The organism is Gallicola sp. Sow4_E12 (assembly GCF_052116305.1).
GTDB lineage: Bacteria > Bacillota > Clostridia > Tissierellales > Peptoniphilaceae > JBQKLI01.
This window is the reverse complement of sequence record NZ_JBQKLI010000004.1, coordinates 1-57,671: the sequence shown is the minus strand read 5'-3', so window position 1 is coordinate 57,671 and position 57,671 is coordinate 1. Positions and strand designations below refer to the sequence as shown.

The 57,671-nt window shown below is 36.3% G+C and carries 59 protein-coding genes; 12 read left to right on the top strand and 47 right to left on the bottom strand.

Annotation, left to right across the window (positions count from 1 at the left end):
- Positions 1–21: 21 nt before the first annotated feature.
- The 3 genes from ACTQ46_RS03285 to ACTQ46_RS03275 all read right to left on the bottom strand — a co-directional run bounded on the left by ACTQ46_RS03285 (position 22) and on the right by ACTQ46_RS03275 (position 2,608).
- A complete protein-coding gene (locus tag ACTQ46_RS03285) occupies positions 22–1,035 on the bottom strand; it encodes a cell wall-binding repeat-containing protein (RefSeq protein ID WP_441747457.1) in 1,014 nt (337 codons plus the stop codon).
- 161 nt (positions 1,036–1,196) lie between these two features.
- Positions 1,197–1,646 (bottom strand): hypothetical protein, encoded by a 450-nt coding sequence (locus ACTQ46_RS03280; protein ID WP_441747456.1) that lies wholly within the window; start codon positions 1,644–1,646, stop codon positions 1,197–1,199.
- An 11-nt stretch (positions 1,647–1,657) separates the two neighbouring features.
- Positions 1,658–2,608 (bottom strand): YtxH domain-containing protein, encoded by a 951-nt coding sequence (locus ACTQ46_RS03275; RefSeq protein WP_441747455.1) that lies wholly within the window; start codon positions 2,606–2,608, stop codon positions 1,658–1,660.
- A gap of 408 nt (positions 2,609–3,016) precedes the next feature.
- Between ACTQ46_RS03275 and ACTQ46_RS03270 the strand changes: the two genes are divergently transcribed.
- On the top strand, positions 3,017–3,835 hold the full coding sequence (locus ACTQ46_RS03270) for an NAD(+)/NADH kinase (protein ID WP_441747454.1): 819 nt from the start codon (positions 3,017–3,019) through the stop codon (positions 3,833–3,835).
- Positions 3,836–3,873: 38 nt separating this feature from the next.
- On the opposite strand, the gene ACTQ46_RS03265 is transcribed toward ACTQ46_RS03270, so the two are convergent.
- The 15 genes from ACTQ46_RS03265 to ACTQ46_RS03195 form a co-directional block, all read right to left on the bottom strand.
- Positions 3,874–5,280, bottom strand: coding sequence for a peptidoglycan D,D-transpeptidase FtsI family protein (locus ACTQ46_RS03265; protein WP_441747453.1), 1,407 nt, complete (start codon positions 5,278–5,280; stop codon positions 3,874–3,876).
- Positions 5,267–6,586 carry an FtsW/RodA/SpoVE family cell cycle protein gene (locus tag ACTQ46_RS03260; RefSeq protein ID WP_441747452.1) on the bottom strand — a complete coding sequence of 440 codons (1,320 nt, stop codon included), beginning with the start codon at positions 6,584–6,586 and terminating at the stop codon, positions 5,267–5,269. The genes ACTQ46_RS03265 and ACTQ46_RS03260 overlap by 14 nt, the downstream gene beginning before the upstream one ends.
- The gene (locus ACTQ46_RS03255) at positions 6,576–7,085 is read right to left on the bottom strand and encodes an FHA domain-containing protein (protein WP_441747451.1); all 510 of its coding nucleotides are present in this window, start codon (positions 7,083–7,085) and stop codon (positions 6,576–6,578) included. Before ACTQ46_RS03255 ends, ACTQ46_RS03260 begins: the two co-directional genes overlap by 11 nt.
- 129 nt (positions 7,086–7,214) lie before the next feature.
- The gene (locus ACTQ46_RS03250) at positions 7,215–7,793 is read right to left on the bottom strand and encodes a xanthine phosphoribosyltransferase (RefSeq protein WP_441747450.1); all 579 of its coding nucleotides are present in this window, start codon (positions 7,791–7,793) and stop codon (positions 7,215–7,217) included.
- A gap of 115 nt (positions 7,794–7,908) precedes the next feature.
- Entirely contained in the window at positions 7,909–9,600 is a 1,692-nt protein-coding gene (locus tag ACTQ46_RS03245; protein ID WP_441747449.1) for a phospho-sugar mutase, read from the bottom strand.
- A 9-nt stretch (positions 9,601–9,609) separates the two neighbouring features.
- Positions 9,610–11,502 (bottom strand): type I pullulanase, encoded by a 1,893-nt coding sequence (gene pulA, locus ACTQ46_RS03240; protein WP_441747448.1) that lies wholly within the window; start codon positions 11,500–11,502, stop codon positions 9,610–9,612.
- Positions 11,499–13,853 (bottom strand): glycogen/starch/alpha-glucan family phosphorylase, encoded by a 2,355-nt coding sequence (glgP, locus tag ACTQ46_RS03235; protein WP_441747447.1) that lies wholly within the window; start codon positions 13,851–13,853, stop codon positions 11,499–11,501. The genes pulA and glgP overlap by 4 nt, the downstream gene beginning before the upstream one ends.
- A 1-nt stretch (position 13,854) precedes the next feature.
- Entirely contained in the window at positions 13,855–15,285 is a 1,431-nt protein-coding gene (glgA, locus tag ACTQ46_RS03230) for a glycogen synthase GlgA (protein WP_441747446.1), read from the bottom strand.
- A 10-nt stretch (positions 15,286–15,295) separates the two neighbouring features.
- Positions 15,296–16,414, bottom strand: a complete 1,119-nt coding sequence (gene glgD / locus ACTQ46_RS03225; RefSeq protein WP_441747445.1) for a glucose-1-phosphate adenylyltransferase subunit GlgD — start codon at positions 16,412–16,414, stop codon at positions 15,296–15,298.
- A gap of 10 nt (positions 16,415–16,424) precedes the next feature.
- Complete coding sequence (locus ACTQ46_RS03220) at positions 16,425–17,567, bottom strand: glucose-1-phosphate adenylyltransferase (RefSeq protein WP_441747444.1); 1,143 nt, start codon at positions 17,565–17,567, stop codon at positions 16,425–16,427.
- Between the two features lie 47 nt (positions 17,568–17,614).
- Positions 17,615–19,576: a 1,4-alpha-glucan branching protein GlgB gene (gene glgB, locus ACTQ46_RS03215; RefSeq protein WP_441747443.1), complete on the bottom strand. Its 1,962-nt coding sequence runs from the start codon at positions 19,574–19,576 to the stop codon at positions 17,615–17,617.
- 236 nt (positions 19,577–19,812) lie between these two features.
- Positions 19,813–21,435, bottom strand: a complete 1,623-nt coding sequence (locus ACTQ46_RS03210; protein ID WP_441747442.1) for an MBL fold metallo-hydrolase RNA specificity domain-containing protein — start codon at positions 21,433–21,435, stop codon at positions 19,813–19,815.
- Positions 21,436–21,451: 16 nt separating this feature from the next.
- Entirely contained in the window at positions 21,452–22,966 is a 1,515-nt protein-coding gene (gene malQ / locus ACTQ46_RS03205) for a 4-alpha-glucanotransferase (protein ID WP_441747441.1), read from the bottom strand.
- Positions 22,966–23,253: a barstar family protein gene (locus tag ACTQ46_RS03200; protein ID WP_441747440.1), complete on the bottom strand. Its 288-nt coding sequence runs from the start codon at positions 23,251–23,253 to the stop codon at positions 22,966–22,968. Before ACTQ46_RS03200 ends, malQ begins: the two co-directional genes overlap by 1 nt.
- Entirely contained in the window at positions 23,250–23,705 is a 456-nt protein-coding gene (locus tag ACTQ46_RS03195) for a ribonuclease domain-containing protein (protein WP_441747439.1), read from the bottom strand. Before ACTQ46_RS03195 ends, ACTQ46_RS03200 begins: the two co-directional genes overlap by 4 nt.
- A gap of 110 nt (positions 23,706–23,815) precedes the next feature.
- Between ACTQ46_RS03195 and ACTQ46_RS03190 the strand changes: the two genes are divergently transcribed.
- A complete protein-coding gene (locus tag ACTQ46_RS03190) occupies positions 23,816–25,108 on the top strand; it encodes a phenylacetate--CoA ligase family protein (protein ID WP_441747438.1) in 1,293 nt (430 codons plus the stop codon).
- A gap of 10 nt (positions 25,109–25,118) precedes the next feature.
- Positions 25,119–25,556: a hypothetical protein gene (locus ACTQ46_RS03185; RefSeq protein WP_441747437.1), complete on the top strand. Its 438-nt coding sequence runs from the start codon at positions 25,119–25,121 to the stop codon at positions 25,554–25,556.
- A gap of 303 nt (positions 25,557–25,859) precedes the next feature.
- On the opposite strand, the gene ACTQ46_RS03180 is transcribed toward ACTQ46_RS03185, so the two are convergent.
- The 3 genes from ACTQ46_RS03180 to ACTQ46_RS03170 all read right to left on the bottom strand — a co-directional run bounded on the left by ACTQ46_RS03180 (position 25,860) and on the right by ACTQ46_RS03170 (position 28,732).
- Complete coding sequence (locus tag ACTQ46_RS03180) at positions 25,860–26,186, bottom strand: YerC/YecD family TrpR-related protein (RefSeq protein ID WP_441747436.1); 327 nt, start codon at positions 26,184–26,186, stop codon at positions 25,860–25,862.
- Between the two features lie 166 nt (positions 26,187–26,352).
- Positions 26,353–28,182, bottom strand: a complete 1,830-nt coding sequence (gene typA, locus ACTQ46_RS03175; RefSeq protein WP_441747435.1) for a translational GTPase TypA — start codon at positions 28,180–28,182, stop codon at positions 26,353–26,355.
- Positions 28,183–28,345: 163 nt separating this feature from the next.
- On the bottom strand, positions 28,346–28,732 hold the full coding sequence (locus tag ACTQ46_RS03170) for an ATP-binding protein (protein ID WP_441747434.1): 387 nt from the start codon (positions 28,730–28,732) through the stop codon (positions 28,346–28,348).
- Between the two features lie 176 nt (positions 28,733–28,908).
- Between ACTQ46_RS03170 and rd the strand changes: the two genes are divergently transcribed.
- On the top strand, positions 28,909–29,073 hold the full coding sequence (gene rd / locus ACTQ46_RS03165) for a rubredoxin (protein WP_441747433.1): 165 nt from the start codon (positions 28,909–28,911) through the stop codon (positions 29,071–29,073).
- A 26-nt stretch (positions 29,074–29,099) separates the two neighbouring features.
- On the opposite strand, the gene yihA is transcribed toward rd, so the two are convergent.
- From yihA to ftsE, 5 genes are read right to left on the bottom strand one after another with little or no spacing between them, the layout of a single operon-like run.
- Complete coding sequence (gene yihA, locus ACTQ46_RS03160; RefSeq protein ID WP_441747432.1) at positions 29,100–29,714, bottom strand: ribosome biogenesis GTP-binding protein YihA/YsxC; 615 nt, start codon at positions 29,712–29,714, stop codon at positions 29,100–29,102.
- Between the two features lie 10 nt (positions 29,715–29,724).
- Entirely contained in the window at positions 29,725–30,945 is a 1,221-nt protein-coding gene (locus ACTQ46_RS03155) for a S41 family peptidase (protein WP_441747431.1), read from the bottom strand.
- A 47-nt stretch (positions 30,946–30,992) separates the two neighbouring features.
- Positions 30,993–32,303 carry a murein hydrolase activator EnvC family protein gene (locus ACTQ46_RS03150; protein ID WP_441747430.1) on the bottom strand — a complete coding sequence of 437 codons (1,311 nt, stop codon included), beginning with the start codon at positions 32,301–32,303 and terminating at the stop codon, positions 30,993–30,995.
- Between the two features lie 11 nt (positions 32,304–32,314).
- Complete coding sequence (gene ftsX, locus ACTQ46_RS03145) at positions 32,315–33,211, bottom strand: permease-like cell division protein FtsX (RefSeq protein WP_441747429.1); 897 nt, start codon at positions 33,209–33,211, stop codon at positions 32,315–32,317.
- Positions 33,211–33,885, bottom strand: a complete 675-nt coding sequence (gene ftsE, locus ACTQ46_RS03140; RefSeq protein ID WP_441747428.1) for a cell division ATP-binding protein FtsE — start codon at positions 33,883–33,885, stop codon at positions 33,211–33,213. Before ftsE ends, ftsX begins: the two co-directional genes overlap by 1 nt.
- 128 nt (positions 33,886–34,013) lie before the next feature.
- Between ftsE and ACTQ46_RS03135 the strand changes: the two genes are divergently transcribed.
- Both ACTQ46_RS03135 and ACTQ46_RS03130 read left to right on the top strand, forming a co-directional pair.
- Positions 34,014–34,580: a 5-formyltetrahydrofolate cyclo-ligase gene (locus ACTQ46_RS03135; protein WP_441747427.1), complete on the top strand. Its 567-nt coding sequence runs from the start codon at positions 34,014–34,016 to the stop codon at positions 34,578–34,580.
- Positions 34,581–34,625: 45 nt separating this feature from the next.
- A complete protein-coding gene (locus ACTQ46_RS03130; RefSeq protein WP_441747426.1) occupies positions 34,626–35,813 on the top strand; it encodes a coenzyme F420-0:L-glutamate ligase in 1,188 nt (395 codons plus the stop codon).
- A 40-nt stretch (positions 35,814–35,853) separates the two neighbouring features.
- On the opposite strand, the gene ACTQ46_RS03125 is transcribed toward ACTQ46_RS03130, so the two are convergent.
- The 4 genes from ACTQ46_RS03125 to alr form a co-directional block, all read right to left on the bottom strand.
- Entirely contained in the window at positions 35,854–36,333 is a 480-nt protein-coding gene (locus ACTQ46_RS03125; protein WP_441747425.1) for a plasmid pRiA4b ORF-3 family protein, read from the bottom strand.
- A 146-nt stretch (positions 36,334–36,479) separates the two neighbouring features.
- Positions 36,480–37,025 carry an IS1096 element passenger TnpR family protein gene (locus ACTQ46_RS03120; protein WP_441747424.1) on the bottom strand — a complete coding sequence of 182 codons (546 nt, stop codon included), beginning with the start codon at positions 37,023–37,025 and terminating at the stop codon, positions 36,480–36,482.
- Positions 37,012–37,446, bottom strand: coding sequence for a VOC family protein (locus ACTQ46_RS03115; RefSeq protein WP_441747423.1), 435 nt, complete (start codon positions 37,444–37,446; stop codon positions 37,012–37,014). Before ACTQ46_RS03115 ends, ACTQ46_RS03120 begins: the two co-directional genes overlap by 14 nt.
- A gap of 86 nt (positions 37,447–37,532) precedes the next feature.
- Positions 37,533–38,702, bottom strand: coding sequence for an alanine racemase (alr, locus tag ACTQ46_RS03110; RefSeq protein ID WP_441747422.1), 1,170 nt, complete (start codon positions 38,700–38,702; stop codon positions 37,533–37,535).
- A gap of 109 nt (positions 38,703–38,811) precedes the next feature.
- Here alr and ACTQ46_RS03105 point away from each other — a divergent pair, with 109 nt between their 5' ends.
- Positions 38,812–39,717, top strand: a complete 906-nt coding sequence (locus tag ACTQ46_RS03105; protein WP_441747421.1) for a patatin-like phospholipase family protein — start codon at positions 38,812–38,814, stop codon at positions 39,715–39,717.
- A 25-nt stretch (positions 39,718–39,742) separates the two neighbouring features.
- Here ACTQ46_RS03105 and ACTQ46_RS03100 read toward each other — a convergent pair whose 3' ends face one another.
- The 7 genes from ACTQ46_RS03100 to ACTQ46_RS03070 all read right to left on the bottom strand — a co-directional run bounded on the left by ACTQ46_RS03100 (position 39,743) and on the right by ACTQ46_RS03070 (position 47,467).
- A complete protein-coding gene (locus ACTQ46_RS03100) occupies positions 39,743–40,084 on the bottom strand; it encodes a type II toxin-antitoxin system PemK/MazF family toxin (protein WP_441747420.1) in 342 nt (113 codons plus the stop codon).
- Positions 40,085–40,219: 135 nt separating this feature from the next.
- Positions 40,220–41,434: an NAD(P)H-hydrate dehydratase gene (locus ACTQ46_RS03095; RefSeq protein ID WP_441747419.1), complete on the bottom strand. Its 1,215-nt coding sequence runs from the start codon at positions 41,432–41,434 to the stop codon at positions 40,220–40,222.
- Entirely contained in the window at positions 41,431–42,807 is a 1,377-nt protein-coding gene (locus tag ACTQ46_RS03090; RefSeq protein WP_441747418.1) for a GTP pyrophosphokinase, read from the bottom strand. Before ACTQ46_RS03090 ends, ACTQ46_RS03095 begins: the two co-directional genes overlap by 4 nt.
- Before the next feature lie 11 nt (positions 42,808–42,818).
- Positions 42,819–44,717 carry an ABC-F family ATP-binding cassette domain-containing protein gene (locus ACTQ46_RS03085; protein WP_441747417.1) on the bottom strand — a complete coding sequence of 633 codons (1,899 nt, stop codon included), beginning with the start codon at positions 44,715–44,717 and terminating at the stop codon, positions 42,819–42,821.
- A gap of 65 nt (positions 44,718–44,782) precedes the next feature.
- Positions 44,783–45,433, bottom strand: coding sequence for a redox-sensing transcriptional repressor Rex (locus ACTQ46_RS03080; protein WP_441747416.1), 651 nt, complete (start codon positions 45,431–45,433; stop codon positions 44,783–44,785).
- A 204-nt stretch (positions 45,434–45,637) separates the two neighbouring features.
- Positions 45,638–46,132, bottom strand: coding sequence for a hypothetical protein (locus ACTQ46_RS03075; protein ID WP_441747415.1), 495 nt, complete (start codon positions 46,130–46,132; stop codon positions 45,638–45,640).
- A gap of 150 nt (positions 46,133–46,282) precedes the next feature.
- Complete coding sequence (locus ACTQ46_RS03070; RefSeq protein ID WP_441747414.1) at positions 46,283–47,467, bottom strand: amidohydrolase; 1,185 nt, start codon at positions 47,465–47,467, stop codon at positions 46,283–46,285.
- Between the two features lie 132 nt (positions 47,468–47,599).
- Between ACTQ46_RS03070 and ACTQ46_RS03065 the strand changes: the two genes are divergently transcribed.
- The gene (locus ACTQ46_RS03065) at positions 47,600–47,707 is read left to right on the top strand and encodes a rubredoxin-like domain-containing protein (RefSeq protein WP_441747413.1); all 108 of its coding nucleotides are present in this window, start codon (positions 47,600–47,602) and stop codon (positions 47,705–47,707) included.
- 177 nt (positions 47,708–47,884) lie between these two features.
- On the opposite strand, the gene ACTQ46_RS03060 is transcribed toward ACTQ46_RS03065, so the two are convergent.
- From ACTQ46_RS03060 to ACTQ46_RS03030, 7 genes are all read right to left on the bottom strand, one after another.
- Positions 47,885–48,640 carry a carbonic anhydrase gene (locus tag ACTQ46_RS03060; protein WP_441747412.1) on the bottom strand — a complete coding sequence of 252 codons (756 nt, stop codon included), beginning with the start codon at positions 48,638–48,640 and terminating at the stop codon, positions 47,885–47,887.
- A gap of 249 nt (positions 48,641–48,889) precedes the next feature.
- Positions 48,890–49,189: a DUF4298 domain-containing protein gene (locus ACTQ46_RS03055; RefSeq protein ID WP_441747411.1), complete on the bottom strand. Its 300-nt coding sequence runs from the start codon at positions 49,187–49,189 to the stop codon at positions 48,890–48,892.
- A 25-nt stretch (positions 49,190–49,214) separates the two neighbouring features.
- Positions 49,215–49,466 carry a hypothetical protein gene (locus ACTQ46_RS03050; protein ID WP_441747410.1) on the bottom strand — a complete coding sequence of 84 codons (252 nt, stop codon included), beginning with the start codon at positions 49,464–49,466 and terminating at the stop codon, positions 49,215–49,217.
- Between the two features lie 43 nt (positions 49,467–49,509).
- Positions 49,510–50,019 carry a hypothetical protein gene (locus tag ACTQ46_RS03045; RefSeq protein ID WP_441747409.1) on the bottom strand — a complete coding sequence of 170 codons (510 nt, stop codon included), beginning with the start codon at positions 50,017–50,019 and terminating at the stop codon, positions 49,510–49,512.
- 80 nt (positions 50,020–50,099) lie between these two features.
- Complete coding sequence (locus tag ACTQ46_RS03040; RefSeq protein WP_441747408.1) at positions 50,100–50,594, bottom strand: LURP-one-related/scramblase family protein; 495 nt, start codon at positions 50,592–50,594, stop codon at positions 50,100–50,102.
- Complete coding sequence (locus ACTQ46_RS03035; RefSeq protein WP_441747407.1) at positions 50,591–51,724, bottom strand: alpha/beta fold hydrolase; 1,134 nt, start codon at positions 51,722–51,724, stop codon at positions 50,591–50,593. Before ACTQ46_RS03035 ends, ACTQ46_RS03040 begins: the two co-directional genes overlap by 4 nt.
- Positions 51,725–51,829: 105 nt before the next feature.
- Entirely contained in the window at positions 51,830–52,543 is a 714-nt protein-coding gene (locus ACTQ46_RS03030) for a phosphate/phosphite/phosphonate ABC transporter substrate-binding protein (RefSeq protein WP_441747406.1), read from the bottom strand.
- A gap of 277 nt (positions 52,544–52,820) precedes the next feature.
- Between ACTQ46_RS03030 and ACTQ46_RS03025 the strand changes: the two genes are divergently transcribed.
- On the top strand, positions 52,821–53,036 hold the full coding sequence (locus tag ACTQ46_RS03025) for a phage holin family protein (protein WP_441747405.1): 216 nt from the start codon (positions 52,821–52,823) through the stop codon (positions 53,034–53,036).
- A gap of 373 nt (positions 53,037–53,409) precedes the next feature.
- Here ACTQ46_RS03025 and ACTQ46_RS03020 read toward each other — a convergent pair whose 3' ends face one another.
- Entirely contained in the window at positions 53,410–54,237 is an 828-nt protein-coding gene (locus ACTQ46_RS03020; RefSeq protein WP_441747404.1) for an alpha/beta fold hydrolase, read from the bottom strand.
- 62 nt (positions 54,238–54,299) lie between these two features.
- A complete protein-coding gene (locus ACTQ46_RS03015; RefSeq protein WP_407108621.1) occupies positions 54,300–54,911 on the bottom strand; it encodes a TetR/AcrR family transcriptional regulator in 612 nt (203 codons plus the stop codon).
- A 427-nt stretch (positions 54,912–55,338) separates the two neighbouring features.
- On the opposite strand from ACTQ46_RS03015, the gene ACTQ46_RS03010 reads away from it, so the two are divergent.
- The 3 genes from ACTQ46_RS03010 to ACTQ46_RS03000 all read left to right on the top strand — a co-directional run bounded on the left by ACTQ46_RS03010 (position 55,339) and on the right by ACTQ46_RS03000 (position 57,154).
- On the top strand, positions 55,339–55,902 hold the full coding sequence (locus tag ACTQ46_RS03010) for a TetR/AcrR family transcriptional regulator (protein ID WP_441747403.1): 564 nt from the start codon (positions 55,339–55,341) through the stop codon (positions 55,900–55,902).
- Between the two features lie 79 nt (positions 55,903–55,981).
- Positions 55,982–56,329 carry a hypothetical protein gene (locus tag ACTQ46_RS03005; protein WP_441747402.1) on the top strand — a complete coding sequence of 116 codons (348 nt, stop codon included), beginning with the start codon at positions 55,982–55,984 and terminating at the stop codon, positions 56,327–56,329.
- An 18-nt stretch (positions 56,330–56,347) separates the two neighbouring features.
- Positions 56,348–57,154, top strand: coding sequence for a hypothetical protein (locus ACTQ46_RS03000; RefSeq protein ID WP_441747401.1), 807 nt, complete (start codon positions 56,348–56,350; stop codon positions 57,152–57,154).
- A gap of 424 nt (positions 57,155–57,578) precedes the next feature.
- On the opposite strand, the gene ACTQ46_RS02995 is transcribed toward ACTQ46_RS03000, so the two are convergent.
- Positions 57,579–57,671: IS3 family transposase (locus tag ACTQ46_RS02995; RefSeq protein ID WP_441747529.1), on the bottom strand; the 93-nt coding region annotated here is incomplete at its 5' end.

The following is a 57,671-nucleotide window of genomic DNA, read 5'->3' as shown; positions in this document are numbered from 1 at the left end:
AGAGCTAAGGGATTTTTTTATTTATTTAGTTATCCCGTTGATCTCTTCAACTATTTGGTCGGCTACTGCTTTTTCACCGCCTAAAATCTCTATTTTCTGAATATTATGATTTTTGATATATTCTTTTGTTTCCTTCGGAAGTTTATTCGGATCCGTTAACAACAACACTGCGTTTTGCTGTCCGACAAAAGGTGCTGACGATAAAGCATCTGGATAATTTAATCCATCTGCCAAAACCACAGTATCTATTTTTTTCTGCAATCTCTTTGGATACAGCTCTGCAACTGCTGCAGCAGTTGCGTATCTGTTGCTGCCCATTATTCTTTCTCCAAAGAATGCTCCTACATCTTCTACAGGATCGTAAGGAACAGCATTAAATCCTCCCATAGTATAAAAACCGTAATCAATAGTATTCTTCCATCGGGGCATCATTAAAAATCCGCCTGTCATGTTCATAGTATGGATTGCCTCTCTATGGATAGGAAGCTGCCCTACTAATGGAGATGCTGTCAAAGCGTCGGGGAAATTGTTATTGCTCACCACTGAATACATTCTCCAGTCCCCTATTTCCTGAACAACATTTGCTAATCTTTGTCTTTCAAAGTTAATATCTCTTGCAGTAAAATATCGATTTCTTCCACCCAAACGATAGACAGTATAGTCTTTTCTAATACTTTCCTCTAACCTTTCGCTGACAACTCCTGTTCCGCCAAGAATATAGATCTTTTCTACATTCAACCTTTTCAGCTCCTCTTTTACTACACTCGGAAGTTCTTCCGACCCCGTCAAGAGCAGCGGCGCCTTTATCTGAGTTGCTAATGTACCTCCGACAAGGGCATTCGGATAATTCCCTCCAAATGCAAGTACTGCCGTCTGTGATGATTTAAAAGATGCTTTCGAAATTTCTACAGCAGTTTCATACCGGTTATCCCCCGAAATCCTTTTGATTTCGTAAGATTTGGCTTCTGTTTTTCCCGTTGGAAATAGTGCAGCCATAAATAATAGAACTAAAAATCTTTTTAATATACTTTTCATTTTCTTTCCTCCAAATAATAGGTTTCTATTTTTTTCTATATTCGATAATTAGAATATTTCTTATCCGTTCTATTTTATGATTATTCAAAGTGTATAAAATAATACCCCATTTAAGAAATTATTATCATTTCCAAACAAAAAAAAAGAGCCGAAGCTCTTTTTTAAAACAAACTTTTTATTATTGTAATGACTTCTAAAATATTTGTCACCATATCGCTAGGTGTAGAAGAGGTAGTTCCATTTCCATATCTAAATGTCGATGTAGTATCAGAAACAGTGTCCGATACAAAATCTACTGTTTGAGATACGTCCTCTATAGTATGTTCAACAACTTGTACAGATCGATTAACACTTGCAGTAATATCTGTCACATCTGGACTGATATCATTTAGCATAATATCTGTTTTGTTTGAAATGCCTTCTACATTGCTCATAATACTCGGCATTTCGTTTAATGTGGAATCAATATTGACCTTATTGTCTTTTACGATTTCATTAACATTTTTTACAATGCCTATAAGCTTTACCATAAAGATGATCAAAGCGATTAAAAATCCAGATAGGCAAAGATACATTAAGATTCGGAAAAAATCAATTACTGAAATTAACATGAGATTTCCTCCTATTTCTTATTCTTTTTAGTCTCTTTTTCTACTGCCTTCATATTTTCTTTCGCTTTTTTCTCAACGTCATCTAAACAAGCCGCTGAATCTCCTTTGGCTTCAAAAGATTCGTCAACTGTGTCAGTACTTGAAGCTTCTGTTAGAGGCGGTTCTCCATGAGCTTTATAAATTTTATCATTGTCTTTATCTTTATTATTAGAGCCAGGAGTATTTACGTTTTTATTTGGTTCTGCTCCAACTTTTTTCATGTTCTCTTGAGCTTTTTTCTCAACATCATCTAAACAAGCTGCTGAATCGCCTTTTGCTTCGAAGGTTTCATCAGGCACATAAGACTGCGGTTTGTTTCCATCAAGGCATACTCCGTCATCTTCATGTATAGTGATAAGATCTTTTTTCTGCTCTTTTAAAACATCTTTTTCAACGCTCTTAATATTTGCTTTGGCTTTTGCTTCGACTTCGTCTAAACAAGCTGCTGAATCGCCTACTGTTTCAAAAGACTCGTCTGGTACATAAGACTGCGCTCTATTGCCGTCTAAGCAGATTGTTCCGTCTTCGTTGTAAGTAATCTCTTCTTCTTCAACATCATAGTCTTCGTCGTCATTATCCCCTAGTTTTTTAATGCGGGTCATATTACGATCTTGGAAATTATGATATTTATCTTTAATATCATATCCTAATTCGTCAGTCTTATACTTGATCGTATCGATAGTATCGTTCACATTCGCCTTCATGTTTTTTGTTGCATCTTCTGCTGCATTGCGAATATCTTTTCTTGTTTCTTCTCCAGATTTAGGTGCTAATAATACCCCTGCGATCATACCGGCTGCAGTTCCAAGTATTGCTCCTAAAGCAACTTTTCTAGTTCCTTCCGTTTTCTTCTTAGCAATTTCCCAACGGATCTTTCTTTCTTGTTCTCTTTTCTTTTCTAATAAATAATCTTGTATACTCATTATAAATCCTCCTTGTGATATCTATGATAATTATTATTTACCCGTTGAACTATTTAATAAACAAATTTGCATAAAAAAAAAGACAGTCTTTAGACTGTCTAAGTAGCCCCCAGTATGTTGACCTTAATGAATTAATGACCTTCTGTATGTGAAGGTGGGTTGACTGCCTCATTCTTTTGACGTCCCTTCAAAGAGGGCCTGCCATCCAAAATCGGACATCCGTCATCCCTTATAAGATGCGTAGGTATAATTGTTCGGGCCAACTTTATCCTACTGAGGATACTCTTAGTATATAGAATTTTAACACAAAAATCAAGCAATCTTTATATACGATATCTTTCCGCTTATTTTCACAAAGATCATGAGCTTATATGATATAATATTTTATATTAAAAAGGAGAAAAAACCGTGGACGATCAAAAATCGATAATTAATCTCTATCAAAATAATAATGAAAAATCAAAAATAATCTCAAAAATTATCCAGAAAAAATTTTCTGAAGAAGGATTTGAGATCTCTTTAGAACATAATCCCAAAGCAGAACTGAACCTATGTATCGGCGGTGATGGTGCTTTTTTGAGAGCCGTACATAAATCGAGATACTCCCCCATTCCCTTTGTTGGAATCAATACTGGCCACTTAGGATTTTATCAAGAAATACTCATCCCTAATATTGACACCTTTATCCAAAACTTCATCCATTACAATTATGATATAGAACAATTGGATTTAGTAGAATGCTGTCTTTATTTTACAGACGGCAAGGAACCAGTGAGCCACCGGGCGTTAAATGAATTTGCTGTTAAAACGACCGACAACAGCATCATCCATTTAGAAGTCTATATTGACGGAAACCACCTTCAAAGTTTTGCCGGAGATGCACTCTTGATCTCCACCCCATCCGGTTCGACGGCCTACAATTTTTCCGCGGGAGGAAGCATTCTCTATCAATCATTGAAAGGTTTTCAGCTGACCCCCTTGGCTCCCTTAAACTCCAAGGCCTACCGCTCTCTTTTGAACTCTATCGTCCTTCCTTCAGATGCGGCGCTTCGTTTTAAACGGGGACGCGAAGAACGAAATTCAAAGATCGACCTTTTAATCGACGGTGTTTCAGTTGTCTATGACAATATCGATTATTTAGAGTTTAGAGCCTCTGATACATATATCAACAAAATTGTTTTCGATAAAAACTGGTACTGGATGAATATTAAAGATAAATTTCTATAATGATAAAAAGACCTCGGTAGGAAAACCGAGGTCTTTTTTTAATCGATATTATTTAGCGCTGACTGTAAAATTTCTCTTGCTATAGGAGCTGCCGTTGTGCCTCCATAGCTTCCATCATCTTCCAGTACAACTGCAACAGCAAATTTTGGATCGTTAGCTGGTGCGGTTGCAATAAACCATGAATTCGTAGAAGCTTTGTTTTTGATTTCTGCGGTTCCTGATTTTCCTGCTACAGCAACATTGCTTAAGGCTGCCTCAGATCCCGCTTGTACTACTGCTCGCAAATCGCCTAAGAGTTCGTTGGCAATATCTTCCGACATTACTTCCGAAAGAACTTGGGGTTCAACATTCTTTTTGGTTTCCCCGTCTGGTGAAACAACTTCTCCTACAACGTAAGGCTTCATCATCTTACCTTCATTGGCTATCGCCGACATCACCAAAGTCATATTTAATGGCGTTACTTGAGTTTTACCCTGACCAAAAGATGCCGCTGCCAAATCAGCTTTTGACATACTAGGAGTAAAAGGATTCACCGACGCTTCTTGAGGGAGATCAAAAGGTATCTTCTCCCCTATATAGTTTCTCTTTGTTACGTCAGCCATCTTTTCTGCCCCTACTTCAACACCTTTTTGAGCAAAATATACATTTGACGATTTCTGAAGAGCTCTTCTTAAGTTTGTATTTCCATTTACTTCTTTATTAAAATTCGCGATGACATAACCGTCTATTGTTATGGTCCCTTCGTCCTTCATTGTCAGATCAATACTATCCTTGTTTTCTAAGATGCCGGTACCTGAAACCACTTTAAATACAGAACCAGGAGTATATCTGCCTTGAGTCCCTCTATTTAGAAGAGGGGAATCTTCATTGTTGATTAAATGTTCCCAGTCCTCTTCAAGTGTATTCGGGTCAAACCCAGGCCGGCTGCTCATAGCATAGATCTCTCCTGTCTCAGGATTCATAACTACAATCGAACCTTTACGCCCTTCTAAAAGACTGTATGCTTTTTCCTGAACGTTGGAATTGATCGTAAGTCCTAAACTGTTTCCTTTATCCGTAGACTGAACCATATTTCTAAGTTCTGACAAAGGGGTATCTTTGCTGATATTAAGCAGCGTATTGTTAAAAGTTTTTTCTAGTCCATTTTTCCCGTATTGGGTAGAATTATACCCGATAATATTGGAAAAAGCGATCCCCTTTGGATAATGACGGTAATTATTTCCTGCTGAGTCTTTTTTAGTCTCTGCTAGAAGATTTCCATTTCGATCATAAATCGCCCCTCGTTCAATCTTATTCTCATCCACCCATAGCCTTTTGTTGTACTCGTGCCTTGCCACATCTTCTGCCCTTACGATCTGAAAATAGGTCATATATAAGACAAAAGCAACAAATACAACTACAAACAAGGAAAGGATTAATATGATTTTCTTATTAAATTTCTCCATTTTCCACCTCGCTTTTCGTCCTGGTGTCGGAAGAACAGAACTGAAGAACTCCTAAAGATAAAAAGCTGGATAAAATAGAACTTCCTCCATAGCTGACAAAAGGTATTGTAACTCCCGTTAGTGGAAGCAGCTTTAAAACACCGCCAAACATTATAATCGCCTGAATCGCAAAAAGCATCGTTACACCCATAGCTACGAACTTGAAAAACAGATCTGTCTGTTCTAAAGAGATTTTAAACCCTCTATACACAAGGATCAAAAAGAGCATAATCACTCCCATTCCAGTAAATATTCCCATTTCTTCAGTAATCGCTGCAAAAATAAAATCCGATTCTACTACCGGGATCAGATTCGGCTGTCCCATCCGGATTCCTGTTCCAAAGAACCCTCCTGAAGCAATAGCAAAGAGAGCCTGTGTGATTTGATATCCCATTCCTTCTATATAAGTCCAAGGATCAAGCCATGTCAATACACGAACACGGATATGGTTGAATAGAAAATAGGCCAACACAAATCCCCCTGCTGCGAGTATTATATTTAGCAGCATAAGTCTTTTATCTTCCCCGTATACAAACTGGCTTAACAAAAACAAACCATAAAATATTACAGCCGTTCCAAGGTCTCTTTGAACGAAAAACAATGCTATAAAGATGTATACTACAGCCATCATAAAATAGGGTCTGTATTTAAAATTCTTCAAGAATTTAGGATTTAGATAGAAAGAAGGCAGTAAAAAAACAAACAGCAGCTTTGTGATTTCTGAAGGCTGAAAATTAAATCCGCCGATTCTAATCCAGTTGATCGCTCCCCCCGTTCTCGTTCCAAAAAGAAGGGTTAACGAGAACAAGCCAAAACACCCTATTAAATAAAGCCATGTCAGGTTTTTCCACCCTTTGAAGGACTTCATTATAAAATACACCGCATAAAAAACTACCAAACCTAAAAAATACCAAAAAATCTGCTTAATACCCAGTTCATTATCTAAACGATAGATCACCGCTACCCCTATACTGAATAAAAAAGTGGCCACTTGAAGTATATAAACATCACCTTTGGTCACTTTCCCTATAAAAGTATTCGTCAAGGATGAAGCTATGACAAAACCTGTTAATATCAGCAGATCTCGAAGTAAAATACCGTCTTCGTTGGATACTAGAACTAAGAATAAACTGATTATTTGAAACAATAAAATTTGTTTTCTAGTGTTTAGAAGTTTTGACTGAAAAGAAAAAGGCTTAAACTTTTTCAGCTTTTGAAAAAATGGAGTTTTCGCTTCTTTTATAACCATATCCTGATTATTTTTCATTGCTGTCATCTCCATTCACAAATAAGAACTCAACCTGTCCGATATCGATTAAATCCTTATCTTTCAATTCAATTGCTTCATTAATTCTTTCACCGTTTAAATAGATTCCGTTTGCAGAATTCAAGTCTTCGATAAAATAAATTCCTTGATCTTTGATAATACGTGCATGTTTCTTCGAAATAAAACGGTCTTTTAAAACAACATCATTGCTGTCATCACGACCGATATACGTATTATCTCCGATATAATAATGTTCCTGAATTTTAAAAGGAAGCCTTTCTTTTCGATTAATCAGCTTTAGATAGGTATCTGCTACATAATTCATATCACTTGTCCCTCTAATATCCAGGTAAATCATTTTTATAATATTAAAAATGAAATAGTATATGATTATTACAAATATATATCTAAAAAACATAGCCAACAGGCCATATAATGTAAGATTAGCCGTTATCTGTATAGAAAAAAAGGCTTCCAGAAAATCTAAAATTGTACCCATTTCATCACCACTTTCAATCGAGTCTTTTTTTTGTAATTAAGGTTAATACTTTATTAATCTTAACACAATCCGGCTCTTTTTTGTATTGAAATTAGATGAAAAGAATTATCTTTATATTATTGTTGATATTTATTCCTCTTCGCAAAAGATTACTTGTCCATCTTTAAACTCTTTAATGCGAGCTAGCGATAGCAGGTCGTATCCTTCAGAGCGGATATTTTTGCCTCCTTCTTGGAAAGCTTTTTCGATAACTATTCCAATCCCTTTTATGTTGACCTTTGCCTGTTCGCATAAATCGATCAATCCTTCCAACGCCTTTCCGTTAGCTAAAAAATCATCGATTATTAATACATTTTCACCTTCCTGCAAAAATTTCTTTGCAACTCTTATCTCATAGGTCCTGTCTTTTGTGTAGCTGTAGACATGAGAAGTATAGCAGTCGTCTACTAATGTTTTAGAATCTGTTTTTTTCGCAAATAAAATCGGACAATCAAATTTTAATCCGCAGGCAAAAGCAACCCCGATACCGGAAACCTCAATAGTTAATATTTTTGTAATTCCTTCATCCTTGAATTTTTCATAAAATTCGTCTGCCATTTCCATAAACAATTTCGGTTCAATCATGTGGTTCACAAAATTATCTACTTTTAAAATATTGCCAGGTAGTACCGTTCCGTCACGAAGTATTTTTTCTTCTAATGTTTTCATCCAATCCGCTCCTTTTATATGCAATTTTTAGACTCTAATCATTATAACAGATCTTTAACAAGAAGTTAAAAACAGGTTATCTTAATATATAAAATATATTAAGATAACCTTGCTATTATTCTACAGAGTCCATTTTTTCTTTCGCTACTTTTTCTATTTGTTTTAATATTTTTTCAGAGTCCTCTAAGGTTTCTCCTACAGAATAAATATAAAGTTTAATTTTCGGCTCCGTCCCTGAAGGTCTAAGGGCAAACCAAGAACCATTATCATAATAATATTTCAATACATTGGAAGCCGGAAGACCTGTCTCATCTTCATTGTAGTCTACAGTATCTGTTAAATTCATCTCGCCTATTTTCGCAATACCTTCTTTTCTGAATTCTTCCATAATACGTCCAATTTTTTCTTGTCCGTCAACACCTTCGTATACAACAGAAATTAATGTTTCATTATAATATCCAAACTCTTCAAAAAGCTCTTCTAATACATCGAGCAGAGATTTACCCTGTTTTTTATAGAATCCTGCCATCTCTGCGATCATCATTGTAGAATTGACTGCATCTTTGTCTCTGACGAATGTACCGTAGTTATATCCGATACTTTCTTCATAGCCGAAGATAAACGTCTTTTCTCCTGTGATATCATACTCATTGGCTTTTCCGCAGACATTTTTGAAACCGGTTAAGGTTTCAATCATTTCTACACCGTATTTCTCTGCAATTTTAGTAGAAAGATCACCTGTAACAAGGGATTTAACCACAACTCCATTTTCAGGAAGAGTTCCTTTTCTGCTGCGTTCAGAAAGAATATAGTGAACCAATAAAGCTCCGATTTTGTTTCCATTTAAAAACACATATTCTCCCTCCTCATTCCGCACTTCAATAGCCGTACGGTCTGCGTCCGGATCTGTTGCTATGAGAAGCTCGGCATCCTTTGCTTTTCCCAGTTTTTCCGCATAAGCAAATGCCTTGGGATCTTCTGGATTTGGATAGCCTACTGTAGTAAAATCTCCATCCGGTTCTTCCTGTTCCTCTACTATATGGACATTATTAAAGCCTCTTCGCTTCAGAATTTCTTGAACTAAAACATTTCCCGTACCGTTTAATGGTGTGTACACAATAGAAATATTTTTATCAATATCGTCATTTATTGTCATTGACAATACTTTTTCCAAATAAGAACTGTCAATTTCCTCGCCGATCATTTTGATAAGACCATTGTCTATTCCTTCTTGCAGTTCTATTTTTTTGATCTCTGAAAAATCTTTTATTTTTTCAATATTCATCAATACTTTGTCTGCAACGTCATCTAAAATTTGAGATCCTTCTTCCCAATACACTTTGTACCCGTTGTATTCTCTAGGATTATGGCTTGCTGTCACCATAACACCTGAAATCGTGTTTAATTCCCGCACAGCATATGAAAGAACAGGGGTAGGACGTATGTCTTCAAATAGATACACTTTTATTCCATTCGCAGCAAAAATACGTGCAGAAAGTTCCGAAAATTCTCTCGAAAAATGACGCACATCATAAGCAATAACGATGCCCCGGTCTTTCGCTTCATCGCCATAACGAAGAATAGTATCTGCCAGACCTTGTGCCGTAAGGCCTACGGTATATTGATTCATTCTGTTGGTTCCAGCGCCGAGTTTCCCTCTTAACCCGGCGGTTCCGAATTTAAGAGACTGGTAGAAGCGATCTTCTATTTCTACATCATTATCCTTAATGAGACGAAGTTCTGCTTTCGTTTCTTCATCGATTACATCACCAGTAAGCCATTTTTGATATTCTTTTAAGTAATCCATTCCGTCCTCCTAATACTGTTTATTAATACTGTATACAACTGTTGTTAAAGGTCCTATCTCAAAATTATCTATATCTTTCAACTCTTCGCTGACCCTGCCTCTTTCGTCAAAAGATAAAGTGATTTCTTCTGGAGAAATACCGCCTAAATGATAAAAAACAAAATGTTCCTGGATGCGGTTATATTCCAGCTGATATCTTATCTTTCCCGCATTATGAAATATCATTAAATATCCATTATCCGTCTTTAAAGTATATCCAATCAGCTCCATGGGCAGCTTGTCGTAAAAACAAAGTTTTTCTCTTATTTCCTCTGGATCGCTCACATCAAATACTGGATGATCCTTTCTAAATTGTATAAGCTCTTTATAGTATTCATAGTGAGATGTATTCTTATACTTTTTACCCCAATCTATCCCATTAATATCTAACGCCAGATTATAACTGTTATATTCTAAGTTTTTGCCCCTCAAAAATTCATTTCCGCTATGAATAAAGGGAATCCCCAAAGACATATATATAATACTTGCAAGCATTCTAGAAGCTGGTTCAACCCATTCATAATCCATTGTCATTTTGAGCTTATCATAAATAATTAAATTATCATGGGAATTAAAGTAGTTGATCGACTCTTTCGCTTCCAAAGCAAAACCAGAATGATATTCATCGAAATCGATGGATCCCGAGATACCGGTCTCAATTTCAGTTTTCAAGTGATAAGCCCCTTGAACGTATCCCAATCCTCCAGCATCATTGTCGCCTTTTAGGGCATCTCGAAAACGATCATTAAAAAAGGAGAATTCTTTGCCTCTTTGTGTTCCCATAACCGTCAGTTCTCCATAGTGAAGACCGGAGTCGCATGCGTACCAGGGTTCTCCATAGATTATGACTTCCGGATTAATCTCCCGCAGCTCTTTCACAATTCTATAAACTGTTTTTTTGTCAATCAAAGCCATCAAATCAAAACGAAAACCGTTGATTTTGTATTCTTTCATATAATATTTTAGAGAATCGACAATAAAGTTCTGCACCATTTTCCGCTCCGACGCAAGTTCGTTTCCGCAGCCGGAACCGTTGCAGAACGCATTATTCTGATCCATTCTAAAATAGTATCCAGGATTTAGGATATTAAAATTAGAATCATGGGAACGAAAAGTGTGGTTAAACACAACATCCATAACGACTGAAAGACCTTCGCTGTGCAGCCGCTGTATCATTTTTTTGAATTCATATATTCGATTCGCCGGTTCTAAGGGTTGTGTGGAGTACGAACCTTCAATGCAGTTGTATAATTCAGGATCATATCCCCAATTATAATTGTTATCATCAAAGAAGTACTCTTCATGTTCATCTACTGATAAAAAATCATAAATCGGCATCAGATGAACATGGGTAATTCCTAGATCTTTCAAATGCCTTATTCCTGTTTCAGCCTCGCGGAAATGGGACTTTTCGTCGATTAATCCTAAAAATTTACCGCGATGCTGCGTACCGCTGCTGATATCGCCGCTGAAGTCTTTTATATGCACTTCATATAATAATGCTTTTTTCCATGGATTAAAAGGAACATTCTGCTCTCGAAAACCGGAAGGATCCGTTTCTCTAATGTCTATAATCGCCGACCTTTTGCTGTTGATGGAACACGCGATACTATAAGGATCGGTCACTTCATATTTTCCGTTTACTAGATAGGTATAAAACTTCCCTTTTAAATCTCCTGTTACAACGGTTTCAAAAAATCCGCCTTCCACACGAGTCATTCTATATTTTTCCCGTCGAACATATCTGTAGTCATTGTATAAGAGCAGATCGATAGAATCTCGAGTCGGCGCCCATACTGTAAATCTCGTTTTGTCCCGGGTATATTCCATTCCTTGATTATTATTAAAAATATAATTTGTCATCTTCTTGAATCCCATATATGTTTTTCGTTTATGTCGTAAGAGCTGTCTAAATTAAATACACCGCTTTTTCCAATATTGTTTAAGCTCATTTTTCTCCATATGCAGCTGTCGTAATACAATTCGCCTAGTGTTCTTTGAGCTTCTATATATTCTTCCAAATCTCTAAATATAAAGAATCCATCGTTATATCTGCCGATTAGATTCAATATCAGACGAAAACATTCTCTTAATTCCTGATTGTTGATATTGGATAATTGAGTGATAAAATGATTCATTCTTTCATGATTTTTAATGAATTCATAATAATTATAATAGGAATAACGGGATTGGTTTTTCACATCTTCAAAGTTTGCTCCGAATAGTTTGATATTCTCCTCTCCTACAATATTTCGAATTCTATGGTTGATACTCGTTTGAGCACCAATCAGGACTGCGCCGTTTAACATAAAACGAAGACCGTTTGTCATGGCGACCTCTTTGCCAGGCAACGTTAGCTGCTCCCCGATGTCGGCGGTAGGAATCAGCTTCATCATATTATTCATATTACGGTTATCAATAAAGACAATTTTTAATTTATCTTTAATTTTCACTTCTTTCGATACACAATAAGACAAACAGTTTATAAATTTTATTACAAGTTTTGCCATCAGATAGTTTCTATTTGCTTTTCCCGCAAAGAAGAAAGTACGATCCGGAAAATCTAAATTAGGCTGTTCTTTCATATTTATAAATTCATAAGCGATATAAAGAGCTTCTATAAGCTGTCTTTTTGTTTCTAGAAAATCATCATTGTTAATATCAAAGATAGAATAGGGATTGATTACATCTCCCCGATCTTTAAGAAAAATCTTTGTGAATTTTTCCTTATTCTTTTTCTTGATATCATCTAAACGATAAGCGATCTCTTCGCTATCCGATCTCTCCAGTATCGAAGTCAATGCATCTGGCTGATTGATCAAATCAATGTTTAACTCCTTTGTTAAAAAATCAAACAGCAACGGATTGGATTCCATCAGCCATATTCTGTGATTCACTCCTAATTCCCGAAAGCGGAACCGGCTGTGAAATAATGTTGCGATGCAGTCCAAATTATCCCCCAGCATAATTTCAAGCTGATCTTTTACCGCTAAAGAGGTAATCCCTGAACCAAAGATTGCCAGAGGAATCATCTTGACTTTATCCTCCTCGATAATTTTCGTACGGTCGAACTCTTCCGGCGTGAAATTAAACAACGGAGTCTCAACCAAAGCACAAATCTCATCATTCAGCTTTTCTATAATCGGATAAATCCAAGGACAAATCTTTTGAATCAAATGCACATCCCACCATTCTGAAATCTCGTTTCTGACTTTATAAGTTGTAAAATCAAATATTTGATTTGCTTTGGCAAGAGCTGCATCAAAAGGCTTCTCTTCGGATTTCATATACTCATATATGAATACAGGTATCGCCATAATACTGTGAACTTCATTTAGTTTTATTCGGCAGTACTCTTCGATATTATCCATGTGACTATGATGGCGTTGGCGATTTAATATATCTTTGATCGAAGCGGCTGCAAAGAAATACTCTTGAGTCAGCCGAAGTTCTTTGCCTTGATCGCTGCTGTCGCTGGGATATAAAAATTCCGTGATCGCTCTTGCCCGTATTCTATTCTTGTAAGATTCTTGGAATTTGCCTTCTGAAAACGCATTGTAATCAACAGGCTCTATGGATCGCGCCTGCCACAGCCTTAAGGTGTTCACATAGCCGTTTTGAAATCCCAATACTGGAATATCGTAAGCTGCTGCTTGAACCGTATAGTCTCCAATAGGTATATCATAATAGATTCGTTTCCGCTCTAATTCCCAAGGATTTCCATTCTTCAGCCAGTCGTCGCTGTATTCCAACTGTTCAAAATTCTCTATACTCTGGCGTAAATGACCGCCCTCATAGCGGATCCCATATGCTACAACAGAATCTTTTTTCGTCGCTGCTGTATCTAAAAAAGCAAAGGAGGCATCTCCCAAGCCTCCATCCCCTAACTTATTTACAATATCAATCTTTTTTAACTGCTCCAAAGAAAAACCGAGCTCCTCAACGATAGAGCGGACATCTTCTATTACATCTAGATACACTACATTTCTTTGAAGAAATTCCTCTGGGAGATACTCGAAAGATAGAAAAGCAATTTCTCTCTTCCCCCTTTTTTCTACATTTGATTTGACCCATAAATCAAAGATATTTTCCTTTAGAACTTCAACTACAGCAAAATAAAGATCTTCTATATCAATGGCATTTCTTTCGAGAATCGTATTCATTTGTAAGTTCCATAATATCTTTTCTTTTAATTCTTCTCTGGTTTTTTTCATCTTATTTTCCCAATTCCTCGTACAGACGGATATATTCCTTTCCGGATTCATCCCAGTCGTTTTTTTCATACATTCCGTTTTCGATAATAATATTTCTATCCTTTTCTTTATGAAAGAAACTCAAAGCTCTTCGGATTGTATAAAGCAGATCATGGGCATTGATATTTGTAAATGTAAAACCCGTTCCTGTATTTTCATATTCGTTATACGGCATAACAGTATCTTTTAAACCGCCTGTTTCTCTTACAATCGGTATGGCTCCATACCTCATAGAGATCAGCTGTGAAATCCCGCAGGGTTCTGCTATAGAAGGCATCAAGAATAAATCCGTTCCTCCATATATCAGATGGGACTCTTCGTTGTTATAATAAATTCTGGCCGCCATTTTTTCTGGATATTTCCATTCGAAATAACGGAACATCTCTTCGTATGTTTCTTCGCCGGTACCCAGCATTACAAACTGAATATCTTCTGTGGCCAAAAGTTCATCCATAATATATCTGACAAGATCGATCCCTTTCATATCCACCAAACGGGATACGAGAGCGATCATAGGAACGTCGTCCTGCTCAGGAAGACCATACCTTCTCTGGATTTCTCTTTTGTTTTCGATCTTGTCTGGAAATGTCTCAATAGAATAATTTTGAGCTAAAAATTGATCCGTTTCAGGATTCCAAACCTCATAATCGATTCCGTTTATAATACCTCGAAGCTTATAGTCGTAGGCTCGGATAACTCCGTCTAAACCTTCTCCATAAAAGGGGTTTTTAATCTCCATAGCATAAGTTCCTGAAACAGTTGTAAAAGCGTCGCAGTAAATAATGCCGCCTTTCATAAAGTTAACTGCATCATAGTATTTCAACCCGTCTTCATTGAAATAAAAAGGCGACAAACCGGCTGTTGCTAAAATAGATGCTGGAAATACACCTTGATATTTTAAATTATGAATAGTGTAAAGACATTTTATATCTTTATAATACTGATCTCCTCTGGCAAAATCCTTAACATATACATTGACCATGGCTGTATGCCAGTCATTGCTGTGTATCACATCCGGCTTAAAGTTTATCACTTTAGGCAATTGGACCACAGCCTTCGAAAAGAATAAGAATCGTTCACCATCGTCCCCTTCGCCGTAAATCTGCGGACGGTCAAAATATCTTTGGCTGTCTAGAAAATAATATGTCACTCCGCGAAAATCTATTGTATAGACTCCTACATATTCATGGCGGAATGCAAGATCTACATAATAATAACCGATGAACTCCATTCGTTCTCTTAAGTCTGGATCGACTTGAGAAAAAAGAGGGATCACAACACGTATATCATGACCCATATTCTTAACCGCTAAGGGAAGGGAGCCGGCAACATCTGCCAGCCCTCCTGTTTTTATGAACGGTGCAGCTTCCGATGCACAAAATAATATTTTCATCTTTTCCCCCTTATTTCATGATCTTTTCGTTTTTAGAAGCCACAAAAGGATTCGTCGCACTTCCGACTAAAGTAACTCCATCCCCAATGACAACACCTTTGTCTGTAATACTGTTGACAACGACGCTTCCTTCCCCTACAACTGTACTTTCGAATATGATTGAATTTTTTACAATGGCATCTTTCTTAACATGTACTCCCCTAAAGATAATTGAACTCTCAACCTGTCCATCGATAATACAGCCGTTCGCCAAAAGTGAATTGGAAACGTCGGCATTGCCGTTATAAACAGTAGGAGGCATTGCTTTTGATTTTGTTAAAATAAGGCCGTTTTTATAAAATAAATCCTCATAAATATCGCGGTTCAATAAATCAAAATTACTTCTATAATAAGATTCCAGATCTCTGATCCATTCTGTTTGCTGCTCTTCCTCAAAAGCGCCGATCTTAAGATTGCCAAGATTATTCTTAACCGCCTCGATAAGTGTTGTGGCATTGCCTTTTTCTGCAGCTTCAAGAATGGTTCGGATAAAAACCTCTTTCTTCATAAATCCTATACTTGTAAGGAAGTTGAATTCTTCTTCCGTTCCCAAATGAGATCCTATGTTTTTTATATTTTTATCTTCATCTAAAATCAGCTTATTTGCATATAAGAAAGTTCCTAATTCGTCTTTTTGTTTTTTATACAGCATCAAAATATCATAATCATTTTCTAAGAAACAGTCATAAGCAGAACCCAGATCCCCTTTTTGGATGAGCATCGGGTCTGTACAATAGACGATCTCTTCTTTTGCATTGCGATAGTATTCCAAAGTATCGAAATAAGATCCGATTTCTGTTAAATTCTGAAGTCTTTTATCATAGGTTGGAGGAAATATAGTCAATCCGCTTCTTCTGCGGTTTAACTCCCATGGTTTTCCATTTCCTACATGATCCAGCGTCGAGCGGATTAAACGGCTGCCGTATAATACTACATTTGAAAAATCATTATTTGTCATTGTTGACAATGTAAAATCGATGATTCTATATCTCGCACCAAAGGGCAGCATATAACCCGGTCTTGTATCTGTCAAAGAACCGAAAAGATTCGGATTTGCACCTTCGTAAATAACTCCTATACATCTTTGCATACTATACCTCCTAGCCTTCTTCCGTAATTCCATCTGGTGATACGAGATAAACCTTATCGCAATCCGGACTTCCGATCACTTGATCTTTCTCTACAATTACATCTTCCATGATCACTGCGTTGTATACTTTTGCTCCTTCTCGAATAATTGAATTAGACAAGAGTACGCTGTCTTTTACCGCAGCTCCTTCTTCAATATGAACATTGTTAAATAATACAGAATGTTCAATATCTCCATAGATTCTGCAGGCTTCGTTAATTAACGCGTTTTTTATCCTTGCAGAAGAAGAAACAAAATGAGGAGGAAGATTTCTCGCTTTTGTATAAATCTGCCATGATGTATCAAAAATATCTAAAGGATTATCTATTTCCAATAGATCCAGATTTGCTTCCCAATAAGATTTTACTGTTCCTACATCTTTCCAATATCCCTCAAATTTCCATGCATACATCGGATTTCCGGCATTCAGCATTTTGGGGAGTATATTCATCCCAAAATCATGCTCGGATGCTTCATCTTTGTCGTCTTCTAATAGAAACTCTCTTAAGACGCTCCAGTTAAACATATAAATTCCCATAGATGCTAAATTGCTTTGTGGATTGGCAGGTTTTTCGTCAAATTCCACTATAGCATTTTCCTCGTCTGTATTCAGAATTCCAAACCTTGAAGCTTCCTCCCAAGGAACGGGCATTACAGCTATGGTTGCTACAGAACCTTTCTCTTTATGATAATTAAGAAGTTCTTTATAATTCATTTTATAGATATGATCTCCTGACAGAACAAGTACATATTCCGCTTCTAAATTATCAAGAAAATCAATATTTTCTAAAATAGCATTCGCTGTCCCTTCATACCATCTTCCTCCCTTTTCTGTATAGTGGGGAGATAATATACGAAGACCGCCGCTGTCTCTATCATAATCCCAAGCTGATCCATTGCCTATATGGGTATTAAGCTCAAAGGGTTTATATTGTGTTAAGATTCCAATATCTCTAATCTCAGAATTTGCAGAATTGCTTAATGCAAAATCGATGATTCTGTATTTTCCTCCAAAAGGCACTGCAGGCTTTGCAACTTTTCTTGTCAAGGCTTTTAATCTTGATCCTTGTCCGCCGGCAAGCAGCATAGTTACGACCCTATTTCTAGTTTTCATAAGCTTCCCTCCATAGTATTGTCCTACATCTCAAATAGTATTTCTCGTTATTTTTTTGCAGCTGCTTTCTTTTTCGCAGCTGTTTTTTTCTTTGCAGCTGTGGCCGGTTTTTTGTGGAATAAATACAGAGCAGACAATGGAGGCAAGTCGATTTCTATTCTATAATCCCGATCCCCTAACGGCTCTTCTTTGCTTCTGCAAGGTTTATTCCGTGCTAATCTTCCACCATATTTCTTCATATCAGTATTGAATTTTATTGAATAATTGCCTTTCTCTTTTACACCGATCGGATAAGACTTTCTCTCAACAGGTGTAAAATTGAATATACATAATAATTCATTTCCTTCTTGATCGATTCTCTCAAAAGCGATTACCGACTCATCACGGTTTGCTAGATCGACCCAGTTAAAACCAGCATAGCTCGTATCGATAGCATAAAGAGTTTTCTCTTTTCGATAAAATTCGTTTAAGTCCGATACGTATTTTTTAAACTGCTTATGGCTATCATAGTCTAAAACTTCCCATGTCAGCTGATCCCATTCATTCCATTCATCAAACTGGGCAATTTCGTCTCCCATAAACATTAATTTCTTTCCAGGATGAGCATACATATATGCATAGAGAAGTCTTAAGCTTGCAAATTGTTCTTCATAGCTTCCCGGCATTTTGCCGATCATAGAACCTTTCATATGTACTACTTCATCATGGCTGAAAGGCAGAATATAATTCTCAGAAAACGCATAAGTCATTGTAAATGTTAATGCTTCATGATGATCTTTTCGGAAGATCGGATCCATTTCCATATATTTCAATATGTCGTGCATCCATCCCATATTCCATTTATAACTGAAACCTAAACCTCCATTTTCAACAGGCATAGTAACCAACGGCCAAGCTGTAGATTCTTCCGCTATCATCATCGTTTTTGGGAACCTTTCATATACAGCCGTATTTAGTTTCTTCAAAAATGAAATTGCATCTTTATTATCATTGCTGCCGTCAGGATTTCGTATTTCTTTGCCTGTAAAATCAAGATAGATCATATAAGCAACCGCATCTACGCGAATTCCGTCTATATGATAATACTCATGCCAGTATAAAGCATTCGATATCAGAAAGTTGACAACTTCCGTTTTTCCATAATCAAAATTTAAAGTTCCCCATTGTTCATTTTCCGCTCTATATTGATCCGCCGGTTCATAACAATTTGCACCGTCAAATCTGGCAAGTCCAAAATCATCTTTGCAGAAATGGGACGGTATCCAATCTAATATCACTCCGATATTTTTTTTGTGAAAAGCATTGATTAAATACATAAAATCTTTCGGTGTGCCGAATCTGGAGGTTGGTGCAAAATATCCAGTCACCTGATATCCCCAAGATCCGTCGTAAGGATGCTCCATAACAGGCATAAGTTCAACATGGGTGTATCCCATTTCTTTCACATAATCCACAAGCTCGTCTGCAAGTTCAACGTAGCTGTAGGGACAGCCATCCTCTTTTCTTTTCCAAGAAGAAAGATTTACCTCGTATATACTCATCGGCTCATTGTAAAGATTTGATTTTTCTCTTTTGTTAAGCCATCTTTTATCGCTCCATTTGAAACCTTCGATATCAAATACCTTTGAAGCGCTTTTCGGTCTTTCTTCTGCGTGAAATGCAAAGGGATCGGCTTTGTATCGAATTTCGTCCCAAGGAGATACAATTCTGTATTTGTAGGCATCAAATTGTTTTATACCATAAACACATATATTCCAAATATCCGAATCGTTAATTCTTTTTAAAGGCAGATCGTACTCGTTCCAATCATTAAAATCGCCGATTAAATTAACATATTTTGCATTCGGTGCCCAGACACAGAAACTAACCGCTTCTTGTCCTTCTTCGTTTTGTACAGTATGAGCTCCCATAAACTTGTATGCATGACCATGGCTGCCTTTTTGATAAAGATATATATCTTCATCAAGTCCCGTTTCCCTATAAAAATAATCTGTATTAAACTCCTTCATACTACCCTCCATATTAAACCGTTGAATGATTCTATATATTCTATTTTTACCCAATACTCGTGTTTTATAACATGCAAGCGTCCTGCAAGGAAAACGTTTGATGTTTTTTTATGCCGATAGAACATTTTAAATTGTTAAAATTTTATATATTTATCTTATCACTATTATATAATTATTTAGAACAAAAAAGAAGTCTTCCAAAGAAGACTTTCTAATCTTTACTGAAATATTACATATTATTTACCTGTTTTCATATTTAAACTCATCAGCTGAAGTTTTAAATCATTCAAAGTTCTTTTTATTTCACTGTATTCCTCGGCCTTCATTTTTCCCGTATCAAAAAGCTCTTTTCGATTCGATAAGTTCTGCATATTGTCTTGGATTAATCTAAAATCTTCATACAGTGTTTTTTCCATATCTTCCTTTGAAATCTTTTCTTCTAGATCTCTGCCTGTAGTATTTAGAGAGTACTCGTCATTTAAAGAAGGGACAATGGTATCAATATGAAACATTTCTTTTATAGTTTTTGCTAAAGGGACACTCTCATCTTCTTCGCCGTGGGTAAGAAAGATCTTTACAGGTTTCTTCTCAAAATGATTTAGCCAATCCAAAAGCATCGGCTCATCGGCATGAGCTGAAAAACCTACCAAGTCGAAGATTTCTGCTTTGACAGCAATCTCTTCCCCTAAGAGTTTTACTTTCTCCGCACCGTCCAATAATATTCTCCCTAATGTTCCAATCGCTTGATAACCGATAAAGACCACGGCATTTCGTTCATCCCATAAACCGTGTTTTAGATGATGGCGGATTCTTCCAGCATTAGCCATACCTGACGAAGAAATGATCACACGAGGATAATTGACACGATGCAGAGCCTTCGATTCTTCTACAGAATTAACGTAATGGAGATTTGGAAACTCAAAGATATTATCTCCGCTTCGAATAATTTCTTTTGTTTCATCATCAAAATAATAGGCATTATCCATAAAAGCTTTTGTAGCTCGAATAGCCATTGGACTGTCTATATAAATTGGAATCCTTTGATGTTCATGAATAGTATCTTTGCTGTAATAGTTGTTGAGCTGATAGATCAATTCTTGGGTTCTTCCTACTGCGAAGGAAGGAATCATTACCGTTCCTCCTCTTTCCGATACGCGGTCGATTATCTGTGTTAATTCATCCATGCTTTTTGCATAGTCGTCATGAACAGAGTTGCCATAGGTAGATTCCATAATAAGATAGTCTGCGCTCTTTATAAAAGCCGGATCTTTTAAAAGAGGTTTATTCGGCATTCCTAAATCACCGCTAAATACTACCTTTACTGTTTCATTATTCTCTACAATCCAAAGTTCTAAAATGGAAGATCCTAAAATATGCCCAGCATCAGTAAATCGAAAGGATATTTCGTCGTTGACTTTAATGATCTCTTCATAATGGCACGGTCTAAAATAGGACAAGCTACGCTGCGCATCTTCCATGGTATATAACGGCTCAATCGGCGCTTTTCCTGATCGAATTCTTCTTTTGTTTTCCCATTCAGCATCCGATTCTTGAATATTTGCAGAATCCAACAGCATAATCTCACACAAATCAACAGTAGCTTCCGTCGCATATATTTCGCTGCGATAACCTTTTTTCACAAGATAAGGAATACGACCGCTATGATCGATATGAGCGTGGGTTAAAAACATAAAGTCGATTTCTCCGGGGTCATACTTAAAAGCAAGCTCGTTCATCGCCTCTTCTTCTTTTCCCCCTTGAAAAAGACCGCAGTCGATTAGAAATTTCCATTTATCTGTAGTAATAAGATAGTTTGAACCTGTAACAACTTTTGCTGCTCCTAAAAATTCAATTTTCATTTTTTCCTCCTAAAGCTTATCGGCTGTATAATTTCGTAAGGTTTCCTATTCGAGAAGCCAGTTCTTTCGTCAGCTGCTCCTCTCTCATTTTCCATCTCCAGTGGTGAATTGTTCCAGGAACATTCATCCGCGCACTAGAGTCCAGTTCGAGAAAATCCTGCATCTGCGCGATTGCAGTGTCTGCAACGCTGCTCCAGACACCCCGGATCATCCCCCATACTTCACCTTCTTCTTGTGTAAGCTTTAAATAATTTTTCGCAAAGTTCAGTTCTTCTGCATCGGCGTTGAGTATCCATCCGCCTAGGGTATCGTTATCATGGGTTCCTGTATACATAACCCAGTTTCTTTCCACATTATGAGGCAGATACTCGGATTCTTCCGATACATCAAAAGCAAACTGAAGAACTTTCATCCCCGGATATCCAGATTTCTTTCTCATGTCTGCAACTTCTTTTGTCATGTATCCCAGGTCTTCTGCAATGATTTTGCTATCGGGAAAAACTTCCTTTACCTTTTTAAAAAAATCATCTCCCGGTCCTTTTACCCACTCGCCGTTTACTGCAGAATCTTCTCCCGCCGGAATCCTCCAATAGGACTCAAAGCCGCGGAAATGATCTAACCGCAATACATCAAACAAAAGGAAAGCTGCTTTTAACCGTACCATCCACCATTTATAATCCTGCTCTTTTAAAACATCCCAATTATATACAGGATTTCCCCATGTCTGCCCTTCTTCAGAAAAACTGTCCGGAGGACATCCTCCCTGATATTTTAAATCTAAAGATTCGTCCAGTTGAAATATTTCTGTGTCTTTCCAAGTATCGCAGCTGTCGTGGGCAACATAAATCGGCAGATCCCCTATGATTTCAATACCGTTTTGATTTGCATATTTTTTCAACTTTTTATATTGGGTGAAAAATAAATACTGAATAAAATAATGAAATTCTATTTCTTCTTTCAGCTCTCCTCTAAGTTCCTCTAATGCTTCCTGTTCTCTGTTTTTGATACCTTCTTCCCATTCGTACCAGGGCAGGCCGTTCTTTTTATTTTTAATCGCCATATACAAAGCATAATCTTCCAGCCAGCTTTTTGCATTCTCAAAAAAACTTGTATATCCAAGCAGATCTCTCGAACGGCTTCTTTTAAACGCTTCTCTAAGCTGCTGGTTTTTTATAGTAGACATCCTTTCATAATCTACAGAATCTGGATTTCCATAATCAAAACGTCTATAATCGCCTTCTATCAATCCGTCTTTTTCTAAAGCCTCCAGGTCGATAAAATAAGGATTGCCTGCATAAGAGGAATAGGATTGATAGGGGCTGTCGCCATATCCTGTAGGCCCTAATGGAAGCACCTGCCAATATTTTTGTTTCGCCAGTTTTAAAAAATCTACAAAATCATAAGCCTCTTCCCCAAAGGTCCCGATTCCGTATTTGCCTGGTAGACTGCTTATATGAATGAGAATTCCGCTACCCCTGTTTTCGTTCAACTCTTTGTAATTATATTTATCAAATTTATTGATATGCTCCATTAAAATCCCCGTCCTTTCTCTATTATAAAAACGAAATTCGAAATAGATTTGTCTAGATCATAAAGAACTGTCATAAATCTTTTCCCATACTCTCCCAAGTTTTCAATTAAATCCTCTTGATTTTTAACAATGATTTCTCTTTCGCGAATGGAAGAAGAAATTTCGTCCCACAAAGCATCCAGATTATTCCCGTAATAATCGGAAAGTTTCAGATCCTTTTTTAATAGCAAGTGAAGAGCTCTTTTATTTCTAATTCTTTTACCATCTACAATACATTTCAAACTCATTCTACCTCCTGAAAAGATTCATAATGATCTTTTGTATAAAAAACCAGCCCGTCATTTGAATAAACGATTCTTTCAGCGCCTCGATAGCCGCCATTATAGTTCACATCTGCCTCGTAATAGACTCGTCCCTCTTTCTCCTGCAGAATACCTTCCCGATTGCCGAAAACATCTCCGCCTATAACCGCTCCCTCGGAAACTGCCCATAGATTCCCTTCATCGCTGTCCCAACCTCTATCTCTCGCTTCTTTTTTTGTCAGATAATTTGGAGGAAGTTCTCCATAAGTTTTTAGATAAAGAACCACATCTTCCAAATCGTAATAGCTTTGATTTTCTACAATACCCTCTGCCGGTGCCTTATCTATGATTGCCGATTCTGTACTGGAACAGGATACCGTTATCAAGAGCAGCAGTATTGCCAGAACAATTTTTGCAGTTTTTAATATTCTTCCCATAAAATCCTCCTTATTATTTATTAATACCCATCATGAAGCAAAGTTTTTTTTAGCTCGAAAATATAGTATAATTGTAATAGTTCGTGATATTAGATCTAAGGAGGTTCTAGATGTACGAGAGAGAAATAGAAACACGATCTGTTGAAGAAACAAAAAAATATCAATATGATCAGCTAAAAAATATGATTCAAAGAATATACGATAACGTACCCTTTTATCGAAAGAAAATGGATGAACATCAGATAACACCAGATGATTTACATAGTTTAGAGGATATTCAGAAATTTCCATTTACCGTAAAACAAGATCTGCGAGACAATTACCCCTTCGATCTATTAGCTGTACCTATGGAGGAAATCGTGCGCATTCACGCTTCCTCAGGAACTACAGGAAAACCTACCGTCGTATGCTACACTCAAAAAGATATAGATAGCTGGGCATCTATGGCAGCCAGAAGTTTAGTCTGTGCAGGGGGCTCTCCAGAAGACGTACTTCAAAACGCCTACGGATACGGCTTGTTTACAGGCGGATTGGGAATTCATAACGGTGCAGAAACTCTTGGCACTGCAGTTATTCCTATTTCTGGCGGCAATACGAACAAACAGCTTATGCTTATGAAGGATCTGCAGACCTCTATTTTAACTTGTACTCCTTCTTATGCTCTATATTTAGCAGATGCCATTCAATCTAGAGAAGATTTGTCTTTGGAAGACCTGAATTTAAAAATTGGCGTTTTCGGTGGAGAACCTTGGACAAATGAAATGCGCCAAGAAATCGAAAATAAACTACATATAAAAGCTTATGATATCTATGGTTTGTCTGAAATATACGGCCCGGGTGTAGGCATCGAATGCGAATGCCAAGAGGGTCTTCATATTTGGGAAGATCACTTTATTGTGGAAATCGTAAACCCGGAAACTTTAATGCCGGTTCCCGAAGGCGAAGAAGGCGAACTTGTTATCACAACCTTTACAAAAGAGGGCATGCCCCTTTTAAGATACCGTACTAGAGATCTTACAAGAATTATACCGGAAAGATGTTCCTGCGGTAGAACACATAAAAGAATCGACCGATTAAAAGGAAGAACCGACGATATGCTTATTATCCGCGGTGTCAATGTGTTCCCGTCTCAGATAGAGTCGGCACTTCTTCAGATTCCTGAAATCGCCTGCCATTATCAAATTATTGTCGATCGGATTCGAAATTTAGATACTATTGAAATCAAAGTAGAATTAGATTCTCATCTAGAAATAGACGATTTAGATGATTTGAAAATTATAGAAAAGAAAACAGATACCATTGTCCATTCCGTAACCGGAATTCATGCCAAAATCACCTTAGTCGAACCTCATTCCCTAGAAAGAACCAGCGGGAAGAGCAAAAGAGTTTTGGACTTGCGTTAAAGGAGTACCTATGATTAAACAATTATCCATTTTTATCGAGAACAAAGAAGGAAGATTATCCGAAATTTTAAAAGTCTTTAAAGATCATCAGCTTGACATCCGATCATTAACCATTGTCGAGACGAACGATTACGGAATTCTGCGACTCATATTATCCGAAACAGAACGAGCTCTTTCAAATTTAAAGAAAGATAATATTATGGTTACGGAAACAAAAGTGATGGCAATTGAAATCAGCGACTCTCCAGGACAGATGTATGAATTTGTAAATGCCTTAGGAGAAGAAAAAATCAATATCGAATATGCCTATCAGTTTTTAACACAAAAGCAGGGACAGGCTGTCATCATCTTTAAAGTAAAAGAAGAAGACAATCAACAGGCTAAAGACATATTAAAAGAAAAAAAAGTCGGAGTCTTATTGGATCATAAAAAACTGCTTTCTCTATAAAAAAACAGGACATTTCTAAATGTCCTGTTTTTTTAAGCCCAATATTTATTGTATAAGGGAATTGTTGAATTATAAAAAGTGATATGGATGCAGGAGTTTAAATCTTTTATATCAGCTCTACCTTTCATCCTAATCCAACAAGCAGAGGAGCGTCTAATGACGCCTTTTCTACCACCCCTACTACCTATTACCTACTCCCTATCTTTCCCTCTCTTTTCCTAGCCACCAAAGGTGTGCCGCCTAGCGCCTAGGTGCCGAAGGCATCCTGCCTGGGTTGCGAAGCAATCTCCCGCCTATCTTCTCCTACTCGTTTCCTTTTTTCTTTTCTTCCATATTCATCGCAATAAGCTTTTCTAAAACAAGCTCGTAGCCGTCTGCGCCATAATGAAGAGAACGGTTGACTCTGCTGATAGTAGCAGTTGAAGCCCCGGTTTCTCTTTCGATTTCATTATAGGTTTTTCGGATCTTTAATAGTTTTGCAACTTCCAGTCTTTGGGAAATAGAGTTCAGTTCTCTTACAGTACATACATCTTCGAAAAATTTATAACACTGATCTTTATTTTCCAACATTAGTACTGCTTCGAAAAACTCATCTAACTGCTTGCTTTGATACTTAGAATCGTTTGCCATAATTATATCTCCTTATAACGTAATCTATATTTTGTTTTCTTCTAATATAAAGAATTCTGTTAAGTATATAATAACAACTTTCACCTCTTAAAGCAATAATCGACATTGAGTTTTTACAATCAAAAACCCCCTTTATTGTAAAAGGGAGTTTTTTGATTGTCTTTATTTATTTATTTCTTTTTTTTGCTTTATATCTTGAATTTGTATCTAGAATCTTCTTTCTAAGACGTAAATGATGAGGAGTCACTTCGATTAATTCATCTCCTTCGACAAACTCCATAAGCTCTTCCAAACTCAAGTTTTTAGGAGGAGAAAGTCTTAAAGAATCGTCAGATGAGGATGAACGGATATTGGTCTGAGCTTTTTTCTTGCAGACATTAACTTCTATATCCATCCCTTTCGCATTGGAACCTACAACCATACCTTCATAAACTTCCACACCCGCTCCGATAAATAATGTTCCTCTTTCTTGGGCAGCATTCAAACCATAGGCTGTAGCTGTACCCGATTCAAAACTGATTAAAGAACCTAGTTTTCTTCCTGGAATATCGCCTTTATAAGGCTCATAAGCTTTAAATTCCGTATTTAGAATTCCATTTCCTTTTGTGTCCGTTAAAAATTCTTGACGGTAGCCGATAAGTCCTCTGGCAGGTATTTCGAATTCTAGTCTCGTATATCCGCCTTTAGAAGGATTCATTGTTATGATCTCGCCTTTTCTTTGACCCAATTTTTCAATAACAGACCCGACGAAAGCATCCTCTACATCAATAGTAACAATCTCCATTGGTTCCATTTTTTTCCCGTTTTCATCTTCTTTAAAAAGAACTTCTGGTTTTGAAACTTGGAATTCGTAACCTTCTCTTCTCATATTTTCTATTAAAACGGATAAATGGAGCTCCCCTCTTCCGCTTACTTTAAATGAATCTGTTGAAGATGTTTCTTTTATTCTTAAACTTACATCTGTTTCCAGCTCTTTGAAAAGACGGTTTCGAACTTGGCGGCTTGTAACAAATTTTCCGTCGCGTCCTGCGAATGGGCTGTCATTAACAGAAAAGGTCATAGAGAGTGTCGGTTCTGAAATGTTCACAAATGGAAGTGCAGTTAAATCTTCCGGCGATGTGATCGTATCGCCAATGGTTATACCCTCTACCCCTGTAATCGCTACAATGGAGCCCATTTTTGAAGATTCTACTTCTACACGATGTAAACCATCGAACTCGTAAATTTGATTGATTTTAATTTTTTGACTCGTTTCAGGATGATTGTAATTTACAATATACGCATCATCGTGAAGTTTAATCTCGCCTGTTTCAATTTTCCCAATTCCAATCCTTCCCACATATTCGCTGTAGTCAGTCGTTGAGATCAATATTTTAAAAGGATCTGTAAAAGAGCCTTCCGGTGCCGGAATATACTCTACTATCGTATCCAATAACGCATTCATATTCCCCGGAACAATTCCTAAATCCTTTGTCGCATATCCATTTCTTGCAGAAGCATAAATAAATGGAGAATCTAAATATTCTTCTCCTGCGTCTAATTGAATAAATAAATCCAATACTTCATCTTCTACTTCTTTGCAGCGTGCTTCCGCACGGTCTATTTTATTAATACAGATAATAGCAGGCAGTTTCAATTCAAAAGCCTTCTTTAGCACAAATTTAGTCTGAGGCATCGGTCCTTCAAAGGCATCAACAACTAGTACAACACCGTTTGCCATTTTTAATACCCGCTCTACTTCCCCGCCGAAATCTGCATGGCCAGGAGTATCAATAATATTTATTTTTACACCGTTATAATTTACTGCAGTGTTTTTAGAAAGAATTGTGATTCCTCTTTCTCTCTCTATATCGTCGCTATCCATAACACGATCCCTGACTTCTTGATTCTCGTGAAAAATACCTCCGCTTCTTAATAGACCATCAACTAAAGTTGTTTTTCCATGGTCTACATGGGCGATGATAGCAACATTTCTTACATCTTCTCGTTTATTCATATATAATCCTTCTTTCCTTTATCCAATTACGCAACGTAGGTATTATATCATATACAGTAGCATTAAAAAAACAGTTTCCAGTAAATTTACTGGAAACTGTTTTTTTCGATCCTCTTTAACAACAATTTTTCTTCTGACTTTTGAAAACAATAAATTTGACAATCTATCCCTTCGGGATTACAGCTACTACTTTATTATGTTTAATAATGAGCTCCTCTGTAAGCTTATCTACGATATAAAGTCCTCTGCCGCTTGTAATCAGATCGACAGGATTACAGTCTGAACAATTATGGATAATTCCTTTGCCCTCATCTATAACACTGATCGTAATCTTATCCTCGGTAATATTTACCTCAAAGTGGACATTTTTATCGCTATCCAATTCATTGCCGTGCTTTATCCCATTAACCACTAATTCATTGAGTATGAGTTTTACATCGTAGAAAAGATCCTGATTGAGATTCGTCCGATCTATTATTTTCAAAATTTCTGTGATTTTCTGATTTGCCGTTTGTAATCGGCTTGGAACAATTCTTTTAAATTTATACATCTTTACCACCATTATATATGTACCCTAAGAAACTTATTTTATCCATTTTTCAAAAAAAAGGCAACTATTTTAGTATAAACACGATATTTTTTTATAAATTTTTTTCTGTTTTATAGTGATATTTAAAGTTTATTGGGTATAAATTGATCGTAGAATAAATGAAAGGAGTTTATAACATGAAAAAATATTTATGCGAAGCTTGTGGATACATTTATGATCCAGCTCAAGGAGATCCAGACGGCGGAATCGAGCCGGGAACAGCATTTGAAGATATCCCAGAAGATTGGGTTTGCCCAGTTTGCGGAGTACCTAAAGATGAATTTGTACCAGTAGAAGACTAAAGTCAAACAAAAAAAGAAGAAGAGGATTAATCCTCTTCTTCTTTTTTGTTGTTCTCTCCAAATTCTACAATAGCCAATATTTGTTCTCTTAAATATTCCATATTTGTTTTCTTTTCGCTGCTTATAGGAAATAGCAAATCCGGATCTGCTATTTTTAGAGATTTTCGAATGACCGAAAGTGTTTTATTCAGTTTATTCTTAGAAAGCTTATCGGTTTTAGTTGCCACTACAAATCCTGTAAAACCTAAATGCAGTATCCACTCATACATTTGTTTGTCTTGGACTGAAGGCTCATGGCGGGAATCGACTACAAGAATCACTTCGCAAAGATTGTCTCTGTTGTGAAGATAGGTCTCTATCGTTGTTGCCCACTTTTCTTTTTCGGATTTCGATACGCTTGCATAACCATATCCCGGCAGATCTACTAATCGAAAAGCCTCATCCACATTATAAAAATTTACAGTCCGGGTTTTCCCGGGCTTTGAACTTGTCCTCGCTAAATTTTTTCTTTGAATTAAACCATTGATCAAAGAAGATTTTCCTACATTCGATCTTCCTGCAAAGGCGATCTCGCAATGATCTGAGGGAGGGTATTGTTCTGGCAGTGCTGCTATTTTTTCTAATCTACTTTCGTTAAACATATTCTCTCCATTATCTTATTCGTTCCGTAATATTTGTAATTGCCTCTTGCAATTGTTCGTCTTGATCTAAATGATCTGGACCCAGCTCTGTAATTTCCTTATCTAATTCTATTTTAATATCCGGCTCAACACCGACCCCATGGATCTTTGTTCCTTTTGGCGTATAGTATTCAGATATTGTAAGCTTCACTCCTGGACCCGTTTCTACATTTTCCGATAGAGGGAAGATTCTTTGTACAATTCCTTTTCCAAAAGTTGTTTCACCTATGATCACAGCTCGTCCATAATCTTTTAACGCTCCCGCCAAAATTTCAGATGCAGATGCGGAACCTTGATTTACTAATACCGTCATCGGCTGATCTTCCATCGATGCCTCAGAACTTTCAATTTGCTCATTTCCTTTTTTGTCTACTGTTTTTACAATAGGTCCTTCCGGCAGAAGCATATCCGCAATTTGTACCGTAATCGGCAGAACGCCTCCCGGATTATTTCTTAAATCCAATATAATCCCTGTAGCTCCTTCCGACTTCACTTTCTCATATTCAGAAGAAAATTCTTTATACGTATTCTCGTCAAATTGATTAATCGTAATATAGCCGATATTTCCATTTAGAATCTGACTTTTTACAGTATGAGTCTGAATAATCCTTCTCGTTAAAGTCACATCAAACACTTCATCTGCTTTGTCTTTAACCGGACGGCTGATCGTTAGAATTACGTCTGTATTCGGTTCTCCCCTCATTTTATCTACAGCATCGTCCATCTGTTTTCCAGTGTATGATGTTTCGTCTACTTGTACAATCTTATCCCCTGTTCTTATACCAGCCTCTGCCGCTGGAGTTCCTTCTATCGGGGATACAACTGTAATAAAATTATCTTCCGATACAGATACAACTATTCCAACCCCTGCATATTTGCCAGAGGTAGATTCCATAAGGCTCTGGTATTCCTCTTCATTGAGGTAAACAGAGTATGGATCCCCGAGTCCTTCGAATAAGCCTTTATAAACGGATTCCTCTACCTTTTTTTCATCCACATCAAATAGATAGTTTTCTTCAATAAGCTTATTTAACTCATCCATTCGAGGCAGCTCTCTTTGACTTTCTTTTTCCTGATTTGCCGGAAGATTTGTGCTGACTGCTCTGTCCATTCGATCTCCGACAATCATTCCCCCTATAAATGGAATTGTAATCAATAATATAACAATCCATATCTTTTTGAATTTATCCACAGCAACCTCCTATCTGAATAAAAAATGCTTCCACGAGGAAGCATTTTCTAGTTAATATAATTCAACGGATTTGTGTGGGATCCTCCCACTCTCACTTCATAATGAAGATGAGGACCTGTTGAATTTCCTGTAGACCCGATATAAGCTATCGTCTGTCCTTTTGATACTTTTTGTCCTATAGAGACATTAAAACCAGAACAATGAGCATAATATGTTTCTTTTCCATCAAAGTGGCGTAATTTTACTAAATTTCCATAAGTACCCATCGGTGCTGCATAAGTAATCACTCCGTCAGCAGAGGCTGCTATCGCCGCTCCGCTCGGTGCTGCTATATCTACTCCCATATGGAAGTCATGGCCTCCGAATGGATAGACCCGGAACCCATAATAGCTGGTTAAGTTATGGCTGCTTGGTACAGGCCATCCTAATGCTCCGGAACCCATAGAAACCGGCTCGGCATTTTGTACAGAAGATTTCTCTTCTTTTTTTTCTTGCCTATCAGGCTTTTCTTTTGCTTCTTCTTTTGCTTTTTCTGCCGCTCTTGCTTCTCTGGCCTCTCTTTCCGCCTTCTCTTTTGCTTGAGCTCTTGCTAAAGCTTCTCTCGCAGCTCTTGCCTTTGCTTCGGCAATAGCTTTTTTCTCTGCTTCAATATCGCCGTCGATCTTGGAAGCTTCGGCCTGAAGCGCCTCTACTTCTTCTTGAGAAGCCATTAAGGATCCTTCTAAAGCAGCCATTTTGTCTTGTTTTTTCGTTGCAGCATTTTCTAATTCAAGACTTTTTTCTTCCAAGTTCCGCTGTGCGATTTCAGCTGCGGTTTTCTCTCCTTGAAGTTCTGATTCCTTAACATCCAGCGTAATCTTATCGTGCTTCAAGCTATTTAAAATATCCTTGTCGTAATTGGAAATGTAGCTCATCATAGTCGCTTTCGACAAAAGATCATCTACGTTTTCTGTCCCCAGCAACGCTTCCGCATATCCTGTTTTGCTGTTGATATACATGGTTTCCAGACGTTTCTTAAACTCTTCTTCTCTTAGTGAAATACTGGACTTTAAATCGTCGATTTCCTTTTGCGTTTTCTCAATAGAAATTTTTAATGAATCAATTTCTTTTCTAGATTCTTCGATTTCTCCGCCCACTTTTTCTATTTCTATATCTAATACTGCAATTTCAGAATATAGCTCATCTTTTTGCGAAGATATGCTTTCAATCGTCGTGTTTTTTTCTTTAATCTGAGATTGCGTCTCTTCTTTCTTTTTATTTAATTCCTCTAATCTGCTGGCTGATGAAACACCTGGAGATAGTACAAACGCAGATACTAGCAATAGAGAAATTCCTTTTTTCATCCAAGTCTGATTCAAGTTTTCCTCCTTTAAACTTCTAAATGTTTTCTAACTGAAAATATAGAACCTAAAGCTCCAATTCCTACACCTAATGTAATTAATATTATCAAAATATTCGTCATAATCATAGCCGGATCAATTAGATAGCTCGATATTAAATTAAACACAGCTCTGCTGTAGTTCTCGAACAGATAATTATATAATAAGTATACAATTACAAATGCCAATGCTGAACCGATCAACCCGAAAACAATACCTTCAATTATAAAAGGAGATGTAATCATCGGATTGGATGCTCCGATATATTTTTTAATCTGAATTTCCTTAGATCTGGCAAAAACTGTAAGCTTAATCGTATTAAATATCGTGATAATCGAAATCAAAATCAATAAGATAACGACCGCGGCACCTGCATACTGCACATAAGTCGAAATAGTAACAATACGGTCTACCAAGTCTTGATAGTATCTTATCTCTGAAACTCCTTCCAAAGACTGGATGTTCCGGACAAAGGTATCTGTTTGTTCGATATCCCCCATTTCCACAACAAATGACTGGGGAAGAGCCTCCTGCATTCCTTCGACTAAATATCCGTCTTCTCCTAAGGTTTCTTGAAAATTCGCTAAAGCTTCTTCTTTTGATTTGTAGGTAACCGATAAAACTCCGGCTTGAGATTCTAAAAGATTTTTCATTTCTTCTATTTTAGGACCTGCCACCGAATCTTCCACAAATATTTCTATTTCATTTACTTTGTCTTTCACATCGACAACTGCTTGATTTAAATTCAAAACAGTAATTAATACGAATGCCAGTATTACCAGCGTTAAGAACATCGATAAAACAGAAGCAAACCCCATACTTCGATGCTGCCATAAGCCGGTAAAACCTTCCTTTACTCCTGCAAAAAATCTTCTAATACTTTTCATCAATAGGTTCCACCTTCTTCATCCCGAATCAGTTTGCCTTTAGAAAATTCCAACACCCTGTATTTTAAAGTGTCCACTATCTCTTTTGCATGTGTAATCATAATAATTGTCGTTCCTGCTTCGTTAATTTTCTGCAAAGCTCTAACTATCTCCCATGACGTTTCCGGATCTAGATTGCCAGTAGGCTCATCCGCTAAAAGAACTCTCGGTTTTGTCACCATCGCTCTTGCAATAGATAACCTCTGCTGTTCTCCTCCAGATAATTCTCTAGGATAGGATTTATTCTTTTCTTCAAGATTGACAGTTTCCAATACTCTGTCGATCGTTCTCTTTTTTAATTTGTTTGAAACTCCCATGATCTGCATGACATAATTTATATTGTCATAAACCGTCTTGTCTTCTAACAACCTGAAGTCTTGAAAAACCATCCCGATATTTTGGCGTACAAGGGGAATTCTGCGGCTTCGGATAGTTGTAATATCTTCCCCGTTAAAAAATAAGCTCCCTGCGCTCGGTTCCTCTTCTTTGAGCAATAGTTTGGCTATTGTAGATTTTCCCGCTCCGCTTGGGCCGATAACAAATACAAACTCGCCTTTTTCTATTTTAAAGCTGACATCATTAATTGCTACAATATCATTTTTATATTGTTTCGAAATATGTTTAAATTCTATCATTTATACCTCCCAAAGAATGACTTAATAAGTATACCATATTTGGAGGATTTTTTTCAGAACATGAGCAATATTGAGCACTTCCTGCAGAATGATGTATAATAAAATTAGAGCTGTAAAGGAGGTAGAAAATGGATAAAAAATCCTATCGCAAGAAGGTAAAAGAAGAAAGAGACAGGCTTGATAAAAGTATAAAAGAGAAATATGACGAAAAATTAAAAAACGATCTTTTATCACTTCCAGAAATCCAAAAAGCTGAGACGGTCTTCGCTTATTTAAATTTTGGATCCGAAATAAGTACAATGCCCATTATCAAAGAACTGCTGCAACAGGGAAAAGGAGTCTTTATTCCTTGGATAAATCAAGAAAAAAAGATTATGGAGCTGACGGAGCTGAGAGACCCTCTAAAAGAACTTCAACCCGGATACTATGGCATTCTAGAAATGAAAGAAGAATTTCTCAATCTTTATCACGGAGAAATCGACGTCGTACTGACGCCTGGTCTTGTATTTGACGAAAATTATTACAGAATCGGTTATGGCGGAGGTTTTTATGATAAATATTTTTCCGGTATCAATTATGAACCTTTTAAAATAGCCATGGCCTACAGCTTTCAAGTTGTAGAGGAACTGCCTCGTGAAGAATTCGATCAGCAAATTGATGCAATTTTAACTGAAAAAGGATTGTCCAGAAGATAAAGCTGTGATAAAATCTGTAAGTAAAAAAATGAAGGGGGATTGTATATGCAAAGATATGTAGGAACAACTGCTATGGGTCTTCGTGCACCTATTGTCAAAAAAGGAGAAGATCTAGCAGAAATCGTCTGTGACGTTGTTAAGAATACGGTAGAATCAAATGAGATAAAACTGCGGGACAAAGATGTTATTGCTGTAACAGAATCTTTATTAGCCCGATCTCAGGGAAATTATGTTGATATTTCTGCCATCACCAAGGATTTAAACAATAAGTTCGATAAAAAAATCGGCATTGTTTATCCTATTACAAGCCGTAACCGTTTTTCAATGATACTAAAAGCCTGTGCCAATACGGAAAAAGAAATCAATATCTTTCTAAATTACCCGTCAGATGAAGTCGGCAACGCCTTATTCGACGAATCTATTCTTTATGGATCCGATGTAAATATCTACAGCGATACCTTAACAGAAGAAGAATACCGAAAAATTGCCGGCGACAAATCAGTCCACCCGTTTACTGGTGTTGATTATGTAGAATTATATAAATCTTATGCTGTAAATGACAATATCAAGATTTATCTATCCAATAATCCATCGGATATTGTTGAGCTTTGCGATGAAATTTTAGTAGCAAATATTCACGATAGAAACTATTTAACTTCCCTATTCAAAAAACTAGGGGCAAAAACTGTTTACAATCTTTCCCATATCATGACAGAATCCATCGATGGATCCGGATATAACCCGGATTATGGTCTATACGGTTCAAATCTTGCCTCAGACCATTCTATAAAGTTATTTCCAAGGGATGCTCAAGATTTTGTGGAAAAGGTTCAAAAAACATTAAAAGAAAGCTATTCTAAAGATATCGAAGTAATGGTTTACGGTGACGGAGCCTTTAAGGATCCAGTAGGAAAAATTTGGGAACTCGCAGATCCAGTTGTTTCCCCAGGTTTTACAAAAGGACTAGAAGGAACACCGAACGAAATCAAAATTAAATATATAGCAGATACAAAATTTGATGCATTAAAAGGTGAAGATGCAGTCAAAGCGATCCGAGAAGAAATCAGCCAAAAAGAATCCAATCTTGTGGGAAATAATGCTTCTCTTGGTACGACTCCAAGACGAATCACAGATCTATTGGGATCTTTATCCGATTTAGTCAGCGGTTCCGGGGATAAAGGAACACCTATCGTTTTAATCCAAGGATATTTCGACAATTATGCTGATGAATAAAATAAAAAAAATCTAAAACTCAATGAGTTTTAGATTTTTTTTATTTTAAGCTGATTTCTAAAATATGATTGACTTCATCCCTATCATAAACCGGAAGAAGGGAAATATTTTCTCTCACCATTTCATTGTAGACAGCAGGACCTCCATACTCTTCCATGGGACATCTCCCCTTATATTCTAGAACTTGGGGATAATCATTTTCTAATATTGTATCCTCCAGTATCTCTATAGTATGTTTCCATAAATCTCCATTGTAATAATATCGGAACGTCTTATCTTTCAGCTCCCCCAGTTTTACTTGGTCTGAGAACATAAACTCGTATCCTTCTATCCGGTAATCGACTTCAGATAAAACGAACTCCTTTGTGAGAAAATAATATTCCTCTAGATCTTTCCAGCCCATGGCGGTCTGAAGAGCTCTATGCAGCTGCTTAAATGTATATTCTTTCGATATCTCCAGGATTCTTTCGACCGTTTCATCAACTTCTATCAATTGAACCTTTAGTTTTGTACCATCCACAGAATCCCTCCTATGTATATATATTGAAAATCAAACTCGCTCAAATCCAGAACATAGATATCGCAATCTTTTACTACTACATTCAACGTATAAATTAAGGGTAAATTTCTGGAAAAGAGCAAGTCTGATAATCAAACTGATTAATCTTATCTGCTGTTTAACTTTTTATTGCAATTCTCAATATCAAAAAACTGCACACCTCTATCTGCAAGGTATTTCCGAATTGACGCAGCTTCTGAGCAAAATGGGTCCTGAAGAGCTTCCGACATTTCCATATATTCTTCTACATCCATAGAAGAGGGAATATTCTCGCCATAAAACTCCGTAACTTGTACATTCGTTTTTTCTGCCGTTTTCGCTTCAAGGCTTAATTCCATCTTCCACAGCTCTTTCGATTTATGAGTATAGATACAAGAAGACAAATGATCCTCATATAACGAAATCGGTTCTAATACTCTGAATAATTCTTCATCGTCAGAAAATAAGCCGAAATTCGGATTAAAGTCCAGATTTTTTCCTTCTATATAATAATAAATATCCTGAAAGAAAAAGTCAAAAGACTGAAACACATCCCAATCCATCACAATAGAAATGATTTCATGAAGTTCGCGAAAACTAGTATCTTCTGATACTAGAATCCGCCTCCAAACACTATTGTTTCCTTGCAGCAATTGAATCTTAAATTGATACATCTTTTATAATTCCTGTATAGTTTAATTCCCACTGAATTCCAAATCGGTCTCTCACTCTGGCATACAGTTCGCTGAAAAAGGTCTCTCTCATATCCATCAGCACTTCGCCCTCTTTTCTAAGATAATGATACATTTCTCTCATCTCTTCTTCATGAGTAGCATCAATCACCACCGAAATGTTTTCTCCGGCTTCAGCCTCATATCCCGGAAGATTATCCGACATATAAAATGTATAGCCTTCCACCTCCAGTTCAGAATACAAAACAAGGTTTTTCGCATCCTCCGGCAGCTGATGCTCATCCGTAGGGGGAATCTCTCCGTATGTTTGGATTTTCGGCATAGGTTGTTTGAATAGTGTGCAGTAATATTCTATTGCCTCTCTGCAATCCCCGTTAAAATAAAGGTAAGTTCCAAATTTCATAATACTCTCCTTTGTTATCTATTTTGTCATTTATACCCGAACTCTTTCATAATAACCAATATAACAATTCAATTTATCCTTCTGCCTTATTGGCAATCTAAAAGTTCATCGACTACTCGTGTTTGTTTTCCTTTGTAGTAATACAATTTTGGCAGACGCTTTGACCAAAGGCATAAAATTTCATAGGGCGACGTTTCATAGGCCAAGGCAAATTCTTCCGCAGAAATTTCTTCACCTTTATCTCTCCCCATTAACGTAACCTTGTCGCCTACCTCGCAGTCGATCCCTGTTACATCAATCATCATTTGATCCATGCATACAAACCCTGCGATCGGTGCCTTCTTCCCTTTTACAATCACAGAAAACCGATTTGAAAGTCTTCTAGGATATCCGTCGGCATAGCCTATGGGAAGTGTTGCAATCTTTCTTATACTCTTCGCTGTGAATGTTCTTCCGTATCCTACTGTTTCTCCCGGACCGATTTCTCTTATATACACAATCTCTGCTTTTATTTCCATAGGATGCATTAGATTTAAAAGCTGATACTCAGAGCCGGAAAAGGGGTACACGCCGTATAAAATAATTCCCGCTCGAACGAGATCATGATGCATAAGAGGATCTTTTATAATCGCTGCAGAATTACAAACATGCTGAATAGGAATTTCAACACCTTCTTTATGCAATAGTTCGATAAAAGAATCGTATTTTTCATTTTGCGCCTTTGTAAAAGCATCATCCTCGTAAGAGATCGCAAAATGAGTATAGGCGCCTTCTATTCGAAGATTTTCTCCCTTGCAGGCTTCCGCAATTGCTTTTGCTTCCTTTTCATTCGGGTTAAAGCCTAAGCGGTGCATTCCTGTATCTACTTTAAGATTTACACGGGCAACTTTTTCAAGTTCTGCTGCCTTTTCTTCTAAAAACTTCATTTCCTCTACTCTTGAAACTGTAGCAACAAAATCTCCATAAATAATTTCTTCCGCCAGCTCCTTTTGAATTGCTCCAAAAATCAAAATATCGATGTTTGTAAAACGGCGGCGAAGCTGTCTTGCTTCCGACACGGTAGCTACAGCAAATTTCCGCACCCCGCAGCTGTATAATGTTTTTGTCACTTCTTCTACACCATGTCCATAAGCGTCTGCTTTTACGACACCTAAAATCTCTTTGCTTCCTACAAGCCGTTTTATTTCTTTGATATTATTTTCTAGCCGGTCTAAATGCACTTCCATCCATGCCGGACGTGTAATTTTAGTTTCCATAATCTCATCCCTCTTTTTTTGATTCTTCCTTTATTGTACAATATATACGGAAAGATATAAATAAAATATATTCGAAATTTAAATAGCATGAAAGGAAACGGAGGACGGAATGGAAAATAATATAAAAGATATTGCTTTGGTTATAGAAGGCGGAGGAATGCGGGGATCTTTTACTGCCGGGATTGTAAATACACTTTTGGAAGAAAAAATCTATTTCGACTACGTCATCGGAGTTTCTGCCGGTGCCAGCAATGCGGTCAATTATCTATCGCGAGATCAAAGACGTGTGAAGCGATCCTTCGTAGAAATTGTAAAAGATCCGAAGTTTGGAGGAATGGGAACCTTCATCCAGGGAAAAGGCTATTTCCATTCTGACTATATCTATAATTATATGTCCTTGGAGAAAACACTTCTTCCCTATGATTATAAAACCTTCGAAAAAAACAATGCAAAGCTTCGTATCGGAGCTTTCCAAAGAGATACAGGAAAAATGATTTACTGGACAAAAAAAGCAGTTCACGATACCAGCGACTTGATTACAATGGTAAGAGCCTCTTCTAGTCTTCCTGTCATTATGCCGCCCACCTTTTTTCGAGGCGAGTATTATGTAGATGGAGGTCTAGGACCAAACGGAGGAATCCCCATCGACCTTCCTATAAAAGAAGGGTATAAGAAATTTGTCATTATTAAAAGCAGACCCAAATCTTATCGAAAAGATCCTCCAAAACATATTCCTCTAATCCGAAGAGCTTTCCGCAAATATCCTCATCTTGTTCAAGCTATGGAAAAAAGATATTTAAACTATAATAAAAGTATTGATCTTATAGAAAAACTAGAAGACCAAGGAGACGCCTTTATAATCTATCCTAAAAAGATGATCGTCGAAAACAACTGCAGAGATTTTGAATTATTGGAAAAAAATTATTATTTCGGCAGAATACAAGGAAAAAGGGAAATAAAAGATTTAAAAAAATTTCTGGAAATAAATAATAAAACAAATAAAGAAGAGGAGTAAAAACTCCTCTTCTTTTGATATGTACTTACACTCCAACTGAAACTTTTAGCGCTCGATCAATCTCCAACAATATAGTATTGTCAAATTGGCCAATTTTGTCTCTTAGTCGTTTTTTATCAATGGTACGGATCTGCTCCAACAATACAACTGAATTTTTAGGCAGTCCGAATATGGATGCTTCTATGTTAACATGGGTTGGCAATTTAGCTTTATTAACCTGAGATGTGATGGCCGCTATGATCACAGTAGGACTGTATTTGTTTCCAATATCATTCTGGATAATAACCACAGGTCTAACGCCACCCTGCTCCGATCCAACTACAGGGCTTAAGTCGGCATAAAACAAATCTCCTCTTTTTATCTTCATACCACGCACCCTATTCGAAAGTCATGTTAAATTGTGCATTCATTCCATTATATAATTCCGACATTTATATTATAAATCTTAAGAGCCGTTTACGTCAAATATTATTACTTTCATAGCTTCTATTGAGGATATCTTTTATAATTCTTCCATTCTTTTTAATGTTTTGGGCAAATAGCGAATAATGTCAGAAGCGACCATTCCCATTTCTCCCAACTCTTCTTTTGCCAGATCTCCTGCAAATCCGTGGATATAAGCTCCCATTTTCCCGGCTTCCATGGTCCCATATCCCTGTCCCAGCAAGGCAAGAATAATACCTGTTAATACATCCCCGCTTCCTGCTGTTGCCATACCTGGATTTCCAGTGGTATTGATATAGACCTCTTCACCATTCGTTACTACAGTTTTTGAACCCTTTAAGAGCAACGTACATCCATATAACTTTGCAAAATGTTTCGCTGCAGATATCCGGTCTTTTTCTACCTCATCTACTGTTGTACCCAGAAGTCTTGCCATTTCCAAGGGATGCGGTGTAAGGATAATGTCTTGAGAAAGATCCGATACATAGGATAAGTCTTTTGATAGAGCATTTAGTGCGTCTGCATCAATTACAAAAGGTTTATCTGAATGGATTAGAATTTTTTTTACAAAGTCTGCTATCTCTTCTCCAGAACCCAGACCCGGTCCGATCCCTATAGCATCCATGTTTTTGATCTTTTCAAGAACTTCGGAACTTGACGCTGCATTAAAATCCCCGCCCTCCGTATGAATCGGAATGACAATAGTTTCAAGGCTTTTTATCTGCAGAATTTGGGAAATAGAATCCGGAACAATCGTATAGGAAAGCCCTGCACCTGAGCGAAGTGCTGCTGTCGAGCTTAAAAAACAGGAACCGCTCATTCCTGAAGATCCTCCTATAAGTGCTGCTCTTCCATAATCCCCTTTGTTGGAATCTCTTTTTCGTTTTTTTAATAATCCCGATATCTTCCTGTCTGCTTGCAGCGGATCTTTCAAAACTGCTGCCGCGATGCAGTATTCTCCATCATGGGCTATCGATAAATCCACTTCTTCATTTGAAAAGGGAATTTTTTCCTTGTTTAATATATTAAAATAAGGCTTTCCCATATCATCATGAAGAACTTCTACGCTGTCAAGCCCCATTTTCCAAATTCCTATCCCCATTGCTTTGCTAAGAGCTTCTTTTGATGCGAAATAGGAGGAAGCTGATTCTAAAGTGTTTTTATTTCGAAAGATTCTTTCCTGCTCTGCTTTCGAAAAAACACTGTCCAGCTTTTTCCGTTTTAAAATCTCTTTCAGACGGGATACCTTTACAATATCTACACCTATTTTCATTCTAATTCTCCTTTATGGATACTATTGCTGATGTAATATTCATCCAAAAGATCATAAAAATCAGTTAGATCTAAGGCCAAAAGCTCCTCTGGAACATAAACATCTCTTAAAAAGACCCGAAGTGCATTCTCTAAATTCCTCATACTTTCTATCGTGAAATACTGGATATGATAATCTTTACAGTAATAATGGAATATCATCTGAGTAAAGGTCCAAACAAGCTCTTCCTTGTCTTTTTCAGATAGATGCAGGGTCTTTATAATGTTTCTTACCCGATATACAACAGTGAACACGACAAACTCGCTAAACACTCTGATTTCCTCTTCTACAGTACCTTCGCAGATATCCATAATCATAGCAAGCACAAGATTCCACCTGAAATCTTCGTTTATTTTATCGGAAAGCCCTTCTCCAAACTGTCTCAATATTCTGTGATTATATTCAATTTTTCCTACTACTATTTTTTCACCAAAAGTAGAATCCGAATTTGCAATTACCGTTAAACGGTTTAAGATATGTATCACTTCACGATCGAAACTATCCGGCTTTGAAAACTGAATCTTTGCAAAGAGATAATCTACAACTAAATGAATAATATCTCTTAAATCCATTACCACGCCCAGTCTTTCCATAATCTGTATACTGTAGATATCATGAATCATTTGAGAGACCATCTGCTTAAACTGGTCTTTTGTAGAATCAATACGAGAAGTCCCTAGGCTGTGAAGTTTTTCATAGATTGTAAAAAGCTGATTGTCTATCATGGTAAGATTGTATTTAATGGAATACATCAAATCCCTAAGAAACTCTTCTCTCATCATAAAATTGAAATTCTTATAGAGTATCCTATGCTCAATATCACCCCAGAATACATTAACCATAGATTTTATCTGAAGCTCAAAGTTTATAGTCATACCATGATACGTATATTTCCCGTCGATTTTATATATTTCAAATCCATTCTGCTGATACTGCGGCTGCAACGCACGCAAATCAAGCAGAATATCTTTCTCTTTTTTCGTATAGTACCAGGTAGAATCTTCTGTTTGATTGAAAAGCTGACGGATTTCGTCGAATATTTCTCCCTCATCGTCATTAAAGCGGCATTCTATGCGAATCCCGATAATATCCGGCATAATATTTAGTATATCCTCCGGCTCTGTGCAGCGCAGATAATAATTTTGTCTGAGGATTTTTTCTTTTATGCTTTCTCTAGATTTGATGCGGTAACGAATGCTGATTAGTTCTTCCCGCCCCTTTAAAAGCTCCATAAAAAAAGTACGCAGATATCTCGATGCTAATTTTACTTCATTATTTTTTTCTTCTATTACCGCTGAGGCTTTATCAACAAATTCAAAAACACCGAGTTTCATAATATCTCCTTCTATATATCTCCTTGAAGAATAAACCAATCTTCATACAATTCTTCTTTTTCCTTTTCCAGAGTATCTATCCTTTTAAATACAACTTCTATTCTTTCTTTATTTTCATAAAACTCCTGGGTGAGGGATTCTTCCTGCAATGCTTTCAATTCCTCTTCGATTATTTCTATCTTTCCTTCTACAGCAAGTATTTCCTTTTTTTGTGATTTTAAACGCTGTTTTTCTTCTCTAGCTCTCTTTTTATCTTTTTGAATCTGGGTTTTTGATAACAGATCTTTTTCTTCTTCTGAAGTTTGTCCTTCTGTTTTTTCTTTATAATAATCATAATTCCCCAAAAACTCTGTGACCCCGGAATGTTCTAATAAAATAATCTTATCTACCACTTTATTAAGAAAATACCGATCATGGCTGATAATAAAACAAGTACCGGTATAGTCCTTTAAAGCGTTTTCAAGAGCTTCTTTAGAATCAATATCCAGATGATTGGTCGGTTCGTCTAAAAGAAGAAAATTCGTATTCGAAAGCATCAATTTTAACAAAGAAATCCTTGATTTCTCTCCTCCGCTCAGTTCATCTACAAGTTTGAAAATATCATCCCCCATAAAAAGAAACTTTGCTAGATAAGACCGGATCTCATAATGTGTTAAATAAGGAAATTCGTCCCATATTTCATCCACTACAGTTTTATCTGAATGCAGACTTCTCTGCTCCTGATCATAATAGCCTACATGAACTTGGCTCCCCAATACAACAGAGCCTGTATCCGGCTTCACTCGATTCATCATAATGTTAAACAAGGTGGTTTTTCCCACCCCGTTGTCACCGATAAGCCCGACCTTTTCCCCTTTGAATATTGTGAATTCTACCTCTTTAAATATTTCCGAACCATCGTAAGACTTGGAAATATCTTTTACTCGAGCCACATCTTTTCCGCTTTCTACTGCCGGTGAAAAGGCAAGATCAAAACTTCCGGATTCTTCCTCTGGACGGTCTTGAAAGCTCATTTTATCCAGCATCTTCTTTCGGGACTGTCCTTGGCGGATGAGCCTGGCATTTCCATAGCTTAAATATTTTTCAATAATTTCTTCTTGTCTCTTTCGTTCCTTCTGCTGATTATTATAAGTGTCCCAAAGGATTTTAAGCCTTGTTTTCCTTTCCACCATATAATCGCTATAATTCGTATTATAAATTTCAATCCTTTTATTTTCTAAATGAAAGATCCTATTTACTACAGCATCAAGGAAATAACGATCATGGGAAATAACAAAACACGTTCCCTCATAATCACGAAGAAAACTTTCTAAAAAAGATATAGCCTTCATATCCAAGTGATTTGTAGGCTCATCTAAAAACAAGAGATCCGGCTTCTTCAAAAGAAGCTGGGCAAGTTTTATCCTCGATTTCTGGCCTCCGCTTAAGGTAGAAATCTTTTCATCAAAATCTTCCGGCTGAAAACCAAGTCCTCTAAGCATGCCCTTTATTTGGGAATCATAAGAAAAACCCTGCCGTTCTGCAAACTCGTCTTGCAGACGCTGATATCTCTCTAGTATCGTATTTAAATTTTTTGAAGGATCTGCCATATCTTTTTCCAGCTGGCGGATCTCTTCTTCCATATCTAAAAGTTCTTGAAAAACTTCTAGGCAGCAGTTATAAAGGGTTTTATCCGGATCTAATTTCATTCCTTGCTTCAGATAACCGAACCGAATCCCCTTCATCCAATAAAGCTCTCCGCCGTCGCTGGACTGTTCTCCCGTTAAAATATCAAATAATGTTGTTTTCCCTGCTCCGTTTATTCCAACAAGCCCTATTTTATCTCCCTTGTTAATATTGAAAGATATCTTTGAAAGGACTTCTCGAGCACCATAGGATTTCTCGATATCCTTCGCTCCTAAAACGATCATTTCTAACCTCTTTCTTTCTCCCGACACATAAAAAGAGCGATGCAGATGCATCGCTTATGGAAATTTTATTTGACTCCAGGATAATCCTTCAGATTATTCATATAATAAGTCAATGTGTACAAACTCTCATCTAAATGAACATTCTCTAAAACTACTTTTTTCGGCAATTTTAAATCGATCGGCGCAAAATTCCAAATCCCTTTAATACCACCATCGACTAAAATTTCGCAAACCTGCTGCGCTTCGCTTGCGGGAATCGCAATTACCGCAATATCCGCTTCTTCTTCTTTCATAAAACTTTCCAAATCGCTGATATCTTTAACTTTTAAACCAGTGATCGTTTTACCCACTAAGTCTTCAGCATGGTCAAACAAACCTACAATATTAAAGCCGGAGTTTTGGAAACCTCTATAATTCAAAATTGCACGTCCAATATTTCCTACACCTATAATAATTGCTTTATACGATTTATCAATCCCGATAATCTTTTCAATTTCGTTTTTCAACTCTTCTACATTATAACCATATCCCTGCTGTCCAAAGCCGCCAAAATGATTTAAATCCTGTCGTATTTGTGATGCTGTCAAACCGGTTATATTACTTAGCTCTTGGGATGATACACGGATAATCCCTTTGTCTGCGATCATACCTAGATATCTGTAATATTTAGGCAGCCTTTTTACTACGGCTAATGATACTCTATTTCGCTGAGCCATAATACACCTCCCACTCTCCTATGATTTATGACTTCTATATACCTTGTTAAAACTACTACTTACTATTATAGCGTATTTCATAATATTATCCAATATTTTATCCAACTTGTAAATAGAGGAATCCTTTTCCTAAATTATTTAACGAATCTGATCTTCCAGATTAAAAATCAAAAACTCCCCGAAGGGAGTTTCTAAGCTTTTTAACTATGATTTAAGTCCAACTTCCTTAGATAATATATTCTTCGACGTATGGCTGAAAGAATATTTATTCTTATATCCGTCTGAGTAAACCCATTCTGATTTGTCATTTGGAATATAAATGATTCGGTATTCTCCTGTTTCTTCATGCTGATAAGCAAGCCCTAAGATTTTACCTTTGTTGAAAGGTTCCCCGTCTTCAAAATACAATACCAATATTTTCAATTTTTCAATGGTTGGGTTCGATTTATGATTATGGGTTCCTTTATTCGGAACAATTTTAAATTCCTCATATTTGAATTTATAATATGGAAAAGAAAGCAAATCCGAAAACTCTTGGGCACATAATTTGAATAGTCTGTCATCTTCCACGTATCGAATCCTGCGATTGGATTCCAATTCGAACAATTCTCTGCCTTCGTCGCAGACTACTGCAATTTTTTGCAGGGGACTGGATGCAAGACTGGCATTGTAATTTCGAAGTATTAATTCGCTGATCATATTTTCCCTCCGCCTTTATTTAAAAATTCTCTTTAGCCTAAATGATACTGCTAATCTATATCTATAATAATATCACAGATCGCTGATATTACCATTCTTTTTTATAGTCATAAGCAAAAAGAGACAGAAAATTCTGTCTCTTTAAAATTATTACTCTAAACCCATATATTTTAATACAACAGCACCCATAGACTTCGCAGCGATAGTCATAGCCTTTTCATTGATTTGGAATTTAGGATGGTGGTGAGGGAATGTCTCTCCTGTATCCAGTTTCGCACCGATATAGAAGAAACAAGCCGGTACAATTTTCGTATAGTATGCAAAATCTTCTGAGGGAGATTGAGGACCGGAGTCTAAAACTTCTTTCACTTCATCGATGTTGGCCTCTTTAATCGCCTCCACAGCTAATCGGGTCATTTCAGGATCGTTGTCTAGTACCGGATAGTCTGGAACGAAGTCTACTTCAACACCGCAACCAAATCCTGCTCCTACGCCTTTGCTGATCGTTTCTATCTGTTCTCCGATAAGCTTTTGAACATCATCGGACATACATCTTACATCTCCTACAATCGTCACACTGTCTTTGATAATATTAAAGGTTCCTTCTCCTCCAAAAGATCCGATTGTTACAACACCTGCATCAAAAGGATTCAAACGGCGGCTGACAATTGTCTGAAGAGCTACAACAACATGACATGCTGCAACGATCGCATCGTTAGCTTCGTTCGGCATGGCTCCATGACCGCCCTTGCCTTGAATTTTAACGGTAAACTTCGCTCTCGCTTGCTGGGTCGGACCTTCATGATAATATACATTACCTGTTTCCATCTGGCTCATAACATGGCAGCCGAAGATATTGTCTACTCCATCAAGAACGCCGTCTTTGATCATATAAGACGCTCCTCCCGGAGGAACCTCTTCTCCCAGCTGATGGATAACAACTACTTTACCCTTCAATTGATCTTTTAATTCGATTAAACTGTCTGCTAAAGCCATCATATAGGCAGTATGGGCATCATGTCCGCAAGCATGCATAATTCCTTTGTTTTGAGAAGCATAGTCAAGCCCTGTCTCTTCTATTATAGGCAAAGCATCGAAATCAGCTCGTATCGCTACTGTTTTTCCAGGATTTCCCGAATCTATCGTAACTTTTATACCAGTTCCGCCAACACCGGTCTCAACTTCTGCATCTTTTCCCTCATAAAATTTAGCGATAAACTTGCTTGTTTCTTTTTCTTCATAAGAAAGCTCAGGATGGGCATGAAGCCATCTTCTGTTTTCGATCATCTGCTCTTTTTTTTCTTCCAGTTTTTTGTAAAGTTCTTGCAATAACATAATTACCTCCTTATTCCCTCATGGAATTCTATTAATCTATTTGTACCCATTTTTATATATTTTATGTAGTTAGCTAAAAATTATCTCATTAAAGGGTATATATTATCTAATTCAAAAAACCAGGAGGCAAATATGAAAAGATGGAGATGCATTATCTGCAGCTATATTTATGAAGGAGATACACCGCCGGCTTTCTGTCCTGTCTGCGGTGCTTCCAGCGATGACTTTGAAATGAAATAAAACAAACTAAATATCCCATTCAAAAAAACAGCAGAGCAATTGCTCTGCTGTTTTTCTATGTACAATTTCTGTGCAGATTTCCCTTAAGATCTTTATTACTATACACAAAAACGAACATCCTCCACAAAGTCCATAAACCAGACGAACATATACATTTTTTTAATAATGCCGCTCTTTCTATTCATGCCACTCCACTGCCCCGGTAGTTAACAGGTATTTTCCAGAAACAACTTTTACTTCATTATTTTCTGAAGCACTCTTTATTAAGCTGCTGTCTGAAAGAAGCTGTGCTGCTGCTAATTCTGCATTAATCTCTGCAGTTTTTTCTACTAATTCTTTCCCTTCTAATTCCGATTCTTTCGCTCTAGCAACAGCCGGCTCGATATTATCTAAAAAAGCATCGATATGTTCGGTTGTATGACTATTTTCTGTATTCTGGTCTTTTTCCACTGCTGCTGTAACAGCTCCGCAGCTTTCATGGCCTAAAACTACGACAACTTTGCTATCTAAATGATCTACTGCATATTCTACACTGCCGATCTCTGCCGGATCCAAAATATTTCCAGCAACTCTTACTACAAAAATATCTCCCAGCCCCTGATCAAAAGCATGTTCTGGAACGACTCTAGAATCGGAGCAGGCAACCACAACTGCAAAAGGCTCCTGTCCTTCTACCAGTTCATTTCTTCTTGTTTCGCTTAAGTCGTTGTTTGCTTGATTGTTATCCACAAATCGTTGGTTTCCGTCTTTCAGAAACTGTAATGCTTCTTCAGGCGTTTCTGCTGTTTGTCTTTCTTCTGTTTCCTCTGTACTGATGACTTCTGAAGTGCTGTTCTCTTCTGCTGCTTCAGGCTGAGGCGACGTACATCCAGAAAGTGCGCCTATCATCATAATGGAAAATAGCACTGCGGCAATGGTTTTCTTAATCTGCATAATATTCCCTCCTATGATACTTCAATTTTTTTATATTATATCATGGAAGGATGATTCTTTCTACTTTGTAAATCCTTTAAGCTTTTATGGTTTTTACAAAATATAAAAATATAATTCTATATTTTAGTATATCAATGAATCATCATCTCCGCCACTATGTTCAGAATAATCTATTATTAAATCAAAAAAAAGCAGAAACATATACCCTTTTCTGCTTTAACTTCATCTTTTTTAATTCTATAGCTTATCTTAGTTAAATTCTTTATTAATATATTTTGCGGCGATAAGAATAATTTCTTTCATCATATCGTACTGATCTGCAATTTCTTCATATATGGAATCCTGATTCATAACTTCATTATGAAAATCTGTGTCTTCCAGTTCTGCAACATCCTCTATCCATTCATTAAAATAATAATCAGATAAAGGTTCCATACGTTCCGGCATTTCCTTTAGAACTTCTATAAAGTCTTTAAGCTTTTCATTGTCTGAAGCGACTGCATCATACATTTCTTTTGCCTTTATCATTCTTTCTTCAGCATTATTCATGGCAGTTCTCCTTTTATTTGTTTTTTTAGTTTTCCCTGCTGGTTAAACGTTCTATAACTTCTTCAGCATCTATCTCTTCTATTTGACTTATAATCTCCATATTCCCTATACGAGATTTTGGATCTTCGGTTTTTGTACTGTCAAAGCCGATAAGCCGATCGATAATTTTCTTTTCCTCATCTAGGATCCAGCCTTTTTCTTTATCTAACAAATAATAAATTTCCTTATCTCTTTTTCCAATTCTTTTTATATCTTTTAAATAATAATACTGGATCATGCTTTTCTCCTAATACGTTCACAAAGAAAGATCTTCCTAATCTTTAAGAATCAAATTTATAATAATACATTTTATTTGAATCTTCGTCAAAAACTGCAAAAATGAAATTCATAGAGGTACGGTTAAAAAGATCTGTATCATCTTTTGGATCCTTTGACTCGAAATGTCTGTCTTTAAAGAAATAATATCCGTTCTTAATTCGTGGAATCAGAGGTTTGATCTTTTCATCTGCAATTGTTGGCATTCTGCTCCATTCTTCCCCTTCTTTTTTCCCATAGTTTAAAATCTCGAGATTTTCCGTTAAGGGAAGGGGTTTCCATTCTTTATTTTCCTTATATTTGTCTTTTACATTTTCTTTTCCAAAGTCGATAACTGCAAAGGTCGTTCCATCTCCATGAAAACCGCCATGATCGTCCTCATAGGTAACAACTTTTCCAGAGTAAATATTAATATCGCTGTCGATACTTATCTTGCTTTCCTTTTTTGTTAAAAAGGTCAAAAGCCCTGCCAACAGAACAATTCCAATTCCAACAACTATAAAAATTTTTTTCATTGATTTCACCTCTATTCTTATTTTACCACCCAATATCTTCAAAAAGATTACGCTGGAATTTCAATAATATTACGATTCTTTTAGCTGCTGGAAGAGGACTGTCTTATATCTATAATATGATCGATAGCCACAACCATCCCTACAAATAACAGCTCATACTCTTCTTCTATGATCTCTAAATGATAGCTGTCTCCCCACACAAGAAGCTCCCTGTCTATTCGTCCGATGATACGACCTCCCTTGTATACTGCAAATTTATGGTCAATAATATTTCCTTCAATATAAATCCCTAGTTCATAAGGTTCTATGTCTATTTTCTGCCTTAGAAATGTGAATCTGGATTTCATAACGATTTCTTCACCCGTATGAAAGGAGAGATAAAACACAGGAAGAAAAGATAAAATCTTACGGTCTACTTTGCAGACAGGATTTCCTTCCTGATCGCTGATCACGACAGACAAACCTAATAATTGAAAATCCTGATCTACATGATAAACTGCATTCCCAGATTCGTCTAAGACAGGATAATGATCTGTAATTTTAAATACTTTTTGTTTTATAAATAAGCTTTTCATTCTTCACCCTCATCTTTCTTCGTTCTGTTTAATAGAGAACGTACTGCCTTTGCAAAGGCTTTTGGATTATCCACATGGGCATTGTGTCCTGCTCCCTTTACAAAAACAAACTTCTTATCTGGAGCTTCGATCTCTTCGATATATTCTTCTACAGCTACAAATGGCGTTATCCAATCGCTAGTTCCAGAAATATAATAGATCGGTACTTCATATTTTTTAGACAGTTCTCGAATATCAAATTTAAAAAATAGAAAATCCACTAAATTTCTTTGTATATCTGCAAAATCCCTTGATTCTATAAGAATTTTTTTATACCATCTAAAATCTTCTTTGTTCATCTCCGGCGAGCTGATCCCCATCCACAACATTTCCCGGCCCTTTCGCACTTCTTCTTCCGGGAGATATGCGGCCGCCACTTTTCGAATACGAAGGAGCTGTTTCTCATTAATTTCTCCAATATCCTTTGCTTTGTTGAAATCATCGAAGAGCAGACCCAGTTCTTTAATATACTTCTCATTTCCATCTTTATGAGCTTGCCTCATGGCTTCATGAACTGCCTTTTCTTCTCCAGTAGGATCGATAACCTGTCCCAGCCCGATATAGGCGCGTATTTTCTCAGGATGTTCTTGTATATATATGCTTCCGATTACCGATCCCCAAGAATGCCCCATAATAATAATCTTGTCTTGATGAAAGCGGTTTCGGATATAGTCCACTACTTCATCTAAATCTCTCAAGATTTCATCTACAGTAATTTTATCTGTTCTAAATCGTTCTTGATTTGCATAAAAGGTTCTGCCGGAGCCGGGCTGATCCCAATTCACGAAAGTATAATCCTTCTCCAGTTCCCTCTGATAATGGTGGGATACAAAAGAATGAGGGCTTCCTGGTCCTCCGTGAAGGAAAAGTATAACAGGATTTCTCACATCTTCCCCTCGAAACTGAAAATACTGCATAATTCCGCCGATGGATTTAAAACCACATTCCTGAATCCCGTTTTCCGACTGAATACGGATCTTTTTCTTATAGTCCATTCGAATAAAGGCTATAAAGGCAGTAAAAGAAAGAGAAAACCCTGCGATTCCTAATCCAATCTTTTTTAATAAATTATTCTTTTTATTTCTGTCCATTATTTTATCCCCTGAGCTTATATTTAATAGATTTCTACATATATGTACCCTAATTTATCCTTTATAAATACATAAAAAAAGACCAGCTGACGCTGATCTTTTATCTTATTCCCATTTAATCGTCGCTGGTTCAACATAGTTAATCACACATGTATCACAAGCAGCCGCAACATCAGCCATACCAGAGATAACATTGTATAATGAACCTTGGTGAGATCCACCAAACATTACTTCTGAGAAGAATTTACCTTCTCCACCTTCTAATAAATCATCTTGAGTTAATTTGTCTTCAGTAAAATATTCAATCATTCCAGAAGTTGGAATTACAAAACCTGAAGTAGAAGACTCAGATACAAATGACATTTTTTTGCCTTTGATATTGTCAATCACATATTCGCCTTTATCATTTTTGTATTCTTCAGCGTTTGCTTCTAATACGTTTAACCATGAATAGTAAACTGCATCTTCTAAAGTACCAGATTTACCAGAAACAATTACTAAAGGTTCAACTTTTTCATTTAATTCACGTGCTTGAACATATCCTTGTCCACCCATGAAAGCTAAGTTACCTTGACCAGATGCGATTGCTTCAATTGCAATATTGTAATCAGTTGTTGTTAAGTTTTTAACTGTTTTACCTGTAGCTTCTGAAATTAAAGTAGAGATTTGTTCACGAGAAGATTCTAAATCAGCACCTGACTCGTTAGGATACCAAACAATTGTTAATTCTTCTTGAGCTGAAACACTTAGACTTGGAGCAACAACACCACTAACTACTAATAGTACTAATTGAGCTAACATCGCTTTAATTTTTTTCATCAAAGAAACCTCCTAATATTTTTGTTACATCTGTACTTTAACAATCCAATTTAATTATTACGTAAAATTAATATAAAAATTTAGCCCATCTGTAATTTTTTCGTAAATGCAAAAAAGGATTGCGTGTGCAATCCTTTGACACAATTATTTCCCATGGATTTCTCACTAATTTATTAATCAAATGAATTTGGATAAATAATTCATTTGATGAAGCTCAACTTAGAATTTTTCAACAAAAAATGATATAATTAATATGTTATATAAAAGGAGGCGGATTATGAGAAATTTATTGATTACGACCTTAGTCACGATTATTATGAGCTATATACTACCTGGAATTGCGGTTGAAAGCTTTATGAGTGCCTTGTTTTTTGCTTTTATTCTAGGAATAACTACTGGGATAGTTGGAAAAATCATAAAAACATTGGGATGTCTGTTAACGATTCTTACCTTAGGGCTTTTTAACCTTTTTGTTAACGTTGCTATGATCTAATTGGCCGATAATTTTGTCAATGGTGTTCACATTGATGGTTTGCTAACTGCTATTATTTTATCGATTGTAATCAGTATCTTTGCAACAGGCGAAACTGAAGCTAATCGAAATACAAATCAAAAAAAATAAATTAAGCCAGACTCAATGTATAATTGAGTCTGGCTTTTTTGTTACATATTAAATATGATATATTTAAAGTTTTTCCATAAAATCTATATAATTGATAGTCACTTAATTCATTTTTTTATTATTTATAAACTTAATTTTTTACCATCAACCGTTGCTATGAATATTGTATGGATTTGTTTGTTACTTTTGAATTCATAACGGTCATTGGATCTTAGAGAATAGAAATTAATCTCCTCTTATAAAATTACTTATTATTTTCTATAAATACATTAACTGTTTTTCTTACTTCTGCATCATTCCCCCTCAACATATGACCGCCACTTTTAAATATTTTCATAGTAAGATTTGGAAATCTGCTTGATACATTCACCATTTTATTTACATCCGTTAGTTTGTCATCTTCAGCTTGCATTATCAAGACAGGTACCTTTAGTGATTCAATATTATAATCATCAAAATTGGCTGCCATATCTGGATTATTGACCTCGCTATCTAATTTTATGCCGATTTTTTTCTTATCAATTGGCAACATCGATTTAATAATATCTTTGTCCATTCCCATAAATTTATTGAATAATGGACTTAATAAGTACATAGGATAGTTATTAACTAATACATCTGGTGGCCCCTGTTTATAATTCACTTTTTCAACTTTTGACATTTCAGGCATTGCCGATGAATATAAAATCAGTCCCTTACATCTTTCTGGATAATCTAAGGCAAATCTAATTGCTAGCGTTCCTCCAGCTGAAGCTCCCATAATAAAGACTTTATCTATATTTAAATAGTCTAAAAGTTCAACGTATGCTTTTGCTTGTTCTTTAGGAGTCCCATCACCCTTTATATCACTATTTAAGTATCCAAATCTTGAGGGCGCGATTATTCTCAGATTGTTTGATAAATTAGCTATATTTTCATACCCCTGATCAAATCCTCCAAATAAACCATGATTAGAAAGGATTATCTCACCCTCACCCTTATCTAAATATTCCATTTTTCCGTACGATAAATTTGCAATCTTAGGCTCATATTTCTCTAAGTTTTTATTCGCTTGTTCCAATGATTTATCCATGTTAATCTTCATAAACAATAAATAAAATAATATGATAAGCAATATGAATTTAAATACCACTTTCATTTCTTTACCTCATATCTATCACAAAAATCGTTCATTATTTCTGATAGTTCTTTCTCTCCTTCATTAATGGACTCGATATTTGTATCATATTTCTGAATTAGAAAAAATATTGGAGTATAAAAATTTATGGCCATTGTTTGAACATCATCCTTTATAAAATAATCATTGTCCATTAGGTATTGAAAAACTATTTTTTGATATTCAATAGGAGATTTAATGAATATTTCCATATATAAATCATCAATTTCTTGATTGTTATATCGGTCTTTTAGTAGCATCTTCCTGAAGTTTGAAGCGACTGGATCCAATAAATGATACTTGAATAAATCTATTGCTATATTTATAATTTCTTCCCTACTTTTATCAGCATATACTTTAGAATTTTCTCCGTTTTTTGGTAAAGACAAATTTTCTCTTTTTTCTTCTAACTGGCATCTAAAATATTCTATGCAGTGACTAAAAATATCTTGTTTACTTTTATAATGCTTATAAAGGCTTGGTGCCTTTATCCCTACATTTTCTGCTAATTCATTTAGTGATATTTCATTGAAACCCTTCATAGCAAATAGTTTTAATGATTCTCTTAAAATTTTCTCCTTCGTCTTCATTCCATACCCCCTTATGCTAATGTTCATTAGCCAACTCAATTATAAGCTAATATTCATTAGCTTGTAAATAACATTATTTAGTCAAAATAAATTAAGCCAGCTCAATGAATAATTGAGTCTGGCTTTTTTGTTACTTATTAAATAAGATAGTTGAAAATATTGTTGTCGACTTTATCTGTTTTTGTTACAATTCCCATTCTTCTCATCGAGTAACGAAATGTTTCTTCTCGTCATATTTCTGTTCTTGATACACAGATGAGCCGTCTTCAACTCTGCCATCGCTTTTCGGTTCCAATATATATTATATTAACTACTATGGAGATTCAAAGTATTTTGTTATCTATTGACAATTTACATTTAATTTGATAAACTATGAATGAATAAAATATTTATTCATTCACTGGTGAAAAATAGGAGGACTAATACCTTGGATAAAAAACAAGCATTAAAGACAGCTGGCTATGAGCTCTTCTCGAAAAAAGGATATACAGCAACTGGTATTACAGAGATTGCCAAGCAAGCTGGAGTCGCAGTAGGTTCATTTTATAACTATTATGAGAGTAAAGAATCTATTTTTTTAGATGTATATGTAGATGAGAATAACCGAGTACGCCAAGCGATTATAAGCGAAATTGATTGGGAAAATGATATGGTAGAACTTATTAGCCATTTTTTCAAACTGTCACGAAATTTAATTTCTTCTAATAAAATTCTTATGGAATGGTACAATCCTGCTATTTCTGATGAGTTGCATAACTATTATTCCTCGGAAGAAGGCAAAGCAGCAAATCCTTTTCATCAGTTTTTAGTGGAGACCTTTACTAATCGAATGATAGCAGCAGGATGTTCACATGAACAAATTCAAGGTATTCTACAGGTTTATAATTTGTTTTACTACATGGATATGAACATCACAGAAGATAACTTCCCGAATATTAGCCAAACGCTTGAAACTCTTGCAACTAACTTCGTTAAAGGCGTTCTTAAATAAAGAATTTACTTCTTTATTTTTTGCAAAAATATGAATGAATTTATATTATATTCACTCAATAATGAAAGGAAATATTTTTATGAACAAACAAGGAGTTAAAAAAATGAATGGATTAGGTATTACAGGAATTTCTATCGCCGTTATTGGTGTTTTGGCCATTATATGGGGAACTACGCTACAGCCACTTGATTTATCAAGCCCTGATTTTATGTCCTTTGCAGCTGGAGGCATGATTTTACTGGCAATAGGGTTGTGCATGATTGCCGGCTTGCCTGCCATCCTGCAAATTGCAGGCATTTGGTTGGCAGCAGTGACTACCATGATTTATATTTACAGTCTGCCCGATACGGATTTGATAATAAAAGTGATTGGCTTTATTCCTGTTATCGCATTGGCTTTTTGGCTATCTTTTAAATTTTGGAAATGAAGCGAAATGAGGTAAATAATGAAAAGAGGTAAAAAAATGTTGATAATTATTATATCTATTTTGGTAGCAATATGCCTTATTGCTTGGGGTGTGACCACCTATCTTGGACGTAGTCAAACTTTGTCGGTTAAATCCATTGAAAATCTCAATGGTGACCTTTACTTAATACACTTGACGAAACCTGACAATATGACATGGAAAGCCGGCTCTTTTGCTCAATTTGCATTACATGATGTTAAGGAGAGCAATCAAGAAACTACCGATGCGGTATCCGGTGCTACAATGAGCAGTGATAAAAACAAACAAAACAGTCGCTGGCTAACAATAGCTTCCAATCCTGATGAAAATGAAATTCTTATTTTGACACACAATAGTGGTAGTCTGTATAAGAAAAGTTTGACCAGTTTACTAGCAGGAAGTAAGGTTGATATAAGCTGGGTTGACTCTCATTTATCTGTTGCAGATGGTGAAGAACCACTTGTTTGTTTTGCCTCTGACGTTGGTATTGCAGCAGTACGTCCAATTATTAAAGAGTGGGCTGGCAAACGGGATATAATCCTCAATCACTTAGATAAGGGAGTAACTATCTTTGATGAAGAAATGAGAAAGTTGTCAGATAAAACGACAAATTTGACATATGAAACCAGTAACGACCTTAATGAAATCCAAACACAATTGAAAAATTCTGTAGATAAGTATGGCAACAAAGCGACGTATATCTTATCTGGTCAACCTGAAGATGTTGAAACCATGAAGAAGTTTCTTTTGGAAAATGGAATTGAAAAATTGAATATTAAAGTTGATAGTTTTACTGGATTAAAATAGTCGTTGTCAGTTTAAATTATCATTTCAAGATATTTTTAGAGAATGTTGCATTATCATTTTGAAAATGTTTGAGTGAATAATTGAAATCAACAAGCTGTTTGTTAATGGCTATATTTAGATTGAACTACTCTGAAATTTGAAATAAAACCAATCTAACAATTCTAATTTATAAACTTTAGCTTCAACAATAATCATTAATCCAAAAAATTTATGGCAAAATAATTTAGTTGAGATAACACGAAACAGAGCCGATAATGTACGATTTAGGATCATACATTATCGGCTTATTATGCTTTTGATGCTTGGTATAAAGTCAAAATTTGGTCACAAAGTTTAACCTAATACTCCAGTAAATTTTAATTTATATTTTTCTGGTTAAGTACACCATGTCAATTAACTGAATGCCTGGACTGTCAACACTAAACTAGACAACTTCCTTAAGAAGTTTGCTTCTATACGCAACCGGACTCAAATATCCCAATGAAGAATGTATCCTAATATTGTTGTACCAGTTTAC

Excerpts from the sequence above, each read along its gene's own strand:
- ACTQ46_RS03070 (WP_441747414.1), bottom strand. The coding sequence starts at position 47,467 with ATGTTATTGCAAGAACTTTACAAAAAACTGGAAGAAAAAAAAGAGCAG.
- ACTQ46_RS03055 (WP_441747411.1), bottom strand. The coding sequence starts at position 49,189 with ATGAATAATGCTGAAGAAAGAATGATAAAGGCAAAAGAAATGTATGAT.
- ACTQ46_RS03060 (WP_441747412.1), bottom strand. The coding sequence starts at position 48,640 with ATGCAGATTAAGAAAACCATTGCCGCAGTGCTATTTTCCATTATGATG.
- ACTQ46_RS03080 (WP_441747416.1), bottom strand. The coding sequence starts at position 45,433 with ATGGCTCAGCGAAATAGAGTATCATTAGCCGTAGTAAAAAGGCTGCCT.
- ACTQ46_RS03255 (WP_441747451.1), bottom strand. The coding sequence starts at position 7,085 with ATGGGTACAATTTTAGATTTTCTGGAAGCCTTTTTTTCTATACAGATA.
- ftsE (WP_441747428.1), bottom strand. The coding sequence starts at position 33,885 with ATGATAGAATTTAAACATATTTCGAAACAATATAAAAATGATATTGTA.
- ACTQ46_RS03115 (WP_441747423.1), bottom strand. The coding sequence starts at position 37,446 with ATGAAATTTGGAACTTACCTTTATTTTAACGGGGATTGCAGAGAGGCA.
- glgA (WP_441747446.1), bottom strand. The coding sequence starts at position 15,285 with ATGAAAATATTATTTTGTGCATCGGAAGCTGCACCGTTCATAAAAACA.
- ACTQ46_RS03050 (WP_441747410.1), bottom strand. The coding sequence starts at position 49,466 with ATGATCCAGTATTATTATTTAAAAGATATAAAAAGAATTGGAAAAAGA.
- ACTQ46_RS03130 (WP_441747426.1), top strand. The coding sequence starts at position 34,626 with ATGCAAAGATATGTAGGAACAACTGCTATGGGTCTTCGTGCACCTATT.
- ACTQ46_RS03285 (WP_441747457.1), bottom strand. The coding sequence starts at position 1,035 with ATGAAAAGTATATTAAAAAGATTTTTAGTTCTATTATTTATGGCTGCA.
- ACTQ46_RS03185 (WP_441747437.1), top strand. The coding sequence starts at position 25,119 with ATGATTAAACAATTATCCATTTTTATCGAGAACAAAGAAGGAAGATTA.
- ACTQ46_RS03260 (WP_441747452.1), bottom strand. The coding sequence starts at position 6,586 with ATGAAAAATAATCAGGATATGGTTATAAAAGAAGCGAAAACTCCATTT.
- ACTQ46_RS03210 (WP_441747442.1), bottom strand. The coding sequence starts at position 21,435 with ATGAAAATTGAATTTTTAGGAGCAGCAAAAGTTGTTACAGGTTCAAAC.
- alr (WP_441747422.1), bottom strand. The coding sequence starts at position 38,702 with ATGGAAACTAAAATTACACGTCCGGCATGGATGGAAGTGCATTTAGAC.
- ACTQ46_RS03045 (WP_441747409.1), bottom strand. The coding sequence starts at position 50,019 with ATGAAAAAAATTTTTATAGTTGTTGGAATTGGAATTGTTCTGTTGGCA.
- typA (WP_441747435.1), bottom strand. The coding sequence starts at position 28,182 with ATGAATAAACGAGAAGATGTAAGAAATGTTGCTATCATCGCCCATGTA.
- ACTQ46_RS03025 (WP_441747405.1), top strand. The coding sequence starts at position 52,821 with ATGAGAAATTTATTGATTACGACCTTAGTCACGATTATTATGAGCTAT.
- ACTQ46_RS03030 (WP_441747406.1), bottom strand. The coding sequence starts at position 52,543 with ATGAAAAAAATTAAAGCGATGTTAGCTCAATTAGTACTATTAGTAGTT.
- ACTQ46_RS03170 (WP_441747434.1), bottom strand. The coding sequence starts at position 28,732 with ATGTATAAATTTAAAAGAATTGTTCCAAGCCGATTACAAACGGCAAAT.
- ACTQ46_RS03105 (WP_441747421.1), top strand. The coding sequence starts at position 38,812 with ATGGAAAATAATATAAAAGATATTGCTTTGGTTATAGAAGGCGGAGGA.
- ACTQ46_RS03180 (WP_441747436.1), bottom strand. The coding sequence starts at position 26,186 with ATGGCAAACGATTCTAAGTATCAAAGCAAGCAGTTAGATGAGTTTTTC.
- ACTQ46_RS03265 (WP_441747453.1), bottom strand. The coding sequence starts at position 5,280 with ATGGAGAAATTTAATAAGAAAATCATATTAATCCTTTCCTTGTTTGTA.
- ACTQ46_RS03200 (WP_441747440.1), bottom strand. The coding sequence starts at position 23,253 with ATGAGTTTGAAATGTATTGTAGATGGTAAAAGAATTAGAAATAAAAGA.
- ACTQ46_RS03065 (WP_441747413.1), top strand. The coding sequence starts at position 47,600 with ATGAAAAGATGGAGATGCATTATCTGCAGCTATATTTATGAAGGAGAT.
- glgB (WP_441747443.1), bottom strand. The coding sequence starts at position 19,576 with ATGAAGGAGTTTAATACAGATTATTTTTATAGGGAAACGGGACTTGAT.
- ACTQ46_RS03190 (WP_441747438.1), top strand. The coding sequence starts at position 23,816 with ATGTACGAGAGAGAAATAGAAACACGATCTGTTGAAGAAACAAAAAAA.
- ACTQ46_RS03015 (WP_407108621.1), bottom strand. The coding sequence starts at position 54,911 with ATGAAGACGAAGGAGAAAATTTTAAGAGAATCATTAAAACTATTTGCT.
- ACTQ46_RS03090 (WP_441747418.1), bottom strand. The coding sequence starts at position 42,807 with ATGAAACTCGGTGTTTTTGAATTTGTTGATAAAGCCTCAGCGGTAATA.
- ACTQ46_RS03275 (WP_441747455.1), bottom strand. The coding sequence starts at position 2,608 with ATGAGTATACAAGATTATTTATTAGAAAAGAAAAGAGAACAAGAAAGA.
- ftsX (WP_441747429.1), bottom strand. The coding sequence starts at position 33,211 with ATGAAAAGTATTAGAAGATTTTTTGCAGGAGTAAAGGAAGGTTTTACC.
- ACTQ46_RS03005 (WP_441747402.1), top strand. The coding sequence starts at position 55,982 with ATGAACAAACAAGGAGTTAAAAAAATGAATGGATTAGGTATTACAGGA.
- glgD (WP_441747445.1), bottom strand. The coding sequence starts at position 16,414 with ATGCAAAGATGTATAGGAGTTATTTACGAAGGTGCAAATCCGAATCTT.
- ACTQ46_RS03280 (WP_441747456.1), bottom strand. The coding sequence starts at position 1,646 with ATGTTAATTTCAGTAATTGATTTTTTCCGAATCTTAATGTATCTTTGC.
- ACTQ46_RS03000 (WP_441747401.1), top strand. The coding sequence starts at position 56,348 with ATGAAAAGAGGTAAAAAAATGTTGATAATTATTATATCTATTTTGGTA.
- ACTQ46_RS03220 (WP_441747444.1), bottom strand. The coding sequence starts at position 17,567 with ATGAAAACTAGAAATAGGGTCGTAACTATGCTGCTTGCCGGCGGACAA.
- ACTQ46_RS03095 (WP_441747419.1), bottom strand. The coding sequence starts at position 41,434 with ATGAAAATAGGTGTAGATATTGTAAAGGTATCCCGTCTGAAAGAGATT.
- ACTQ46_RS03120 (WP_441747424.1), bottom strand. The coding sequence starts at position 37,025 with ATGTATCAATTTAAGATTCAATTGCTGCAAGGAAACAATAGTGTTTGG.
- ACTQ46_RS03250 (WP_441747450.1), bottom strand. The coding sequence starts at position 7,793 with ATGAAAACATTAGAAGAAAAAATACTTCGTGACGGAACGGTACTACCT.
- yihA (WP_441747432.1), bottom strand. The coding sequence starts at position 29,714 with ATGTTTAACGAAAGTAGATTAGAAAAAATAGCAGCACTGCCAGAACAA.
- pulA (WP_441747448.1), bottom strand. The coding sequence starts at position 11,502 with ATGACAAATTATATTTTTAATAATAATCAAGGAATGGAATATACCCGG.
- ACTQ46_RS03040 (WP_441747408.1), bottom strand. The coding sequence starts at position 50,594 with ATGAAAAGCTTATTTATAAAACAAAAAGTATTTAAAATTACAGATCAT.
- ACTQ46_RS03245 (WP_441747449.1), bottom strand. The coding sequence starts at position 9,600 with ATGGATTACTTAAAAGAATATCAAAAATGGCTTACTGGTGATGTAATC.
- rd (WP_441747433.1), top strand. The coding sequence starts at position 28,909 with ATGAAAAAATATTTATGCGAAGCTTGTGGATACATTTATGATCCAGCT.
- ACTQ46_RS03195 (WP_441747439.1), bottom strand. The coding sequence starts at position 23,705 with ATGGGAAGAATATTAAAAACTGCAAAAATTGTTCTGGCAATACTGCTG.
- ACTQ46_RS03075 (WP_441747415.1), bottom strand. The coding sequence starts at position 46,132 with ATGATCAGCGAATTAATACTTCGAAATTACAATGCCAGTCTTGCATCC.
- ACTQ46_RS03085 (WP_441747417.1), bottom strand. The coding sequence starts at position 44,717 with ATGATCGTTTTAGGAGCGAAGGATATCGAGAAATCCTATGGTGCTCGA.
- ACTQ46_RS03100 (WP_441747420.1), bottom strand. The coding sequence starts at position 40,084 with ATGAAGATAAAAAGAGGAGATTTGTTTTATGCCGACTTAAGCCCTGTA.
- malQ (WP_441747441.1), bottom strand. The coding sequence starts at position 22,966 with ATGGAGCATATCAATAAATTTGATAAATATAATTACAAAGAGTTGAAC.
- glgP (WP_441747447.1), bottom strand. The coding sequence starts at position 13,853 with ATGAAAAAAACCAGAGAAGAATTAAAAGAAAAGATATTATGGAACTTA.
- ACTQ46_RS03020 (WP_441747404.1), bottom strand. The coding sequence starts at position 54,237 with ATGGATAAATCATTGGAACAAGCGAATAAAAACTTAGAGAAATATGAG.
- ACTQ46_RS03035 (WP_441747407.1), bottom strand. The coding sequence starts at position 51,724 with ATGGACAGAAATAAAAAGAATAATTTATTAAAAAAGATTGGATTAGGA.
- ACTQ46_RS03135 (WP_441747427.1), top strand. The coding sequence starts at position 34,014 with ATGGATAAAAAATCCTATCGCAAGAAGGTAAAAGAAGAAAGAGACAGG.